Origin of the sequence: Sphingomonas panni (genome assembly GCF_022664435.1) — a bacterium.
Taxonomy (GTDB): Bacteria; Pseudomonadota; Alphaproteobacteria; order Sphingomonadales; family Sphingomonadaceae; genus Sphingomonas; species Sphingomonas panni.
On record NZ_JAKREU010000007.1, the window covers coordinates 226,197 to 267,420 of the forward strand.

The window sequence follows — 41,224 nt, forward strand, 5'->3', positions numbered from 1 at the left end:
GCGGCGAACAACTGCTCCAACTATTACGGCATCCGCGTCAACCCGTCGAACACCGGCAACGTCCGCGCCAATTCGCGTTTCTCGCTGACCGACCAGCTGACGCTGACGCTGGACGGTTCGTACCAGTACACGCTGGCCCATGGCGGCGGCACTTCCACGCTGGCCGAGAACTCGGCCCGCGCCAAGGGCAGCCTGACGACCTCGCCGGGTGTCGATTTCAACGGTGACGGCGACTTCCGCGACACGGTTCGCTTCTTCTCGCCGAACATCACCAACACCAACCGCTACACCGGCATCGCGTCGCTGCGCTACGACATCACCGAAGACCAGCGCGTCCGCGTCGCCTACACCTACGACAATGCGAACCACCGTCAGACCGGCGAATGGGGCTATCTCTATTCGAACGGCATGCCCGAGAACATCTTCTCGGGTCGTAACGGCCGTCCGGTGCTGGCCGCCGACGGCTTCGTGATCTCGCAGCGTGACCGCAAGTCGGTGGCCTTGCTGAACCAGATCTCGGGCGAATATATCGGCCGCTTCTTCGACCGGGCGTTCACGCTGCAGGTCGGCCTGCGTGCGCCGTTCTTCAAGCGTAACCTCGAAACCTACTGCCCGATCGAGGCACGCGGCTCGGGCTTCGCCTATTGCACCAGCGAGCCCGTTGCCTCGCTGCGCATCATCGCCCCGAATGCGGTCGTTCCGACCACCGGCGCGACGCCCTATTACGCGCCGTTCGCCACGACCTATAAGTATGATGCGATCCTGCCGAACGCCGGTTTCACGTACAATTTCGTCGATACCAACATCAGCATGTTCGGTAGCTATGCGAAGGGTTTCTCGGCACCGCGTACCGACAACCTGTATCGTGCGCCGTTCATCGGCGTGCAGCCGGAAAAGACCGACTCGTTCGATCTCGGCCTGCGCTACAACAGCCGCATGGTGCAGTCGCAGCTGACCGGCTGGTACATCAAGTACAAGAACCGCATCGTGACCTCGTTCGACTTCGATCAGGGCATCTCGTTCGACCGCAACATCGGCGCGGTGGACAGCTATGGCTTCGACGGCACCGTCACGGTTCGTCCGGTCAACTGGCTGGGCCTGACCGCGATCGCGTCGTACACCCACACCGAACTGCTCTCGAACGTGCAGACCGCCGGCACGGCGATCGCGCAGACCAAGGGCAAGAAGGTGCCGGAAACGCCGGAATGGCAGTTCGGTGGTCGCGCCGAGTTCAACTACGGTCCGCTGAACGTCGGCGTGCAGGGCAAGTATGTCGACGAGCGCTTCGCGACCGACGTCAACGACGTCGTCGTCGGTGCCTATACGCTGGTCGATCTCGACGCGCGCTTCAGCCTCGAACAGTACGGCCTGAAGCGCACCAGCTTCTCGCTCAACGTCCGCAACCTGTTCGACGAGAAGTATTTCGGCAACATCAGCACGCAGGTCGATGCGCTGTCGGGCAACCCGAACTTCTCGGTCGGCTACCCGCGCACCGTCATCGGCTCGGTCAAGTTCGGCTTCTAAGCCACATCACGACCAACCAAACGGCAACCGCCGTCCCGGCAACGGGGCGGCGGTTTTCGTTTGGGGCGCGCTTGCGCTAAGGCGATTTTTGCCAACCCGCCCCCGCCCGGCTATGACGCCCACGGGGGCACAAGACGACTGACGGAGCGCATGACGCCGAAGCCCGCCATTTTCTCGCGCCCCTTCTTCGAACAGAAGAACCGCGCCTTCTGGCTGCTGCAGGCGGCCGGATGGACCGGCTATCTGCTGCTGCGCTCCGTCTCGACCGTGGCCAGCGCCGCGTCGCTGAAGAATGTGCTGGGCAATATCGTCGAGGTGATCGTCGGCTATTGCCTGACGCTGCTGATGAGCGTGCTGTACGGCTATTACCGCTCGCTGCCGCGCGTGCCGGCGATCTTCCTGACGATGTGCACCCTGTCGGCGGCGACCTTCGCCTATTCGCTGATCGACGCCTTCGTCTTCACCTTCATCCGCAACGTGTCGCCCGATGTCAGCCTGTCGCTGGTGCTGGGCACGCTGTTCCTCAACTTCACCGTGCTGACCGGCTGGTCGGCGCTTTATTTCGGCATCAACTTCTACCTGGTGGTCGAACAGCAGGTGGACGAGATGCGGATGCTGGAGATGCAGGCGTCCTCGGCACAGCTCGCCATGCTGCGCTATCAGCTGAACCCGCATTTCCTGTTCAATACGCTCAATTCCATCTCGACCCTCGTCCTGCTGAAACAGACCGAGAAGGCGAATGTGATGCTCAGCCGCCTGTCGTCGTTCCTGCGCTATACGCTGGCCAACGAACCGACCGCGCATGTCACGCTGGAGCAGGAGGTTGAAACCCTGAAGCTCTATCTCGATATCGAAAAGATGCGGTTCGAAGATCGCCTGCGTACCAGCTTCGACATCGACGGCCGTGTCGCGCACGCGCGGCTGCCGTCGCTGCTGCTGCAACCTTTGGTCGAAAACGCGATCAAATATGCCGTGACGCCGCAAGAGGATGGCGCCGATATCGCGATCACCGCTCGACTGGCCGGGGATCGGGTGCAGATCGCCGTGTCCGATACCGGCCCCGGCTTGATCGACGGACCGAAGCGGCCGACGCTTTCCACCGGTGTCGGCATTCAGAATATCCGGGACCGGCTGGCACAGGCGTACGGCCCCGACCATCGTTTCGAAACCCGCGGCGGCAACGACGGCGGGTTCGTGGTCGAGATCGAACTGCCCTACCAGACGCAAGACGTTACCAAAGAGGCTGCATGACCATCCGTACCATCCTTGTCGACGACGAATCGTTGGCGATTCAGGGCCTCGAACTGCGGTTGCAGGCACATGAGGATGTCGAGATCATCGACAAATGCCAGAACGGCCGCGAGGCGATCCGTTCGATCAAGACCCACAAGCCCGACCTCGTCTTCCTCGACATCCAGATGCCGGGCTTCGACGGCTTTTCGGTCGTGCAGGGGCTGATGGAGGTCGAACCGCCGCTGGTGGTGTTCGTGACCGCGTACAGCGACCACGCGATCCGCGCGTTCGAGGCGCAGGCGGTCGATTACCTGATGAAGCCGGTCGAGGAATCGCGCCTCGCCGACACGCTCGACCGCGTGCGCCAGCGCCTGACCGAAAAGCGCGGACAGGCCGAGGTCGAAAAACTGAAGGAAGTGCTGGCCGAGGTCGCGCCCGACACCGCAGCGGAAATGGAAGCGGCGGACGGCACCGCCGACGACGCGGTCGGCGCGAACCGCTTCGAAAAGCTCATCAACATCAAGGATCGCGGCCAGATCTTCCGCGTCGATGTCGACACGATCGAGATGATCGAGGCGGCGGGCGACTATATGGTCATCAACACCGGCGACAATTCGCTGGTGCTGCGCGAAACGATGAAGGATCTCGAAAAGCGGCTAGACCCGCGCCGGTTCCAGCGCGTCCATCGCTCGACCATCGTCAATCTCGACCTGGTCAAGCAAGTGAAGCCGCACACCAACGGCGAATGTTTCCTGATCCTCGAATCGGGTTCGCAGGTGAAGGTCAGCCGCTCGTATCGCGACGTGGTGGCGCGCTTCGTCCACTGATGACCGAATTTACCGTCGCGGCGCTGTACCGCTTCACGGACATCGCCGACCCGCAGGAAACCCGCGACGCCTTGGAAACGGTGCTCGCGGGTGCCGGCATTCGCGGCACGCTGCTGATCGCGACCGAGGGGGTCAACGGCACCATCGCGGGCAGCGCGGCGGGGATCGACACCGCGCTTGCCGCGATCCGCGCCCTGCCTGGCTGCGAAGACCTCGCGCCGAAGTTCAGCCACGCCGCGACGATGCCGTTCCACCGGCTGAAGGTGCGGGTGAAGCGCGAGATCGTGACGATGGGCGTGCCCGGCACCGATCCGAACCGCATCGTCGGCACCTATGTCGCGCCCGCCGACTGGAACGCGCTGATCGCCGACCCGGACACGGTCGTCATCGACACCCGCAATGCCTATGAGGTGAAGGTCGGCACCTTCGCCGGCGCGGTCGATCCGCAGACCGACAGCTTCCGCGACTTCCCCGACTGGTTCCGCGCCAACCGCGACACCTTGCTGGCCGGCAAACGCAAGGTCGCGATGTTCTGCACCGGCGGCATACGCTGCGAAAAATCGACCGCCTTCCTGAAAGGCGAAGGCGTCGAGGCGGTCTATCACCTCGACGGCGGCATCCTGAAATATCTGGAGGAAGTGCCCGAGCAGGCCAGTACGTGGGAGGGCGAATGCTTCGTCTTCGACGAACGCGTCGCCGTCGGCCACGGCCTCGCGCAAGGCACCCACGCCCTGTGCCGCGGCTGCCGAATGCCGGTCAGCCCGCAGGACCGCACCTCGCCGCTGTTCGAGGAAGGCGTCCAATGCCCCGCCTGCGCCGGCACCCGCGACGCGGCGACGCTGGCGGCCAAGGCGGAACGGCACCGGCAGGTAACGCTGGCCGCCAAGCGCGGCGAGCAACATGTCGGCAAGCGGATGGAACGGGACGGCGAATGATCGACCGGGCTTGGCTGCGGGAGCAGTTGACCCCGGACGGTTCGGTGCGGCACATCGTTGTCGATGCCGCAAGCTTAGAGGACTGGCAGCGGCTCTGGCGCGCGCTACGCCGACACGACCCTGCACCGACCTATCTGCGTGCTGGAAGCGAAGCGGCAATGCCGCCCAGCGTCGGTCCGATCTTCACAGACGCACCCGCATTGAGCCGGAGCGTGCTGTTCGATTGGCGCGGCACGGAAGTGGATTGGCGCTTATACGGCTCGAACGAAGCAGACTTCACAATCAATCCGCCCGACACCGATCACGATACCGCGATCATCGGCTTGCTGGGATGGCTGGGCGACCTGCTCCATCGGCCGGTGACGCTGATCCACGAGAATCGGCCGGACTACGCCATCCTGCGCTACGACCCGGCGGACGGGCGCTACACCCATCCGCCATGGCTCTGAGCGGCCCTTACTCCGCCTCGTCGCCCTTCACTTCGTCCGCCGGCGCATCCGCGCCCTTGGCCGGCGTCTGGAAATAGGCCTCGACCGGGCCGGACAGCTTGATCGTCAGCGGCTGGCCCTTGCGGTCGACCTTCTTGCCAAGGCCGACGCGGATCCAGCCTTCGGAGATCGAATATTCCTCGACATCGTTGCGCTCGGCGCCCTTGAAGCGAATGCCGATGCCGCGCTCCAGCACGGGCTGGTTGAAATGCGGGCTGCGCGGATTGATCGAGAGGCGATCGGGGGGCGTATCAGTCATGGGCGCGGCCCATGCCGCAAAATGCCCCCGCCGCCAAGCGGAAAGGGCGGAGGATCGCTCCCCCGCCCCGCCGCATCAGTTACAGACCCGGACGCGCACCGTCTGGTCGTAATAGGGATCGTAGCGCCGCTCGATCCAGCACCGCTGATAATCGTTATAGCGATAGGCGTAATAGCCGTCGTTCGGATAATAGCCGCGCTGACGATAGAAGCGATCGTCGTAATTATAGGCATAGCCCCGGTCGCGATAATAGCGATCGCGATAGCGCCGGTCGTTCGCGCTCGATGCGAGCGCCGCACCGATGGCGAGGCCGGCGATGCCGGCGACGACCGCCGTACCGCCATTGTCGCGCCCGCGGTGCCAGCCACGGTCATAGCCGCGGTCCCAGCCATAGCCGCGGCGCCACTGCGCATCGGCCGGCGCGGCGGCGGTCAGCGCCGTCGCAGCCAGCGACAGCCCCAGGCCCGCCTTGGTCAGCAAGGTCTTCATGCCAATCTCCTCAACATGCGTGGGGGCCATGTCGGCCCCGAACTACCGTCTTGTCACGTCGACGCATCTGCGCCGATGATCGACGCCCTACGCCCGCACGACTGAACGCACGCGGAACCGAGCATTCACCGGCGGTTTATGAAAGGGTTAACCATGGCGAACTGGCTGCTGAAGTCCGAACCCGACAGCTATGGCTGGGACGATCTGGTCCGCGACGGCGGCACCGAATGGGACGGCGTGCGCAACCATGCCGCCGCTGGGCATCTGCGCGCGATGGCGCTCGGCGACCGCGCGCTATTCTACCATTCGGGCAAGGACAAGGCGGCGGTCGGCGTCGCCCGTATCGCCCGCACGGCGCGGCCGGACGGCGACGAAGGCTGGGTGTCGGTCCGCGTCGAACCGGACCATGCCCTGCCCCGTGCGGTGCCGCTCAAGGCGATGAAGGCCGAGGATGCGCTGCAGGAGATGGCGATGCTGCGCCAGTCGCGGCTGTCGGTGTCGCCGGTGACGGACTGGGAATGGGCGGTGCTGATGCAGCTGGCGGGGGAATAGCGCCCCCCTCACACACCCCGTTTGGTTCGAGCAGCTTCGAGCCTGTCGAGAAGCGTCCGTCGAGAACTCCCCGCGTATGGCAACCCGTTCTCGACTATCGCTTCTCGACTACGCTCGAAGCTGCTCGAACCGAACGGAATGGAGAAAAGTCTACGCCCCCTCCACCCGCGCCAGCCGTGGCGACAGCACATGCACCAGCAGCAACGCGACGAAATAGGCCGACCCGGCAACGAAGAACAACGGCGCATAGCTGCCGATGCCGTCCAGCACGTAACCGGCATATTTCGCCATCAGCATCCCGCCGACCGCGCCGACCGTCCCGCCGATGCCGACCACCGACCCCACCGCCGCACGCGGGAACAGGTCGGAGGGCAGCGTATAGAGGTTCGCCGAAAACGCCTGGTGCGCTGCGGTCGCGATCCCGATTACCAGCACCGCGACCCACAAATTGTCGATCGACTGGGCGAACAACACCGGCAGCACCGCGACCGCGCAGACGAACATCGTCGCCTTGCGCGCGAAATTGACGCTCCGCCCGCTGGCGATCAGCCGCGACGACAGCCATCCGCCCGCCACGCTGCCCAGATCGGACAACAGGTAGATCGCGACCAAAGGCGGCCCGAAGCTCAACAGGTCGAGGTCGTACCGGTCGCCCAGATAGCCCGGCAGCCAGAACAGGAAGAACCACCAGATCGGGTCGATGCAGAACTTGCCGAGCGCATAGGCCCAGGTCTCGCGCTTCGTGACTAACTTCGCCCAAGCGATCGGCTGCACCGGATCGGCCGGGTCCTGCTCGATCCACGCGCGCTCGCCCGCCGACAATTTCTTGTGATCGGCAGGCGAGCGATAGAAGGCGAGCCACGCGACCAGCCACACCAGACTGACCACCCCGGTCACGACGAACGCCATGCGCCAGCCATAGGCGACGGTCAGCATCGGCACCGCCAGCGGCGTGATGATCGCGCCGACATTCGCGCCGGCGTTGAACACGCCGATGGCGAAGGCGCGTTCCTTGGCCGGAAACCATTCGGTCACCGCCTTGATCCCGGCGGGGAAGTTGCCCGCCTCGCCCAGCCCCAGGCCGAACCGCGCCATGGCGAACTGCGTCACGCTGTACGCGCCACCATGGGCGATATGCGCGACCTGCCAGATGACGAAGGCGACGGCATAGCCCATGCGCGCGCCGATCACATCGACGATCCGCCCGAACCCGATATAGCCGATCGCATAGGCCATCTGGAAAAAGAAGATGACGTTGGCGAAGTCGGTCTCGCTCCAGCCGAGATCCTTCGACAGGGTCGGTTTCAGCACCCCGATCATCTGCCGGTCGACATAGTTGATGACCGTCGCCATGAACAACAGCGCGACGATCCCCCAGCGATAGCGACCCGCGCGGGCCACCGCGCGTTCGATGCCGTCAACCTGCTCCGTCATTCCACGCCTCCGCTTGCATCCTCTGCGGATCGGCCCGTCTGATGGGGTCGATTCCGCGTTATTGGTTTGGGGCGGGAGATGGCGACCATCCGATCGCCATCATCCCTCACCGCCATTTCGTACCCCGGCGAAGGCCGGGGCCCAGTTGGGGGACGCCTGTGCCTTGCCGGAAGGCCTTCCCAACTGGACCCCGGCCTCCGCCGGGGTACGACCATGTATGCCAAGGCACGCCGCGCCCACCGTCTGTCACAGGATCGCGGGCGCGTGCCGATCAGGCAGCATCGACCTGCGCCCCCGATGCCGCCACGATCCCGCACGCGACGTGCAGCACCCCGAAATCCGCCTCGAACCGCTGGCCCGGCCCGATCTGATGCACGCCGGTCACCGCGCCGGACGAAACCCAGGTGCCGGGCGTCACCGCGACGCCACGTTCGGCGAGGCAGTCGACCAGAAACGCGACCGCGCCGATCGGCCCGTCCAGCATCGTGCGCGCCGTTGCACTGCCGACCACCGCTTCGTCGATCCGCGATTCGACCGGCCAGTCGAGAAACCCCAACTCGCGCCAGCCGGGCACTTCGTCGCCGATCAACAGCCCGAAATTATTGCCATAATCGCTGATCGTCACCAGCGGCCCGTCGGCGTTGATCCCAGCATAGGGCGAACTGGCGATCTCCACGCCGACATGCACCGCATCGACCAGCGCCAACGCCTCGTCCAGCGACAGGCCGGTGCGGCCGGGTTCGGGCGCGCGGCCGATCCGCACGCAATATTCCGCCTCCGCCGCAGCGAAGCCATCGGCGATCACGGCCATGTCCTGCACGTCGCTACCGACGATCTGATCGGAAAAGATCGGTCCGGCCAGCCGGTTGGCACCCAGCACGCCGTCGAGCGGCGCGTTGATCCGTCCGACCTTCCATCCGGCGACCGTGCGCCCGTCGATTGCGATCGCGCGGTCCTGGATCGCATAGGCGTCGGCCAGCGTCGTCGGCGCATCGCCCGGATAGGGCGACAGGCCCGCCGCCTGCCGCCGCGCCGTCACGAACGCCTGTGCGATCCGATCGCGATTACCCATGCCCCAACCTCTCCCATCTATCGGCCATGGCGTAATGGAAACCGGTGTCACAAGCAAGCCGGCCAAATCGTCCGTCCGGGACATTGGCGGATCGCGCGGGCCAAGCTATCCAATATCCATGAAGAAGACCGGCCAACCGACGATCAACGATGTCGCCCGCCTGGCCGGCGTGTCCAAGAAGACGGTCAGCCGGGTCATCAACCAGTCGCCGCTGCTGAACGCGGAGACGCGGGACAAGGTGCAGGCGGTCATCGCCGAACTCGGTTACATTCCCAACCCGCAGGCGCGCGCGCTGGCATTGCGGCGCAACTTCCTGATCGCGCTGATCCACGACAATCCCAATGCGCAGATGGTGTTGCGCGTGCAGCAGGGGTTGCTGGAGGTGTTGCGCGACACCGAATTCGAACTGCTGGTCCATCCGGTCGACCGCGGCGCGCCCGACATGCGCGACGAAATCCGCCGCTTCCTCGAACGGCAACGGCCCTATGGCGTCATGCTGTTGCCGCCGATTTCGGAAAACGACGCACTGGCCGCGCTCTGTGCCCAGATCGGCTGCCGCTATGTCCGAATGGGGTCTGCGGCCTTCGACGGTCCCGGCCACATGGTATCGTCGAACGACCGGGAAGCGGTGCGCGGCGCGATCGATCACCTGTTCGCCGCCGGCCATCGCCGCATCTGCATGATCGCCGGCCCGCACGGCTTCCGCTCGGCCTTCGAACGGCAACAGGGCTATGAAGAGGCGATGGAGGCCGCCGGTCTGGGCGTGCAGCGCACCTGGATCGCGCAGGGCGACTATACCTTCGAATCGGGGATGCGCGCCGCCGAACGGCTGCTCGACCTGTCGCCGCGCCCGACCGCGATCTTTTCGTCCAACGACGAAATGGCGGCGGGCGCGCTGCATATCGCCCGGCAGCGCGGGCTGGACGTGCCGGAACACCTGTCGATCGTCGGGTTCGACGATACCTCGATCGCGTCGCATCTCTGGCCGCCGCTCACCACCGTCCGCTGGCCGATCGCGACCATGGCCCGCGCCGCCGCGCTGAAGCTGATCGGCGAGGACGACGACGAACCCGACGCCGACGCCCCGGCCGAGGAAGAGACGCTGTTCGTCTCCACCCTGATCCGCCGCGCCTCGGTCGCCAAGCCGCAGGGATGACTTGCGGCCGCGGATGACACCGATTACCCTTGCCGGGATAACGACGAAGTTTCCGCCCACACCCGTTCACGCTGAGTAGGGGCTGAGCTTGCCGAAGACCCGTATCGAAGCACCTGCCGCGACGGGCCTTCGATACGCCCTTTCGACTAGCTATACGGCTACTCAGGACAAACGGGGCATTGGCACGGGGAGGATGTGATGACCCTACCGATCGGCCGCCGCAACGTGATCGCCGGTGCCGCCGCGCTGGCGCTGGTCCACCCGGCCCGCGCCACGCCCCGCACCGCCGACCCGGTCGTGACCGCCCCCGCCGGACGCTGGCGCGGAACGACCGAAGCTGGCGTGCAGGTCTTTCGGGGCATCCGCTACGGCATCGACCCCACCCGCCATCGATTCCAACCGGTTACGGCCCCTGCGCCGGTCCGCGACACGCTGGCCGCGACCGCATTCGCCGCCTCCTGTCCGCAACGTGCCAACATCGACAACCAGAACGAGGATTGCCTGTTCCTCAACGTCTGGACCCCCGACGCCCGGCGCGGCGGCAACCGCCCGGTCATGGTGTACTTCCACGGCGGCGCGTACATGAACGGCACGGTGGTCGATCCGCTGGTGTACGGCCACCATCTGGCGGCGGGCGGCGATGCCGTGGTGGTGACGGTCAACCACCGGCTGAACGCGCTCGGCTATCTCTATCTCGCCCGGCTCGACCCGCGCTTTCCCGACAGCGGCAATGTTGGACAACGCGATCAACTGCTCGCGCTACAGTGGATACGCACCAACATCGCGCACTTCGGCGGCGATCCCTCGCGCGTCATGCTGTTCGGCCAGTCGGGCGGCGGGGCGAAGATCGCGACGCTGATGGCCATGCCCGCCGCGCAAGGCCTGTTCCACGCCGCCGCGACGATGAGCGGCCAGCAGGTCACCGCCTCCGGCCCGCTGAACGCCACCCGCCGCGCACAGGCGTTCCTGACCCGGCTGAAGGCCAGCCCGGCCGAGGCCGCGACCCTGCCCGTCGCCCGCCTGATCGACGCGCTGTCGGCCGAGGACCCGATATTGGGCGGCGGGGTCTATATGGGGCCGGTGCTGGACATGCGCTCGCTGCAACGCCACCCCTTCTGGCCCGATGCTCATCCGCTGGGGCGGAACATCCCCTTGATATTGGGCAATACGCGCGAGGAAACCCGCGCTTTCATCGCGCCGCAACCCGACCTGAACTGGGCCAATCTCGCCGAGCGGATGGCACCGCAGCTGCGCGTCGACGCGCACCCCGAATGGGTCGTGGCGCAATATCGCGCGGAGTTCCCGGCGATGACGCCGGCCGACATCCTCTACCGCGCGACCACCGCCGGGCGCAGCTGGCCGGGGCAGGTGATCGAGGCGGAGGCCCGCGCCGCCGCCGGCGTGCCAGCCTGGGTCTATCAGCTCGATTACAGCTCGCCCGTCCGGCCCGGCGGCCGCGCGGCGCATACCGACGACATTCCCCTCGTGTTCGGCACGCTAGATGCCGCCGGATCGATGAGCGGCACCGGCCCCGCCGCCCGCGCGCTGTCGGCGCGGATGATGGCCGCCTTCGGCTCGCTCGCCCGCAACGGTCATCCGGGCCGCGACTGGCCGCGCCACAGCCTGCCCCGCCGCGAAACGATGGTGTTCGACACGACCAGCCGCTTGGTAGACGATCCCCGCCGCTGGGAACGCGAACTCTTCGCCCGCTTCCCCTATATCCAGCCGGGGACGTGAGAGGCAGGGACCGTCCACGCGCGCCTGACCCTAACGTCATCCCAGCGAAGGCTGGGATCTCCCGATGATGGCGCGCAGCAGGAGCCGCGGGAGACCCCAGCCTTCGCTGGGGTGACGTTCTGAGGCGACAGAATCAGCCCGATTAACCCTCACCGCCGTCGCTTGGTCGCCCAGTCCAGCGCCCCGCCGACATGGGCGAGCACCCGCGCGTCGGCCCAGCTCTCCTTGCGATGGCCAAGCCCGGTATAGAATACCCGCCCCTTCCCCACCCGATGCGCCCACGCCAGCGGCTTCGGGTTCACGTCCTTCGCCCCGATCGACTGCGGATCGAAGGTCAGCAGATGATCGAGATCGGTCGACAGATCGCCAAAGCCATACCATTCGTCGGCAATGCGAAAATGGTCGGGCAGGCCATCGGTTGCCGGGTGCCGGTGCGGGGTACGCGTCACATCCGCCTCCGGCGTGCCCGGCGGATGCTGTGCGAACCGCCCGCCGATCATCCGCCCATACCAGGGCCAGTCGTAATGCGAATCGGCGGCGGCATGGATGGCGACGATCCCGCCGCCCCCCTCGACATAGCGCTGCAGCGCGTCCCGGCGCGGGCCGACGAACCATTCGGTCTCGGGCCGTTTGGGATCGGTGGTGGTCGATACCAGCACGATCGCGGCATAGGCCAGCGGCTGGTCGAACACAGCCGGATCGTCGCTGGCGACCGGCTCCATGCCACGCTCGCGCACGATCCTAGTCAGCGCGACCACCGCGGTCGGGATCGAATCATGCACGAACCCGGTCGCACGGTGGAACAGCAGCACGCGCGGCGCGGCCATGCCCGGCACCGCCAACAGCAACGCCAGCAGCGTGGCGACCAGCCGCGCGATCATTGCCGCATCGCCCGGTCCCGCGCCGACAGCGATTCCTGGATCGGCCCCTTCTGCCCCGGGTAGCGTCCCGATTTCGGTTCCATCGTCACCAGATCCCACTCCCCCTCGACGAACGGTGCCGTGGTCGGCACCGGATGGGGATATTCGCTGACCTGGCGTTCGTCGTCGATGATCTTTCCGCGCCCCTCGGCGACGAAGAACAGCACGCGGATATCGTCGGCATCGCGGTCCCATGGCCGCGCACCGGCATTCGCCAGCACATGCGTCTCGACATCCTGCGCCGGCAGCACGGGCAGCCCGGTCGGCCAGACCGGCGGGGTCTTCGCCTCGATCAGCTTCGCCCGCGTGAACCCATAACGTCCGAACATCGGCAGCGGATTGCCATGCTTGTCGACCGCGACGTTATCGCGCCCGTGATAGCGCAGGTCGCCATCGCCGCCGAGCATCAGGAACGGCAGGTTCGCATCGGTCGACGGCCCGGCGCGCATGACGTTGCCGACCGCCGACAGCTTGCCCTCCTGATATTCGTGCCCGGCCCATTCCAGCGCCATCAGGTTGTAATGCACCGCGCGCGTGCCGGGATCGTAGATCAGGTTGTTGACCACCGCCGCCTGCACCCCGCCTTTCAGCAGCGGGCTGCGCTCGACATTATGGGCATAGATGTTGCGCCAGATCAGCACGTTGGTGGCGTTGTCGTGGATCAGCGACCCCTTGCTATGCTCGCCCTTGGGATGGCTCGCGTCCGCCAGCCCCTCCGACAGCAGATTGTAGCTGAAGGTGATGTCGTGGCTGGTTCCGCGCCGCCAGTCGTCGGGCGTCGTGCCGGCGAAGCGCGGGCCGGAGGCGGAGAGATTTTCGTCCAGCGCCCAGCTCATCGTGCAATGGTCGACGATGACGTTGTGCGCCGACACGGTGTTCATCGCATCGACCTCCCATCCCGACCGCTTGGGCTGTCCGTCGAGGCCGGGCCGCACGCGCAGGTGCCGGACGATCACGTCATGCGCGCGAATGTCGATCCCGCCGCGGATCAGCGTGATGCCCGGCGACGGCGCGGTCTGTCCGGCGATCGTCAGATAGGGTTCGGTGATGGTCAGCGTCGAGCGGCCCAGATCGATGACCCCGCCGACCTCGAACACGATGATGCGCGGGCCTTTCGTTTCCAGCGCTTCCTTGAACGATCCGGGGCCGTCGGCGGCCAGTGTCGTGACGCGCAGGATGCGCCCGCCGCGCCCGCCGGGCGTCACCGCCGCCCAGCCCTGCGCCCCCGGAAACGCGCTAACCCCCGAAGAGGCCGCGACATTTTGCGCGGACGCGACCGGCGCGGTCATTGCGAACGGCAGCAGGCCACACAGGGCCAGGGCGATCCGTCGGTTCATATCGATTTCCTCTCCGAGCGCTTCTTGACAGCTTCGTCGTGACGGCACAATGTCGCGTTGACACCGGTTTCTCAAGCCGAAAACGGCAAAACCGGATTCCTGCGGTGGCTCATCCCATTGCGGGGAGGATCGACGGAGGTACGGGCCGAACCGGGACCCGTGCCGCCGACAGGCTGGATGGCCGGCGGGGTGACGAAATGCCCCCGGTGTCATCGCGCAGGGAGAGGGATTGCCATGAAACTTCGCACCGACCGCCATATCGTCCGCGCGCTGCTCGCCGCGACGTCGCTGATCGCCGTTGCCGGCGCTGCCCACGCACAGGATGCACCCGCCCCCGCCGATCCGGTGCAGACCGCCGAGGATGCCGAGGGCGAGATCGTCGTCACCGGCTTTCGCGCGTCGCTGAACGCCGCGTTGAACGTGAAGCGTACCTCGGTCGGCGCGGTCGATGCGATCGTGGCGGAGGATATCGCGAAGTTCCCCGACCAGAATCTCGCCGAATCGTTGCAGCGCATTCCCGGCATCGCGATTCAGCGCGACGGCGGCGAGGGCCGCGCGATCACCGTCCGGGGCCTCGGCGCGCAATTCACCCGCGTCCGCGTCAACGGGCTGGAAACGGTCACCACGTCGAGCGACGGTGCCTCGGCCAATCGCGACCGCTCGTTCGATTTCAACGTGTTCGCCTCCGAACTGTTCAGCTCGATCGTGGTCCACAAGACCGCCTCGGCCGATCTGGACGAAGGGTCGCTGGGCGCGGTCGTCGACCTGAACACCGGCAATCCGCTGGCCGGCAAGACCGGCGTGACCGTCGCCGCCTCCGCGGTCGCCAATTACAACGACCTGTCGAAGACGGTCGGCCCGCGCTTTGCCGGGCTGATCGGGTGGAAGTCGCCCGATGGCACCTTGGGCGCGTCGGTGTCGGTCGCGTACCAAGACACGGTCACCAAGGAGATCGGCAACAACACCGTCCGCTGGGCACAGGCGCGCTTCGATTCGGTCGACGGCACGCGCTGCTGGACCGCGCCGAACCGCGGCGGCACCTATGTGTCGAGCGCGGCGTGCGACAAGGCGGCGCTGTCGTTCCACCCGCGCATCCCGCGCTATGGCGAAGTGACCCACAGCCGCGAGCGCCTGGGCATTACCGGCAGCGTGCAATGGTCGCCGACCGATGCGACCAAGGTGTCGATCGACGGCCTCTATTCGCGCTTCCGTGCCGACCGGCGGGAGAAATGGGGTGAAGTCCTGCTGCGCTCGAACGAGCGGCAGATCGACGTGCTGAACCCGACCTATGATTCGAACAACAACATGGTGTCGGCGACGCTGAACGACGCATGGGTCCGCACCGAGCATTTCTTCCGCCAGTCGCAGACCGAATTCTACCAGATCGGCGGCACCTGGGATCAGGACGTCACCGACACGTTCCGCTTCACCCTACTCGGCGGCTATTCCAAGTCCGACGCCAGCGTGCCGGTCGAAACGACCCTGGTGTTCGACGACCGCGATGCGCAGGGCTATCGCTACGATTACAGCGACAAGAATTCACCGCTGCTCGCCTTCGGCACCAGCGTCACCGATCCGGCCAATTTCCAGCTGGCCGAAATCCGCGACCGTCCATCGGACGTCGTCAACCAGTTCAAGACCGCGCAGCTGCGGACCGAATGGGACGTGGCCGAGGGATTCCAGGTCCATGTAGGCGGCATGTGGCGGCGCTATGATTACGACATCACCGCCTTCACCCGCGACACGGCGGTATGCGGCAATGGCGGGCGCGATCTCGTGCTGGGCACTATCACCTGTTCGGCCAGCACCGCGTTCGGCCCGAGTGCCGTCTACGGCTTCCAGGCGACGCCGCAGCTGTCGGAGCTGTTCACGCTGAAGGGCGCGAAGGCCCCGTCGGGCACCACCACCCAGTGGCTGGTCCCGAACCTCGACGCCGCGACGCAGTTCACCGGGCTGTACAACCGCCCGCTCGCGCTCGACGTCGGCAATAATCGCGGCGTGGTGGAGGAGACGAAGGGCGGCTATCTCCAATTCGATGCAAAGGGCACGGTCCTCGGCCTCGAATATGCCGCCAATGCCGGCATCCGCTATGTCCGCACCGACCAGTCGTCCTATGGCATCAACAGCGGCGTCAACGTAACGGTGAAGCGCGATTACGAGGACTGGCTCCCCTCGATGAACGTTGCGCTCTACCCGACCAGCAACATCATTCTGCGCGGCGCGATCGCCAAGGTCATTACCCGCCCGTCGCTGGGCAATTTGACGCCCGGCGGATCGGCCGACGGCTTCAACTTCCGCGTGACCAGCGGCAATCCGTTCCTCGAACCGTTCCGCGCGACCAATTACGACCTCGCAGCCGAATGGTATTTCGCGCCGCAATCGGCCTTCTCGGTCGCGCTGTTCCGCAAGGATATCGCCAGCTTCCCGGTGGCGGTCACGCGCAGCGGCACCTTCACCGAAACCGGCCTGTCGCCGTCGGTGCTCGTGCCGTCGTCACCGGCAGCGGTGAACCCGGCGTTGCAGGGACAGGACATCTGGACCATCGCCACCACGACCAACGGCAAGGGCGCGACGCTCGACGGGATCGAGATCGCGTTGCAGGCACCGTTCCGCTTCCTGCCCGGCGTACTGCGCAATTTCGGCGGCATCGTGAACGCGACCTTCGTCCGCTCGGAAGCAGATTATACGCAGCAAGCGCCCGCGACGGTGCCCGGCGGTGCGCTGCCGACCGTGACCCGCACCGAAACGCTGTACAATGTGTCGAAGCGGCAGTTCAACGCGACGCTCTATTACGAGGATGCGAAGTTCAGCGCGCGGACCTCGGTCGCCTATCGCGGGCCGTATGTCGATGGCGGGTCGGGCACCGGCAATATCTTCGAAGGCTATGATTCGATCGCCAACGTCGATGCGTCGATCCGTTACAAGCTGACCGACTTCCTCGAATTGTCGCTGGAGGGGACGAACCTGACCGACGCCTATCGCCGCCGGATCGTCGACGTCGATGCCCGCCGCAATTACGAGAACAACCATTTCGGTCGCACGCTGCTGGTCGGTGCGCGGGTCAAGATGTGAGCGACTTCTCGCGGCGCGGAGTCATGGCGGGCGCGGCGCTGGGCGGCGCGCTCTCCGCGCTGCCCGCCACGGGACTGGCGGCTCCGGTCGCCGCCCCCACGCCCCGGCGCGGCTATGATAACCAGCGGATCGCCGATCTGGGCGACGGGCGCTTTCTCAATCCGCTGATGGCCGGCGACCATCCCGATCCGACGATCCTGAAGGATGGTCGCGATTATTACATGACCTTCTCCACCTTCGATTCCTATCCGGGGCTGGTCATCTGGCATTCGCGCGATCTGGTGAACTGGACCCCGCGCACGGCGGCGCTCAGGACCAATATCGGGTCGGTCTGGGCGCCCGAGCTGACGAAGCATAAAGGGCGCTACTATCTCTACGTGCCCACCAAGAACCCGACGACCAGCTGGGTGATCTGGGCCGATCACATCGATGGCCCATGGTCCGAACCGATCGACCTGAAGCTGCATGATCATATCGATCCGGGCCATGTGGTGGGGGAGGACGGGTCGCGCTGGCTGTTCCTGTCGGGCGGCGACCACATTCGCCTGTCCGACGACGGCCTGTCGACGATGGGGCAGGTCGAGCATGTCTACGACCCGTGGCGCTATCCCGACAGCTGGGACGTCGAAGGGTTCAGCCCGGAAGGACCGAAGGTCACGCGGCGCGGCGACTGGTTCTACCTCGTCACGGCGGTGGGCGGCACGGCGGGGCCGCCCACCGGCCATATGGTGATCGCCGCCCGCTCGCGGTCGATCCATGGGCCGTGGGAGCATCATCCCGGCAACCCGATCGTCCGCACGACCTCGCGCGACGAAAAATGGTGGTCGCGCGGCCATGCGACGTTGGTCGAGGGGCCGGACGGCAGCTGGTGGTCGGTCTACCACGGCTATGAAAACGGCTATTGGACGCTGGGGCGACAGGCGTTGCTCGATCCGGTCGAATGGACTCCCGATGGCTGGTTCCGCATGGCCGGCGGCGACCTGTCCCGCCCGCTGCCCAAGCCGCGCGGCGGACAGGCGGTGCGCCACGGCCAGCCGCTGTCCGATGATTTTACGACGCTGGCGCTCGGCACCAAATGGAACTTCTTCCGCCCCACGCCGGAGGATCGCGCGCGGGCAAGGGTGCAGGATGGCGTGCTGCTGCTCGATGCGCGGGGCAAGGCACCGTCGGACGGCGCGCCGCTGCTGCTGATCGCGGGCGACACAAGCTATCGCTTCGAATGCGATATCGAGATCGCCTCCGGTGGCACCGCCGGGCTGATCCTGTTCTACGACGACAGGCTCTATTGCGGCCTCGGCTTCGACGAACAGCGTTTCGTCACCCACCAATATGGCATCGAACGCGGGCGGCCCGCGAACCCACTTGGCCGCCGGATGCGGATGCGCGTCACCAACGACCGTCATATCGTGTCCTTCCACACCAGCGGCGACGGCGGCACGACGTGGCAGCGGTTCGACCGGGGGATGGAGGTGTCGGGCTATCACCACAATGTCCGCGGCGGCTTCCTGATGCTGCGGCCGGGGCTGTATTCGGCGGGTGCCGGCACCGCCCGCTTCCGCGACTTCCGGTTCACGGCGCTGTAGGGAAGAGGAGGCGCAAAAAAAGCGTCACCCCAGCGAAGGCTGGGGTCTCAACCGGCTCTTGTCCCGTGCTATCACCGGGAGATCCCAGCCTTCGCTGGGATGACGGTCGTGGCGAAATTCCCTCACCGCCCCCGTACGCATTACCGAACCGGCTTGCCCCCCGTCCGATAACCGGCCACCACCGCCCTCGAAGGGAATGGCGATGCACGACGACGGCACGCGACACGGCATTTCGCGGCGGTCGATGGGGATCGCGGCCTTTTCGACGGTCGTCGAATGGTACGACTTCACCCTCTACCTCTATCTCGCCACGCTGTTGTCGCGGGTATTCTATGGCGGGGGCGCGGCGTCGCTGGCGGTGACGCTGGGCGGGTTCGCGGTGTCCTATCTGATGCGGCCGCTGGGTGCGCTGGCGTTCGGGCAGGTCGGCGACCGGTTCGGGCGGCGGCGGATGATGCTGCTGTCGATGGCATTGATGACCTTCGCCATGCTCGGCATCGCGCTGCTGCCGACGCGCGCCGCGATCGGGCCGGCGGCGGGGTGGCTGTTGCTGGCGCTTCGCTGCGTCATGGCCTTCTCGGTCGGGGGCGAATATACCGGGGTCGTCGCCTATCTCTACGAAGGGGCGCGCCCGAACCGGCGCGGGCTGGTCACCTCCTCGGCCTCGGCCGCCAGCGAAGTCGGCGGATTGCTGGCGGTCGGCATCTCGGCGGCGGTCGTCTCGGCGCTGCCCACCGCACAGCTGGAGGCGTGGGGCTGGCGCATCCCCTTCTTCCTCGGTGCCGCACTGGCGGCGACCATCGGCATCGCGCGATCGACGTTGCAGGAATCGCCCGAGTTCGAGCGACAGCAACGCGACGGGTCGGTGCCCGCGAACCCGATCGGCCATGCGCTGACCCACCACCGCGCCGCCATCGCGCGGGGCTTCGCGATTTCGGCGCTGGGGTCGATCACCTATTATGTCGGCATCGTCTATGTCCCCTCGTTCCTGACCAGTACCGGTGCGATGGGCGAAGGCGCGGCGCTGTGGCTGGCGACCGCCGCCGCCGTGATGGTGATCGCGGTGACGCCGCTGGTCGGGCTGCTGTCCGATCATGTCGGGCGCAAGCCGGTGCTGATCGCCATCTGCATCGCCGCCGCGATCCTGCCGATGACGATGTTCGCGTGGATGGCGGGCGCGGGATCGTCCGCGCTGATCGGCGCGCTGGTGCTGGCGGCATTGGGCGGGGCGATGAGCGCGGTCGGCGCGGTCGCGACTGCCGAGCAACTGCCGGGTGAGGGCCGGCTCAGCGGGCTGGCGCTGGGCGCGACGGCGGCCACCGCGATCTTCGGCGGGCTGACCCCGCTCGTCTCGCACTGGCTGCTCGAATGGACCGGATGGGTGATGGTGCCGGGCGCGATGATCGCGGTCGTCGCGCTGGCGGTCGCCCCGGCGCTGCTCACCCTGCGCGAAGCCCCGCGCTGAAGCCCGATCCGCGATTTGGATTTGACGCGGTTCGCGGAACATGGCTTGCCCGTCGCCATGACCGAACCGCACCCCCATACAAGGACGCTCGGCCGGCTGGTCGGCTATCGCCTGCGCCGCGCCTCCGCCGTCTTTGCCAGCGATTTCGCCGTGACGCTGGAGGGCACCGGCATCCGCCAGATCCCGATGGGCATCCTGGCGGTCGTCGCCGACAATCCGGGGATCAACCAGGGCACGGTCGGCCGCCTGCTGGGCATCAAGCGCGCCAATATGGTGCCGCTGATCAACGAGTTGATCGAGGCCGGGTTGATCGTCCGCGAAACCGACCCGACCGATCGCCGTGCCTTCACCCTCGCTTTGTCGGACGCCGGCACGCAGCTGCTCGCCGAATGCGTCGCCCGGATCGAGGCGCATGAGGAACGATTGCTGTCGGACTTCACCGCCGCCGAAAAGGCGACTTTGCTCGACCTGCTGGAACGGATCGAACAGCGGGCGGTGACGACGGACTGACCCTTCAGTCCTCCGGCGCGATCGCCACGCGCAGCCCGTCGAACACCGCGATCTGGCACGACAGGCGCGACCGTTCGGTGCGCGTGGGCGATCCGTCGAGCAGGTCGTCCTCGTCCATCGACATCGGCGGCAACCGGGTCAGGTCGCCGGCATCGACATAGACGTGACAGGTCGCGCACGAACAGCATCCGCCGCAGATCGCCGGCAGTTCGTCGATCCCGCCATCGCGGATCGCCTCCATCACCGACAGGCCGACCTGCGCGTCGATGGCGCGCACCGATCCGTCGCGCGTGGTTACCGTCAGCATCGGCATCACAACAACTCCTTGAGCGGCACGGTGGCATCCGCCAGCCGGTCGCGCGGCGGCGATGCGCCCTGCTCGACCAGCTTGCGCCCCTGCACATAGTCGCGCGTTACATTGACGCAGTCGAGCGCGATCACCTGCCCCCGCTTCAGATAGACGATCGAAAAGGCGCGCGCGGCCATGTCGCCACGGATCACCGCATCGTCATGGCCGATCGACAGCCCGACCGTCTGCAACCGCAGATCATATTGGTTCGACCAGAACCAGGGTAGCGCGCCATGCGGGGCCGCGTCGCCGGTCGCGATCAGCGTCGCAACGGTCGTCGCCTGATCGTTGGCGTTCTGCACGCTTTCGACGCGAAGAACCGCATCCTCGGCAAAGCGGTTCGCCTGCGCCGCGCAGTCGCCGATGGCGTAGATATCGGGCAGCGTGGTGCGACACCAAGCATCGACCTCCACCCCATTGCCGCCCGCCGCGCCCGCCGCCAGCAGCGGTTCGACCGCCGGCACGATGCCGATGCCGACGATCACCATCCCGCACGCGACCGCGCCGCCATCGGCGGTCCGCACCGACAGCCCACCGGCATCGCCCCGCTCGACGCACTCGACCGTCACCCCGGTACGCAGGTCGACGCCCGCCGCGCGATGCTCCGCTTCGTAGAAGGCCGACAGCGGCGCCCCGGCGACCCGCGCCAATACCCGGTCCTGCGCCTCCAGCAGCGTCACCTGCTTGCCGAACTTGGTCAGCACCGCCGCCGCTTCCAGCCCGATATAGCCGCCGCCGATGATGCAGACCCGCGTCACGGCGTCCAGTTCGGCCATGATCGCATCGACATCGGCGCGGGTGCGGACGCCATGGATACCGGGCAGGTCGTGCCCGCCGCACGTCAGCCGGCGGGGGCTGCCCCCGGTCGCCCAGATCATCTGGCCATAGCCGAATGCCGCGCCGCCATCGGTTTCGACCCGGTGCGCCGCGGCATCGATCCGCACGACCCGCTGCCCCAGCAGCAGCTCGACCGACCGTTCCATCCAGAAGCTTTCGGGACGGATCAGGATGCGATCGAACGCCTTGTCCCCGGCCAGATACTCCTTCGACAAAGGCGGCCGTTCATAGGGCGGATCGGCTTCGTCGCCCAGGATCGCGATGCTGCCGGCAAACCCCTTTTGCCGCAGCGCGATCGCCGCCTGCGCCCCGCCATGGCCACCGCCGACGATCAGCACGTCGAACCGACGCTCGCTCATTCGGCTTCGACCTGTTCGCGCGCGATCGCCCGCTCGATCATCAGCCGCGACCGTACGCCGCCGGCATCGATGTTCAGCTTCAGCAGCTTGCGGTCGGGAAATTGCGTCAGGTTGCGCTGCTGCTGTTCGAGCATGTCGAGATCCTCCGAGAAGATCTTCCCCTGCCCTTCGCGGATCGTTTCGGTCAACGCCGCGTCATCGACCGCGAACTGCCGCGCCATGCCCCAGAAATACCAGTGCGACGTCTCCGTCTCCGGCGTGATGAAGTCGACGACGATGCTCGCCGCCTTCCTGTCCGCCGGCGCGTCGTACCCGCCCTCGCCCTGCAACGCGACGCCGACCTCGATCATCACATGGCTCGGCAGGCTGAAGCGGCACTTCTGCCACCGGTCGACGACGGCATCTTCGGGCAATCCCGCCCCCCGCAGTGCCATCTGCCAGAAGGGCGGCGCGGTCACCCCGTCCATCGTCCGGCTGGTGACGACTTCGTCCGGTGTGACCTCGGTCTTGACCGGCGCCTCGTCGATCTCCTTCTGCCCGATGCTGCTCGCATGGACATAGGTTTCGTGGGTCAGGTCCATCAGGTTGTCGATCATCAGCCGGTAATCGCACGCGATATGGAACAGCCCCCCGCCATAGGCCCACTCGGTGCTTTCCGCCCAGGGGAGCGGATGCAGCTTGTCCGCCGACGCCTGTTCGGGATCGCCCGGCCACACCCAGACGAAGCCATAGCGTTCGATCACCGGGAAATTCCGCGCCGCGGGAAACTTGCCGACCTGCTGCCCCGGCATATTGTCCGGTCGCCCTTTGCAGTTCAGCGCCAGCCCGTGATAGCCGCACACGATCGTGTCGCCGCGCACGAAGCCCAGCGACAGCGGCGCGCCGCGATGCGGGCAGAAATCCTCCAGCGCGACCACGCCGCCGCTCTCGGGTCGGAAGAACACCATGCGCCGCCCGGTGATCTGGCGCGCCAGCGGCTTGTCCGTGACTTCGGCGGCGGTCGCCGCGACATACCATGCGTTGACCGGCCAGGTGGCGCGCGGGGTCTCGGCGGCTTTGCTACGCGGTTTCGGCGGGGCGATGAGCGTGTCGGTGGTCATGTCCTGCTCCTGTCCGGCCGTTCGCGACGGCTCTCGATCCATGACGCGATCGTATCAGTCGGACATGCCATAAGCATCGCACATCATGCTTATACCCGGTATAAGCCTTGGATATGCAGCTGCTCGACCTCAACCTGCTTCGTGTTCTCGACGCACTGTTTTCGCACGGCAGCGTATCGGCGGCGGCCCGGTCGCTCGGCCTGACCCAGCCGGGGGTCAGCATCGCGCTGCGCCGTCTGCGCGAACATTTCGGCGACGAGCTGTTCGTGCGACAGGGCGGCGCGATGGTACCGACCGCCTTGGCCGGATCATTGCGCGAACCGGTGCTGCGAACGCTGGCGACGATCCAGTCCGAAATCCTGCCCGCCGGGCGGTTCGACCCCGCCCGTTCCGACCGCAGCTTCACCATCAGCCTGTCGGATCTGGGCGACCTGGTGTTCCTGCCCGATCTGATGGCGCGACTGCGGGAGCGGGCACCGGGGGTGACGGTACGGTCGGTCGCGGCCGATCCCGCCCGGCTGATCGACGGCATGGCGCAGGGCACGATCGACCTCGCCATCGGCCACCTGACCGAAGCCAGTTCCGCCAGCCTGTTCGAACAGACCCTGTTCGTGCAGCATTTCGTCTGTCTGGTGCGCGGCAGTCATCCGACGATCGGCGACACGCTGTCGCTCGACCAGTTCCTCGCCGCCGACCATATCGTCGTGGCGCAGGAGGGGCGCAGCCAGGAACGGTTCGAACGGCACGTCCGCGAACTGGGCCTGGAGCGCCGCATCGCGCTGCATTCGCCGCATTTCATGAGCGTGCCGCTGCTGGTCGCCGGGTCCGACATGATGACGGTGGTGCCGCAGGCGGTGGGCCGCATCTATGCGCGGCTGCTGGGGCTGAAGTTCCTGCCGCTGCCCTTCGCCGTGCCCGGCGTCGAGCTGCGCCAATTCTGGCACCGGCGCTCGCACACCGACCCGGCGGTGTCGTGGCTGCGCAAGCTGGTCGCCGAATGCTTCATCGGCCGCGATCCAACGCAGGCACCGGACTCGGTCTTTTGGGCCGATTACAACTAGGACCGATCGATAGTCGGGGACGATCGGGGATTCTCGTCATTCCCGCGCAGGCGGGAATCCATAACCGCTAACGTTTCGGCTGGATGGGCGACGCTGGCGCATATGGACTCCCGCCTATGCGGGAGTGACGATAGGGAATCTGGCAATCGTCTTGCGAACCGACCCTGTGATCGGCCCTGCCAAGCAGGCCCATGCGCGGGCACGGTGAAGGTGCGATGTAGGATCGGACAGCCGACCGGAGCGGCACCCTGCCGCCCCGGCCCTCCGCATCACCGCAAATTCATGCCCAGCCGCACGCCATAGGTGCGCGGCGGATCATAGTTCGCGGTGGTCGAACTCCACACCGTCACCAGCGTGTTGGGCACGCGGCTGTCCTCGACATTGTTGACGAACGCCGTGATCGAATAGCGGTCGTCGGCATCCTCGAACCGCAGGTTCAGGTCGGTCTTGGTATAGGCGTCGCGCCGGCTCTGCGCGTAATTCTGCACGTCGCTATAGGTATGCGACTGGGCATAGAAATCGACGCTGGGGATCACCCGCCCGCCGCTGCCCAGGTCAAAGGTATGGGCATAGCTGAACCGCCCGCTCCACTCCGGCGCATTGGCCAGCCGGTTGCCCGACGCATCGAGGCTGAGGTTCGACGGCAACGGCCGGAAGCCGAACGCCGGGGCGAACGCGTTATAGTTGCCGCTCGCCGAATTGAGATTGTCCGACGCGGTCGGGAAGGATTTGATCCGCGCGTCGAGGTACGACACATAGCCGCTGATCCGGTCGTTGGGCGTCGGGCGCAGGCTCGCCTCCAGTTCGATCCCGCGCAACCGGGCCGTGGCGGCGTTGGTAGTGACCGCCGATACCTGGTTGGTCAGCGGGTTCAGCACGATGCTGGACACCTGCAGGTCCTTATACTCCATGTTGAAGCCGGTGGCGCTGAGATACAGCTTGCCGTCCAGCAACGTGGTGCGCACGCCCGCTTCATAGTTCGTCACGGTCTCCGGGCGATATTGCCGGAACTGCGGCGCGTTGCCGCTCGCCTCCAGCCCGCCGCCACGGAAACCGGTGCTGACCGTCGCATAGACCAAAGTGGTCGGGCTGACCTCGTAATTCGCGCCGACCTTCCAGCTGATATTGTCGAACTTCGCCTCGGGCCGGTTGGTATCGTTCGACAGCGCGAAGACGAACGGGATGCCGGGGCAGGTCGTGGGCGTAATGTTCTGCCGGTTGATCGTGTCGCCGGGGCAAACCAGTTCGATGTTGCGGGCGTTCACCTGTTCCCAGGTCGAACGGATGCCGCCGATCAGCTTGAGGCCGGGCAGGATTTCCAGCGTCCCCTGCCCGAACACCGCCTGCGACTTGGTCCCCTGCCCGCGATAGCTGGTGACGACATCGACGCCGCTGATCGTCGAGATGCCGGTGCCGGTCCCGGCGATCTTCGCGCCGATCAGGTTGTAGACGGTGTTGAACGGCGCGGGCGCGGTGTCGCCGGCATGGAGCAGCCGCGTGCCCGAAGGCTGGCGATCCTGATACAGGAACCCGCCCAGCACGAGGTTCAGGATTCCGCGATCATAGTTGACGTCGACTTCATGCGACCAGCTTTCGGTGCGGCGGTCGATCGATTCCTGCGTGAATACGCCGGTCGCGGCGTCGATGCCGTCATTCTTCAGCAGCGTGTAGCCCGACAGATAGGTGAGCGACAGCCCGTCGGCGACCTGCCACGCCAGCCGCGACCGGGCCGAATAATATTCGAGGTCCATGCGGTTGTCGCGGACCTGCGCCTGCCCGACGTTCAGCGCGTCGGTCTCGATCACCTGCCGCGGGCCGAAAGTCCCGGCGGCAAGGTTGCCCTGCGGATAGGTGTTGATGCTGGTCAGATAGCTGGCCGGGACCGTGCCCTCGTTGCGGCCATAGTTCAGCGACAGCCGCCACGTCACCGGCCCGACATCGAGCAGCGAGGTAACGCGCAGGCCCGACTGGTCCGTCTTCCCATAGCCGTGCCGAGCGCCGAAATTATCGTCCACCCCGTCATCGACCTGGCGATAGGCGGCGAAGCGCAACCGCCACGCATCGCTGACCGGCAGGTCGACCGCGGCCCGCGCGCGCACTTCGTTGAAGCGGCCGATCTGCAGGTCGGCGGTCACGCCGCGCGTCTTGCGCGGGTCGGCGGTGTTGATGTTGACGACGCCTGCCGTCGCGTTGCGGCCATAGACGGTGCCCTGCGGCCCGCGCAGCACTTCCACCGCGCCCAGGTCATACAGCCCGAACGACAGCGCCTGTGCCGAGGGTTCGTAGATGCCATCGATCTGCGTCGCGACCGTCGAATAGCCGCTGAAGCTGTTGTTGCTGCCGATGCCGCGCACCGCAAAGCCGTTGGCGCTCAGCTGCAGGTTCGGCACGGTCGTCGCCAGCGCCGAGGCCGAATCGACGCCCTGCCGGGTCAGCGAATCCTGCGACACGACGCTGATCGCGATCGGCGCGCGCGACAGGCGTTCGGACGTCTTCTGCCCGGTGACGATGATCTCCCCCACCGCGGCGTCGTCGCTGGCGGCGGTGGCGGTGACGGGATCGGCCGGCGGCGCGGCATCCTGTGCCCAGGCAGTCGCAGGCAGCAACGCGGTTCCGGCCAGCAGCAACGTCCATTTACGCATAGGATCCTCCCGATTTTCGTCGTTCTTTTCGTCGACGCGAACGGAAGGATCGCGACCGCGTCGCATGAGCGCGACCGGTCGACCATGGGGCAACACCCCCGGTTCCTCTCCCTACGTTGGCATCGTCCAACTGCAATGTTTCATAACTATAACTTCAATCGTTTGCAAACGGAAGTTGCGGGACCGGAAAATTTCGTTATCGGTCATAGCCAAGAGGCGGGCCGGGCGTTGCGCCCCAACCCCCGCACGATCGACGGGAGAGTCGAATGGCACTGGAACGGCGCGACATTCTGCGCGGGGCGGCATGGGCGGGGATCGGCGCGGCGCTGCCGCTCGGGGCCTGGGCGCAAACGACACCGGCACCGCTCGACCCGATCGCGGCGGTCGCCCCCGAACTGCGCGCCGCCGCGCGACAGATTCAGGCGATGGTCGCCGCGATGCCGCCGATCACCGAAGCCTATCGGACGATGCGCGCCGGCCCCCAGCCGCCGCCCGCGACCGACATCCCCCATGTCGAGCGGCGCATCCCCGGCGCGCCCGGCCAGCCGCCGGTGACGATCTACGTCATCAACGCCAAGCCCGGCACGCGCCGCCCCGCGATCCTGCACACCCATGGCGGCGGCTATATCGTCGGATCGGCCAGCGGCTCGATCCTGCAATGCCAGGACTTGGCGCGGCAGCTCGATTGCGCGGTCGTCACCGTCGAATACCGGCTGGCCCCGGAAACCACCTATGTCGGATCGGTCGCCGACAATCATGCCGCCCTGCTGTGGCTGCACGCCAATGCCGCCACGCTCGGCGTCGATCCGGCCCGGATCGCGGTAATGGGCGAAAGCGCGGGCGGCGGCCATGCCGCGCTGCTCGCGCTTATGGCGCGCGACCGGCGCAGCGTGCCGCTATGCGCGCAGGTGCTGATCTACCCGATGCTCGACGACCGCACCGGCAGCACGCGGACCGTCCCGCCGTTCATCGGCCGGATCGGCTGGGATACGCCGGCCAATGTGTTCGGATGGCGATCGTTCCTGGGACAGGCGCCGGGCGGCGCGTCGGTGCCCGCCGCCGGCGTGCCGGCGCGGGTGCGCGACCTGTCGGGCCTGCCGCCGACCTTTATCGGGGTTGGATCGGTCGACCTGTTCGTCGACGAGGATGTCGATTACGCCCGCCGCCTGATCGCGGCGGGGGTGCCGACCGAACTGGTCGTGACGCCGGGCGCCTTTCACGGCTTCGACGCGGTCGCCCCCGATACCGGGCTTGCCAAGCGCTTCACCGCGGCCAAGATCGCCGCGCTGCGCCGGGCCTTCGGGATCGATGGCGCAACGACATGATTCTTCGACAGGATATTGCCCATGGCCCTTGGTTCCTTCCCGCTTCGCGCCGCGTTGCTGTTGTCGCTCGCCCTGCTGCCGGGCACCGTCGCCGCGCAGGGCAAGGTGGCTGAGCGCCCTGCCCCGCCGGTCGCGTGGACCGGTGCGCCGTTCGTGCCACTGTGGACCGGCACCCCGCCCGGCGGCGGTTTCCGGCGGGTCGCGGTGCCGGCGGACAGCCCGGCCACCTTCCTGCGCAATATCGAACAACCCGGCCTGCGGCTGTTCCGCCCGGCGCACGCCAATGGCGCATCGGTGCTGGTCATCCCCGGTGGGGCCTATGACTTCCTGTCGATCGGCAATGAAGGCGTCGATATTTCCCAGCGGCTGAATGCGCTCGGCTATACCGTCTATGTCCTCGTCTATCGTCTGCCGGGCGAAGGCTGGGCCAACCGGTCCGACGTGCCGTTGCAGGATGCGCAGCGCGGCCTGCGCATGGTGCGCGCCGCCGCCATGAAGGACGGGCTGGACCCGCACCGGGTCGCGGTGCTGGGCTTTTCGGCGGGCGGGCATCTGGCGGCGACGCTGGAAACCGACTTCGCCCAATCCGTCTATCCCGCCCGCGACGCGACCGACCGGATCGACGCCCGGCCCGATGCCGCCGCGCTGATCTATCCGGTGATCGCCGCGAAGCCGCCCTTCACCCATGCCCTGTCCGCCGAACGCCTGCTGGGCAAGAATCCCAGTGCGGCGGCCGTCGTGCGACGCTCGCCGGCCGACCATGTCACCGCAACGACCCCGCCGACCTTCCTGCTCCACGCGATGGACGATGGCGCGGTGGTGCCCGACAACAGCATGGCGATGATGGCCGCGCTGCGTCGCGCCGGCCGCCCGGTCGAGGCGCATTTCCTTGCCGAAGGGGGCCATGGCTTCGGCGTCGGATCGCCCAGCCTGCCCGCCGGCCATTGGGTCGAGACCTTCGATCACTGGCTGCAGCGGGAATTTGCGAAGACCGCGCCGCCCGCCGGTTGACGGCTGGCTGATTTTAGCTATGCATAATAACAAATAACGAGAGGATCGAGAATGCCGGATGTGACGGCCGATGGTTTGACCCGGCGCTCGATCCTCGGGGTGTCGGCGGCACTGGCGGGATCGGCCGCGCTGCCTGCGATCGGCGCGGCGGCGACGCCCGAACGGCTCACCAGCATCGGCCTGACCTTCGTCTATGAAGCGATCGTGACGCTGGGAAAGGCGGAGGAGGTCGGCGCGACTCCCATGGGCAAGCGCATCCGCATCCCGATCACCGGCGGCCGCTTCGCCGGTCCGCGCATTTCCGGCGCGATCCTGCCCGAGGGGATGGACTGGCAACTGGTCCGCGCCGACGGATCGACCCTGCTGGAGGCCGCCTATCTGATGCGCGAGCGCGATGGCACGCTGATCCACATCACCAACAAGGGCGTGGTATTCGACGGAAAGGTCCGCACGACCCCGGTGTTCGAAGTACCCTTGGGCAAGCATGGCTGGCTCAACCAGGGCAATTTCCTCGGCACGGTCGGCCCCGCCGATCCGGCGGACGGGGCGGCGGTGCGGATCACCGTCTATCAACTGGCATGATGATGGAGAGCAAGATGACGCGACGGCATGTCACCCTGGCCGCGATCCTCGCCGGTTCGACGCTGGCCGGTTGCGCGACGCCGGTCCCGCCGATGGCCGCGACGCAAGGCACCGCACCGCAGGGCTGCGCCGCATTGATGGCCGGCGGGTGGAGCGATCCGATGATGCGCATCCTGACCGCCGACGACCGCGCCGCCGGGCTGGTGCTGGATCTCGGCATGGGTGCGAAGACCGCGCCCCTCCCCGCCCATTGCGAAGTCACCGGTATTCTGCGCGAACGCACCGGGCAGGACGGGCAGAAATACGCCATCCGCTTCCGGATGCGCCTGCCCGAACAATGGAACCGGCGCTTCCTGTTCCAGGGCGGCGGCGGCACCAACGGCGATATCGGGTCGGCGGTCGGGCCGCTCAACGCCGGAGCGACCGCGCTGGCGCAGGGCTTTGCCGTTATCAGCCAGGATTCGGGCCATTCCAACGACACCAACGCCGATCCCGCGCGCGGCGGCGCGGTGGCCTTCGGCTTCGATGCGCAGGCCCGCGCCGATTACGGCCATGCCTCGCTGAAGGCCAGCTACGACGCCGCTCGCGCGATCCTGAAGCGGCGCTATGGCGGCGACCCGGCGCACAGCTATTTCGCCGGCTGTTCGAAGGGCGGGCAGGAGGGCATGGCCTTTGCCCAGCGCTACCCCGACGCGTTCGACGGCATCCTTGCCGCCGCCCCCGGCTTCGCCCTGCCCAAGGCGGCAATCGCCGAAGTCTGGGACACGCAACGCTATGCCGCGCTGGTCCGCGCGCCCGGTGAGACGAGCGTGCCCGTCGCCCGGCTGGCACAGGCATTCTCCAACGCCGACCTGCTGCTCGCGCGGCAGGCGGTGCTGGCGGCGTGCGATGCCAGGGATGGCCTCGCCGATGGCTTGGTCGGCGCCTTCGCACAATGTGGCACGGCGGAGGTCGTCCGCGAACTGCGCGCGCGTCAGTGCAGCGGGCAAAAGAATCAGAGCTGCCTCGCTCCGGCACAGATCGACGCGATGGTCCGCGCCTTTGGCGGTCCGCACGACAGCCGGGGGCAGGCGCTCTATGCCAGCTTCCCTTGGGATGCCGGCATGTCCGACAATGGCTGGCGCATCTGGAAACTGGGGCTGGAGACGCCGGCAGTGCCCGCGATCAACGCCGCCATGGGCGCACCGGCGCTGGCGACGATCTTTTCCACGCCGCCGCGCGCGCTGGGTCCGGGACCGCAGGCCGGCATGGACTATGCCATGGCCTATGACTTCGACCGCGATCCCGCCGCGATCCACGCGACCGCGCCGGGCTTTCCGCGATCCGCATGGGAGGACATCGCCGCCCGGTCGAGCGACCTGTCGGCGTTCCGCAAGCATGGCGGGCGGATGATCGTGCCGCATGGCGCGTCCGACCCGGTCTTTTCGATCAACGACACCATCGCATGGTGGAACGACGTGAACGGCAGGAACGCGGGGCAGGCCGCGTCGTTCGTCCGCGTCTTCCCGGTGCCGGGCATGGCGCATTGCCAGGGCGGCCCCGCGACCGATCAGTTCGACGGCCTTGGCGCGCTGGTCCGCTGGGTCGAACAGGGACAGGCCCCCGACCGGATCGAGGCCTCGGCCGGCCCGATGACACCATGGCCCGGCCGCACCCGCCCGCTCTGCCCCTATCCGCTCGTCGCGCGTCCGGTCGCGGGGGCCGGCGATACGGAAAAGGCAGCGGCCTTCACCTGCCAGAAGGCGTAATAAGGCCGCTCGCTTCGTCACTCCCGCGAAGGCGGGCGTCCATACCCGCCGACGTCGCGCATCCAGCCGGAACGTCAGCGGCAATGGATTCCCGCCTCGGCAGGAATGACGAACGCGTCGAAGGTTACCCTTCCTCCGGCCAGTACAACCGCATCGGATTGTCGACCAACAGCTTGCGCTGCAATTCCGCCGTCGGCGCGATCGCCGGGATCACATCGACCAGCGCGCCGTCGTCGGGCAGCACGCTCTCCATATTGGGATGCGGCCAGTCGGTGCCCCACAATACCCGATCCGGATAGGCCTCCACCAGCGGCCGCACCGCCGCCACGAAATCGGCATAGGGCGGTCCGGCCGGGTCCAGGCGGTCCGGGCAGGTCACCTTGGTCCAGATATCGTCACGGCTGTCGAGCAGGCTGCGGAACGCGGTCATGTCCGCGCCGTCCGGCCCCTGCCCCACATCCGGCCGCCCCATATGGTCGATCACCACCGGCACCGGGATCGCTGCCAGGAACGGCCGCATTTCCTCCAGCAGGTCCGCCTCGAAATAGACGACGACATGCCAGCCCAGCCGCGCGATGCGCTGCGCGACGTTCAGGAACTTGTCCTTGGGCGCGTCATCGACCAGCCGCTTCAGGAAATTGAACCGCACCCCGCGAATGCCGCCGGCGTGCAGCGCGTCCAGTTCCGCATCGCTGATCGCGGGATCGACCACCGCCACCCCGCGACACGTCCCCTCCGATACCGCGATGGCGTGCAAGGTTGCACGATTGTCGGTGCCGTGGCAGCTCGCCTGTACGATCACGTTGCGGCTGAACCCCAGCTTGGCCCTGAGCGCAAACAGCGCGTCCGGCCCGGCATCCTGCGGCAGGTACTTCGCCTTGGAACTGAACGGAAATTCCGCCTGCGGCCCGAACACATGGCAATGCGCGTCGACCGCGCCGGGCGGCGGCACGAAGCGCGGCGTGGAGGGTTCCAGCGTCCAGCTGCGGATGCGTCCCTGTTCGTCCTTCACGCGAAAATCTCCCCATCCATCAACTTCCGCGCGGTCCGCAACATCCCCGCCTCGATCGGCTGCCCCGCCGCGTCCAGCGTGACGACGCATTCGGTCACCCCGGTCGGATGCTCGACCCCCAGGGTCAGTTGCCGCTTCTGCGGCACCTTCGCCACCTTCGCGGCCGGTGACTCCGGGATCAGGCAGGCGGTGGCGACGCTGACCGCGCCCAGCACCCCGATCGACGCATGGACCCGGTGCGGGATCAATGACCGCACCGCGATCGCGCCCCCGTCCTTCGGTGCCGCGACCAGCATCATCTTGGGCACCGACTTGGCCGTCACGTCGCCCAGGTTCATCAGCGGCCCTGCCTGCAACCGTATCGCCTCGACCCGCGCCTTCATCGCGTCGTTCGCGTCCAGCGTCTCGCGATCCTCATAGCCCGTGATTCCAACGTCTTCGGCCGCGATCACGACGCAGGGCATGCCGTTGTCGATCATCGTGACAGCCACGCCGTCGACGGTGTCGACCCCGTTCCCGGTCGGCAGCAACGCCCCGCACGACGACCCCGCCGTATCGCGAAACGCCAGCGGGACCGGTGCGGCCGTGCCGGGCACACCGCTGATCTCCGCATCACCGGCATAGGTTACGCGCCCGCCGGAGGTCTGCACCGTCGCGACCGCGACCTGGCCCGTATTCTCCATGAAGATGGCGACCCGCGTTTCGCCATCCTGTGCCGCGACCAACCCACGCTCGATCGCGAACGGGCCGACCCCGGCAAGAATATTACCGCAATTCTGCGCATCGGTCACGATCGCCTGATCCACGAACACCTGCAGGAACAGATAATCGACGTCGACTCCGTCGCGGTTCGAAGCGCTGACCACCGCAACCTTGCTGGTCAACGGGTCCGCGCCGCCCATGCCGTCGATCTGCCGGGGATCGGGCGATCCCATCGCGCGCAGCAGGAACGCGTCGCGTGCGGCCGGGTCGGCGGGCAGGTCGTCCTTCAGGAAATAGCCCCCTTTAGAGGAGCCGCCCCGCATCCACATGCAGCGCACGCCGTCAGACATATTTAAGCCCCATCGCTTCCAGCCGCGGGCGCATGTCGTAAATGTCGAGGCCCAGTTCCCCGGCAGCGAGCCGTACGCGCTTGCCCTCTTCGGCGGCTTCGCGCGCGCGCGCCTTGTCCAGCACCGCCGCCGCATCGGCGCGCTTCACCACGCAGACGCCATCGTCATCCGCCACGATCACGTCGCCTGGCTCGATCGCAGCCCCGGCGCAGACGACCGGCACGTTGACCGACCCCAGCGTGTTCTTGACCGTCCCTTGCGCGAACACCGCCTTCGACCAGACCGGAAAACCCATCTGCGTCAGGTCGCGCACGTCGCGTACGCCCGCGTCGATCACCAGCCCGCGACAGCCGCGCGCCATCGCGCTGGTCGCCAGCAGGTCGCCGAAATAGCCGTCGATGCAGGGGGATGTCGGCGCCAGCACTAGAATATCGCCCGCCTGCAACTGTTCGATCGCGACATGCACCATCCAGTTGTCGCCGGGGGCGGCGGAGATCGTCACCGCGCTGCCCGCGATCCGCGCGCCCGAATAGATCGGGCGCAGCTGATGGCCGAGCAGCCCGATCCGCCTCTGCGCCTCATGGACCGTGGCGACCCCGGCGGCGGCGAGGCCGTCGATCACCGCCGCATCGGCCCGTTCGATATTCTGCACGACGACGTTCATGGCGGCTCCTTCAGCTGGGCAAGTTGCCCCGTTCGTCCCGCGCCGGCCCGCACTTTGCCAATCGATCTTGCGCGCCGCCGATAAGTTTTTGCTATATCCGCCATCGTGAAGCCGTTCGACCTCAACCTGCGCCACCTGCGCGCCATCGGCCATATCGTGGCGGAGCGCAGCCTGAACCGCGCTGCCGACGCCGCTGGCCTGTCGCAGCCCGCGCTGACCCAGGGCCTCGGCAAGCTGGAGCGCCAGCTGGGTACCCGCCTGTTCGAACGCAGCCCCGACGGCATGACCGCAACTGCCGCCGGCCTGGCACTGGCCGAACGGACCGAACGCGCCTTCACCCTGCTCGCCGGGATCGGACGGCGTGGCGGCAAGCGCGGCTTCGCCCGGCCCGACGCGCTGATGACCGCGACCCAGGCGGAGGCGTTCCTGCACTTCGCCGATGCCGGCGGCTTTGCCGGCGCGGCAGCCAGCAGCGGCCTGTCTCAGCCGGCGATCCACCGCGCCGTCCGCGAACTGGAAGCGATCTGGGCGACGCCGCTGGCCGAACGGCGCGGGCGCGGCATGGTACTGACCACTGCCGGGCGCGCTCTGGCGCGCGGCGTGCGCCTCGCGGCGGGGGAGATCGCGGCGGGCATCGTCGAGGCGCGCGGCGACGCCGACGAAGGCGGCCGCATCGCGGTGGGCGCAATGCCGCTCAGCCGTGCGCTGCTGCTGCCCCATGCCCTCGCCCTGTTCCTTGCTGATGCGCGGGGCACGGTCATCGACGTGGTGGAGGGATCGTGGCGCGAACTGGTCGACCCGCTGCTCGACGGCGTGATCGACTTGATGATCGGCGCGCTGCGCAGCGATCCGCCCGCCGGTATCGATCAGGTGCCGCTGTTCACCGACCGGCTCGCCATTTTCGGGCGCGTCGGCCATCCGCTGGCCGGCAAGGCGGTCGATCTGGAACAACTTGCTGCCCAACGCTGGGTCGTCGGCCCGGTCGGCACGCCGCTACGGCACCATTGGGAGATGCTGTTCGCCGGTCGCCCGCTGCCCCCGGTCCCGGTCGAATGCGGATCGGTGATGGTGATCCGCGGGCTGCTGGCGGAAAGCGACCTGCTGACCCTGCTGTCCCCCGATCAGGTCGCGCTGGAGGTCGATGCCGGATTGCTGGTGCGGATCGGTCCCGACCTGACCGATACGGTGCGCACCATCGGCATCACCACCCGAAGCGGATGGCGTCCGACCGCCGGGCAGGCACGCCTGATCGCCCTGTTGCAACGCGCATCGAACGAAACCAGACTTCAGGAAAACCGATAAGCCCCGGTGCTTTCCGATTGGCGGGACCACGGCCACGCCCGGTACCCCCCGGATATGGAAAGGATCATCGCCTCGATCGGGTTCGGCGAAGCGGGACAGGCATTCGCCCGCCCCGGCACCCGCACCTATGATCGCAAGGTCGCCGATCCGGCGACGCGCGGCGCACTGCTCGACGCCTGCCGCGCCGCTGAAGTCGCGGGCTGCGACACGCCGCAAGAAGCCCTGACCGGCGCGCACACAGTCTTCTCGCTGGTTACTGCGGATCAGGCGCTGCCCGCGGCACAAGCCTATGCCGCGCTGCTTGCCCCCGACGCACTCTGGCTCGACATGAACAGCGTCGCGCCCGACACGAAGCGCGCCGCTGCGAAGGCGATCACCGCCGCCGGTGGCCGCTATGTCGACGTCGCAGTGCTGGCGCCGGTCCTGCCCGCGCGCCTAGCCGTGCCGCTGCTGCTCGCCGGGCCTTATGCAGCGGAGGCGGAGGCGGTGCTACGTGGCCATGGCTTTACCAATGTCGCCATCGCCGGCCCGACGATCGGCGCGGCATCGTCGATCAAGATGATCCGGTCGGTGATGGTGAAGGGGCTGGAGGCGCTGACCGCAGAATGCGTGCTCGCCGCCGAGCGTGCCGGGGTACGCGACGCGGTGATCGCCTCGCTCGATGCCAGCTGGAAGCCGCAGGGTTGGGAAACGCGGATCGCCTATAATCTCGACCGGATGATGGCGCACGGCCTGCGCCGCGCCGCCGAGATGGAAGAGGTCGCCGTCACGCTGGAAGCGCTGGGAGTCGAGCCCGCCATGACGCGCGGCACGATCCGCCGCCAGCGCGCGCTCGGGTCGCTCGGCCTGACGCCCCCCGATGGCCTGACCGCCAAGCTCGCCGCTTTGGGAGACAGTGAATGATTATCGACTGCCACGGCCATTATACCGTGCTGCCCAAGGCGCATGACGCGTGGCGTGAGGCGCAGGTGGCCGCGTACAAGGCGGGCGAACCCGCCCCGCCCTATCCTGCGATCAGCGATGCGGAAATCCGTAAGACGATCGAGGCGAACCAGCTGCGCCTGATCAAGGAACGCGGCGCGGACCTGACGATCTTCTCGCCCCGCGCCTCCGCCATGGCGCCGCATGTCGGTGACGAAGCAGTGGCGATCGAATGGGCGCGCCGCTGCAACGACCTGATCGCGCGGGTCGTCGGCCTGTTCCCCGACACCTTCGTCGGCGTGTGCATGTTGCCGCAAAGCCCAAAGGCGGACATGACCGCCTCGATCGCCGAGCTGGAACGCTGCGTGCGCGATCTGGGCTTCATCGGCTGCAACCTCAACCCCGATCCGGGCGGCGGCCATTTCACCCATCCGCCGCTGACCGATCGCTACTGGTACCCCTTTTACGAAGCGATGGTCGCGCTGGGCGTGCCGGCGATGATCCATGTGTCGGGGAGCTGCAACCCGGCGATGCACGCGACCGGCGGCTATTATATCGCCGCCGACACCGTCGCCTTCATGCAGCTGCTGCAGGGCGACCTGTTCGCCGACTTCCCGACGCTGAAGTTCATCATCCCCCATGGCGGCGGTGCGGTCCCCTATCACTGGGGGCGCTATCGCGGGCTTGCCGATATGCTGAAGAAGCCGGCGCTCGACACGCACCTGATGAACAACATCTATTTCGACACCTGCGTCTATCACCAGCCCGGCATCGACCTGCTGGCGGACGTGATCGACAACAAGAACATCCTGTTCGGCAGCGAGATGGTCGGTGCGGTGCGTAGAATCGACCCGACGACCGGGCACTATTTCGACGACACCAAACGCTATGTCGACGCGCTGGATGTCTCGGATGCGGAGCGGAGCGCGATCTTCGAGGGCAACGCCCGCCGCGTCTTCCCTCGTCTCGACACCTTGCTGAAGGAGCGCGGCCGATGAGCGAGCCCAAGGACATTCACGCCTATCTCGCCGAGTTCGAGGATATTCCCGGCACCCGCGTCTTCACCGCCGCGCGGGCACGGCAGGGCTATCACATGAACCAGTTCGCGATGAGCCTGATGAAGCCTGAAAACCGCGAACGATGGAAGGCGGACGAAGCAGCCTATATCGACGAATGGCCGCTGGGTGCCGAGCAGCGCGCGGCGATCCTGTCGCGCGACTATAATCGCTGCCTTGATCTCGGCGGCAATATCTATTTCCTCGCCAAGGTGTTCTCGACCGACGGCCTCAGCTTCGTGCAGGCGGTCAGCACGATGACCGGCGTGTCGGTCGAGGACTATCAGGCGATGATGAACGCCGGCGGCCGTTCGCCGGATGGCGTCCGTTCGAAGAAGGATTCGCGATAGTGGCCCGCATCACTGCCGGCGTGGCGAGCAGCCACGTGCCCCTGCTCGGCGTCGCGCACGATCTGAAAAAGGATCGCGACGATTATTTCGGTCCGATCTTCGCCGGATATGACTGGACCCGCGAATGGGAGAAGGCGGAAAAGCCCGATGTCGTCATCCTGGTCTATAACGACCACGCCTCCGCCTTCGACATGAAGATCATCCCGACCTTCGCGATCGGTTGCGGCGAAACGTACAAGCCCGCCGACGAAGGCTGGGGACCGCGCCAGGTGCCCGATGTCCACGGCCATCCCGACCTCGCCTGGCACATCGCGCAAAGCCTGATCCTCGACGAATTCGACATGACCATCATCAACGAGATGGACGTCGATCACGGGTTGACCGTGCCGCTGTCGATGATGTTCGGCGACGTCGCCGAGTGGCCGTGCAAGGTCATTCCGCTGGCGGTCAACGTCGTCACCTATCCCCCGCCCTCGGGCAATCGCTGCTGGGCACTGGGCGAGGCGATCGCGCGGGCGGTCGCCAGCTTCCCGGAGGATCTGAACGTACAGGTCTGGGGCACCGGCGGCATGAGCCACCAGTTGCAGGGGCCGCGCGCCGGACTCATCAACGCCGAATGGGATAACGACTTCCTCGACGGGATGATCGGCGAAACCGACCGGCTCCGCCACATCCCGCATATCGACTATCTGCGCGAGACCGGGTCCGAAGGGATCGAGATGGTCATGTGGCTCATCATGCGCGGCGCGATGGGCAAGCGCACCAAGGCGCTGCACCGCCACTACCACGTCCCGTGCAGCAACACCGCCATCGGCCATCTCGTCCTGCAACCAGACAATTAACGCCCTCTCCCCTGCGGGGGAGAGGGTTGGGAGAGGGGCAGTCTCCAACCACCAACGACAGCGCCGGCGATGAGAGACAGCCCCTCTCCCCGGCCCCCTTCCGACAAGGAAGAAGGAGAAACACATGAAAATCGCACTCGCGGGCGCCGGCGCATTCGGTGAAAAGCATCTCGACGGGCTGAAGAACATCGACGGGGTCGAGGTCGTCTCGGTCGTCGGCCGCAACCTCGAACCGACACAGGCCGTGGCCGCCCGGTACGGCATCGCCCATGCCACCACCGACCTTGCCGAGACGCTGGCGCTGCCCGGCCTCGACGCGGTCATCCTCTGCACCCCGACCCAGATGCACGCCGCGCAGGCGCTGCAATGTCTGGAGGCGGGCAAGCACGTCCAGGTCGAAATTCCGCTGTGCGACACGCTGGCCGATGGCGAAGCAGTGCTGGCCAAGGCGCAGGAAACCGGCCTGACCGCGATGTGCGGCCACACCCGGCGCTTCAACCCCAGTCACCAGTTCGTGCATAACAAGATCGCAGCCGGCGAACTGCACCTCCAGCAGATGGACGTGCAGACCTATTTCTTCCGGCGGAAGAACATCAACGCGAAGGGGCAGCCGCGGTCGTGGACCGACCATCTGTTGTGGCACCATGCCGCGCACACGGTCGACCTGTTCGCCTATCAGGCCGGGCCGATCGTGCAGGCCAATGCGATTGAGGGGCCGCACCACCCCGAGTTGGGCATCGCGATGGACATGTCGATCCAGCTGAAGGCGGAAAGCGGCGCGATCTGCACGCTGTCGCTCAGCTTCAACAATGACGGGCCGCTCGGCACCTTCTTCCGCTATATCGGCGACACCGGCACCTATATCGCCCGCTACGACGACCTGGTGACGGGCAAGGAAGAACCGATCGACCTGTCCGGCGTCGCGGTGTCGTCCAATGGGATCGAACTGCAGGACCGCGAATTCATCGCCGCGATCCGCGAAGGCCGCGAACCCATTGCCAGCGTGGCGCAGGTCATGCCCTGCTACCGCGTCCTCGACGCGCTCGACCGGCAACTGGCGGCTGCGCGATGAAAACCTCGGTCGTCATCGTCGGGGCCGGGCCGTCGGGCCTGTTGCTCGGGCACCTGCTCCGCGCAGCCGGGGTCGACTGCATCGTCGTCGAACGTCAGTCGCCCGACTATATCCTCGGCCGCATCCGTGCCGGCGTGCTGGAGGCGGTGACGACCGATCTGATGGCCCGGCTGGGGCTGGACCAGCGGTTGCGTGCGGAGGGGCTGATCGAGGAAGGCTTCAATCTCGCCACCGCCGATCACCTGATCCGGATCGATATCACGGCGCTGACCGGACGCCACGTCACCGTCTACGGCCAGACCGAGGTGACGCGCGACCTGATGGACGCCGCGGCGGCACGCGGTCTGACGATCCTCTATGACGCGAAGGACGTCGCGCTGAACGATATCGACAGCGCCGCGCCGTTCGTGACCTTCACCCGGAACGGCGTCGCGACCCGAATCGACGCCCAGTTCCTCATCGGTTGCGACGGTTTCCACGGCCCCTCGCGCAAGGCAGTTCCGGCGGCAGCGGTGCGCGAGTTCGAACGCGAATATCCGTTCGGCTGGCTCGGCATTCTCGCCGACGTTCCCCCCTGCCACCCCGAGTTGATCTACGCCAACACGGACAGGGGGTTCGCGCTCGCCTCGATGCGCTCGGCCACGCGCAGCCGCTATTATGTGCAGGTGCCGCGGACCGAACGGGTGGAGGATTGGAGCGAAAACCGGTTGTGGGATGAACTCGCCGAACGGTTCGATCCGCTGAGCGACCACAAGGTCACCCGTGGTCCCGCCCTCGAAATGTCGATCGCGCCGCTGCGCAGCTATGTGTTCGAAACGATGCGCCACGGCCGGCTGTTCCTGGCGGGCGACAGCGCCCATATCGTACCACCGACCGGTGCGAAGGGACTGAACCTCGCCGCGTCCGACGTCGCCTACCTGTCCGACGCACTGATCGCGTTCTTCCAGCGCGGTGACGATGCCGGGCTGCTCGGGTATCAGACCCGGGCATTGGCGCGGATCTGGAAGGCGGAGCGGTTCAGCTGGTATCTGACGAAGTTGATGCATCGTTTTCCGGAGGACGGAGCGTTCGAACATCGGATGCAGACGGCAGAGCTGGACTATGTCGCCGGTTCGCTGTCGATGCAGACCACGATCGCCGAGAATTATGTCGGCCTACCACTATAGCTCCGGAACGCACAAAAGCCCCGTCTCTTGGGAGACGGGGCTTTTGATGACGTATGGTTGCGGGGACAGGATTTGAACCTGTGACCTTCAGGTTATGAGCCTGACGAGCTACCGGGCTGCTCCACCCCGCGACACCTTTGTCGCCCATTTGGGCGGGAGGGGTATGTGGCATTGTGAATGG

Annotated in this window: 37 protein-coding genes and 1 tRNA gene (1 of these 38 running past the window's edge); 24 read left to right on the forward strand and 14 right to left on the reverse strand. The window is 66.9% G+C overall.

Going from position 1 to position 41,224, the window contains the following annotated elements:
- The 5 genes from MF609_RS14735 to MF609_RS14755 all read left to right on the forward strand — a co-directional run.
- A protein-coding gene (locus MF609_RS14735; protein WP_242417042.1) for a TonB-dependent receptor crosses the window boundary here: on the forward strand, positions 1-1,524 show its 3' portion. 954 nt of this gene lie to the left of the window's left edge; 1,524 of the gene's 2,478 nt are visible here — the last part of the coding sequence; the start codon falls outside the window, past its left edge; it ends in the stop codon at positions 1,522-1,524.
- A gap of 150 nt (positions 1,525-1,674) precedes the next feature.
- Positions 1,675-2,775, forward strand: coding sequence for a sensor histidine kinase (locus MF609_RS14740; protein WP_242417043.1), 1,101 nt, complete (start codon positions 1,675-1,677; stop codon positions 2,773-2,775).
- Positions 2,772-3,584, forward strand: coding sequence for a LytR/AlgR family response regulator transcription factor (locus MF609_RS14745; protein ID WP_242417044.1), 813 nt, complete (start codon positions 2,772-2,774; stop codon positions 3,582-3,584). Before MF609_RS14740 ends, MF609_RS14745 begins: the two co-directional genes overlap by 4 nt.
- A complete protein-coding gene (gene trhO, locus MF609_RS14750) occupies positions 3,584-4,519 on the forward strand; it encodes an oxygen-dependent tRNA uridine(34) hydroxylase TrhO (protein WP_242417045.1) in 936 nt (311 codons plus the stop codon). The genes MF609_RS14745 and trhO overlap by 1 nt, the downstream gene beginning before the upstream one ends.
- Positions 4,516-4,968 (forward strand): hypothetical protein, encoded by a 453-nt coding sequence (locus tag MF609_RS14755; protein WP_242417046.1) that lies wholly within the window; start codon positions 4,516-4,518, stop codon positions 4,966-4,968. Before trhO ends, MF609_RS14755 begins: the two co-directional genes overlap by 4 nt.
- Before the next feature lie 7 nt (positions 4,969-4,975).
- Here MF609_RS14755 and MF609_RS14760 read toward each other — a convergent pair whose 3' ends face one another.
- Positions 4,976-5,266: a DUF3297 family protein gene (locus MF609_RS14760; RefSeq protein ID WP_242417047.1), complete on the reverse strand. Its 291-nt coding sequence runs from the start codon at positions 5,264-5,266 to the stop codon at positions 4,976-4,978.
- Between the two features lie 75 nt (positions 5,267-5,341).
- Positions 5,342-5,755 carry a hypothetical protein gene (locus MF609_RS14765; protein WP_242417048.1) on the reverse strand — a complete coding sequence of 138 codons (414 nt, stop codon included), beginning with the start codon at positions 5,753-5,755 and terminating at the stop codon, positions 5,342-5,344.
- A 153-nt stretch (positions 5,756-5,908) separates the two neighbouring features.
- Here MF609_RS14765 and MF609_RS14770 point away from each other — a divergent pair, with 153 nt between their 5' ends.
- Positions 5,909-6,307, forward strand: a complete 399-nt coding sequence (locus tag MF609_RS14770) for an EVE domain-containing protein (protein WP_242417049.1) — start codon at positions 5,909-5,911, stop codon at positions 6,305-6,307.
- A gap of 150 nt (positions 6,308-6,457) precedes the next feature.
- On the opposite strand, the gene MF609_RS14775 is transcribed toward MF609_RS14770, so the two are convergent.
- Both MF609_RS14775 and MF609_RS14780 read right to left on the reverse strand, forming a co-directional pair.
- Positions 6,458-7,741 (reverse strand): MFS transporter, encoded by a 1,284-nt coding sequence (locus MF609_RS14775; protein WP_242417050.1) that lies wholly within the window; start codon positions 7,739-7,741, stop codon positions 6,458-6,460.
- A 271-nt stretch (positions 7,742-8,012) separates the two neighbouring features.
- Positions 8,013-8,813: a 2-keto-4-pentenoate hydratase gene (locus MF609_RS14780; RefSeq protein ID WP_242417051.1), complete on the reverse strand. Its 801-nt coding sequence runs from the start codon at positions 8,811-8,813 to the stop codon at positions 8,013-8,015.
- A gap of 118 nt (positions 8,814-8,931) precedes the next feature.
- On the opposite strand from MF609_RS14780, the gene MF609_RS14785 reads away from it, so the two are divergent.
- Together MF609_RS14785 and MF609_RS14790 are read left to right on the forward strand one after the other, a co-directional pair.
- Entirely contained in the window at positions 8,932-9,969 is a 1,038-nt protein-coding gene (locus MF609_RS14785) for a LacI family DNA-binding transcriptional regulator (protein ID WP_242417052.1), read from the forward strand.
- Positions 9,970-10,167: 198 nt separating this feature from the next.
- Positions 10,168-11,706, forward strand: coding sequence for a carboxylesterase/lipase family protein (locus MF609_RS14790; RefSeq protein WP_242417053.1), 1,539 nt, complete (start codon positions 10,168-10,170; stop codon positions 11,704-11,706).
- 149 nt (positions 11,707-11,855) lie between these two features.
- Here MF609_RS14790 and MF609_RS14795 read toward each other — a convergent pair whose 3' ends face one another.
- Positions 11,856-12,587 (reverse strand): ThuA domain-containing protein, encoded by a 732-nt coding sequence (locus MF609_RS14795; protein ID WP_242417054.1) that lies wholly within the window; start codon positions 12,585-12,587, stop codon positions 11,856-11,858.
- Positions 12,584-13,963 carry a pectate lyase family protein gene (locus MF609_RS14800; RefSeq protein WP_242417055.1) on the reverse strand — a complete coding sequence of 460 codons (1,380 nt, stop codon included), beginning with the start codon at positions 13,961-13,963 and terminating at the stop codon, positions 12,584-12,586. The genes MF609_RS14795 and MF609_RS14800 overlap by 4 nt, the downstream gene beginning before the upstream one ends.
- Positions 13,964-14,197: 234 nt before the next feature.
- On the opposite strand from MF609_RS14800, the gene MF609_RS14805 reads away from it, so the two are divergent.
- The 4 genes from MF609_RS14805 to MF609_RS14820 all read left to right on the forward strand — a co-directional run bounded on the left by MF609_RS14805 (position 14,198) and on the right by MF609_RS14820 (position 20,593).
- The gene (locus MF609_RS14805; RefSeq protein WP_242417056.1) at positions 14,198-17,035 is read left to right on the forward strand and encodes a TonB-dependent receptor; all 2,838 of its coding nucleotides are present in this window, start codon (positions 14,198-14,200) and stop codon (positions 17,033-17,035) included.
- Between the two features lie 23 nt (positions 17,036-17,058).
- Entirely contained in the window at positions 17,059-18,618 is a 1,560-nt protein-coding gene (locus tag MF609_RS14810) for a family 43 glycosylhydrolase (RefSeq protein ID WP_242417092.1), read from the forward strand.
- A gap of 202 nt (positions 18,619-18,820) precedes the next feature.
- Positions 18,821-20,083, forward strand: coding sequence for an MFS transporter (locus MF609_RS14815; protein WP_419723102.1), 1,263 nt, complete (start codon positions 18,821-18,823; stop codon positions 20,081-20,083).
- A gap of 57 nt (positions 20,084-20,140) precedes the next feature.
- Positions 20,141-20,593: a MarR family winged helix-turn-helix transcriptional regulator gene (locus MF609_RS14820; protein ID WP_242417058.1), complete on the forward strand. Its 453-nt coding sequence runs from the start codon at positions 20,141-20,143 to the stop codon at positions 20,591-20,593.
- 4 nt (positions 20,594-20,597) lie between these two features.
- Here MF609_RS14820 and MF609_RS14825 read toward each other — a convergent pair whose 3' ends face one another.
- From MF609_RS14825 to MF609_RS14835, 3 genes are read right to left on the reverse strand one after another with little or no spacing between them, the layout of a single operon-like run.
- Positions 20,598-20,906, reverse strand: a complete 309-nt coding sequence (locus MF609_RS14825; RefSeq protein ID WP_242417059.1) for a 2Fe-2S iron-sulfur cluster-binding protein — start codon at positions 20,904-20,906, stop codon at positions 20,598-20,600.
- Positions 20,906-22,138 carry an NAD(P)/FAD-dependent oxidoreductase gene (locus MF609_RS14830; protein ID WP_242417060.1) on the reverse strand — a complete coding sequence of 411 codons (1,233 nt, stop codon included), beginning with the start codon at positions 22,136-22,138 and terminating at the stop codon, positions 20,906-20,908. Before MF609_RS14830 ends, MF609_RS14825 begins: the two co-directional genes overlap by 1 nt.
- A complete protein-coding gene (locus MF609_RS14835) occupies positions 22,135-23,238 on the reverse strand; it encodes an aromatic ring-hydroxylating oxygenase subunit alpha (protein ID WP_242417061.1) in 1,104 nt (367 codons plus the stop codon). Before MF609_RS14835 ends, MF609_RS14830 begins: the two co-directional genes overlap by 4 nt.
- 113 nt (positions 23,239-23,351) lie before the next feature.
- On the opposite strand from MF609_RS14835, the gene MF609_RS14840 reads away from it, so the two are divergent.
- Positions 23,352-24,299, forward strand: coding sequence for a LysR family transcriptional regulator (locus MF609_RS14840; RefSeq protein ID WP_242417062.1), 948 nt, complete (start codon positions 23,352-23,354; stop codon positions 24,297-24,299).
- Between the two features lie 269 nt (positions 24,300-24,568).
- Here MF609_RS14840 and MF609_RS14845 read toward each other — a convergent pair whose 3' ends face one another.
- Positions 24,569-26,941 carry a TonB-dependent receptor gene (locus MF609_RS14845; protein ID WP_242417063.1) on the reverse strand — a complete coding sequence of 791 codons (2,373 nt, stop codon included), beginning with the start codon at positions 26,939-26,941 and terminating at the stop codon, positions 24,569-24,571.
- Positions 26,942-27,207: 266 nt separating this feature from the next.
- Here MF609_RS14845 and MF609_RS14850 point away from each other — a divergent pair, with 266 nt between their 5' ends.
- Genes MF609_RS14850 through MF609_RS14865 form a run of 4 tightly spaced genes read left to right on the forward strand, consistent with a single transcriptional unit; the run spans position 27,208 to position 31,607 of the window.
- Complete coding sequence (locus MF609_RS14850; RefSeq protein WP_242417064.1) at positions 27,208-28,266, forward strand: alpha/beta hydrolase; 1,059 nt, start codon at positions 27,208-27,210, stop codon at positions 28,264-28,266.
- A 21-nt stretch (positions 28,267-28,287) separates the two neighbouring features.
- Positions 28,288-29,277 carry an alpha/beta hydrolase gene (locus tag MF609_RS14855; protein WP_242417065.1) on the forward strand — a complete coding sequence of 330 codons (990 nt, stop codon included), beginning with the start codon at positions 28,288-28,290 and terminating at the stop codon, positions 29,275-29,277.
- 51 nt (positions 29,278-29,328) lie between these two features.
- Entirely contained in the window at positions 29,329-29,859 is a 531-nt protein-coding gene (locus tag MF609_RS14860) for a DUF3237 domain-containing protein (protein ID WP_242417066.1), read from the forward strand.
- 14 nt (positions 29,860-29,873) lie between these two features.
- On the forward strand, positions 29,874-31,607 hold the full coding sequence (locus tag MF609_RS14865) for a tannase/feruloyl esterase family alpha/beta hydrolase (RefSeq protein ID WP_242417067.1): 1,734 nt from the start codon (positions 29,874-29,876) through the stop codon (positions 31,605-31,607).
- 124 nt (positions 31,608-31,731) lie between these two features.
- On the opposite strand, the gene MF609_RS14870 is transcribed toward MF609_RS14865, so the two are convergent.
- Genes MF609_RS14870 through MF609_RS14880 form a run of 3 tightly spaced genes read right to left on the reverse strand, consistent with a single transcriptional unit; the run spans position 31,732 to position 34,335 of the window.
- Positions 31,732-32,619, reverse strand: a complete 888-nt coding sequence (locus MF609_RS14870; RefSeq protein ID WP_242417068.1) for an amidohydrolase family protein — start codon at positions 32,617-32,619, stop codon at positions 31,732-31,734.
- Positions 32,616-33,671, reverse strand: a complete 1,056-nt coding sequence (locus MF609_RS14875; RefSeq protein WP_242417069.1) for a 4-oxalomesaconate tautomerase — start codon at positions 33,669-33,671, stop codon at positions 32,616-32,618. The genes MF609_RS14870 and MF609_RS14875 overlap by 4 nt, the downstream gene beginning before the upstream one ends.
- A complete protein-coding gene (locus MF609_RS14880; RefSeq protein WP_242417070.1) occupies positions 33,664-34,335 on the reverse strand; it encodes a 4-carboxy-4-hydroxy-2-oxoadipate aldolase/oxaloacetate decarboxylase in 672 nt (223 codons plus the stop codon). The genes MF609_RS14875 and MF609_RS14880 overlap by 8 nt, the downstream gene beginning before the upstream one ends.
- 105 nt (positions 34,336-34,440) lie before the next feature.
- Between MF609_RS14880 and MF609_RS14885 the strand changes: the two genes are divergently transcribed.
- The 7 genes from MF609_RS14885 to pobA all read left to right on the forward strand — a co-directional run bounded on the left by MF609_RS14885 (position 34,441) and on the right by pobA (position 41,043).
- Positions 34,441-35,637, forward strand: coding sequence for a LysR family transcriptional regulator (locus MF609_RS14885; RefSeq protein WP_419723101.1), 1,197 nt, complete (start codon positions 34,441-34,443; stop codon positions 35,635-35,637).
- Positions 35,638-35,691: 54 nt separating this feature from the next.
- A complete protein-coding gene (locus MF609_RS14890) occupies positions 35,692-36,540 on the forward strand; it encodes an NAD(P)-dependent oxidoreductase (RefSeq protein WP_242417071.1) in 849 nt (282 codons plus the stop codon).
- Positions 36,537-37,556, forward strand: coding sequence for an amidohydrolase family protein (locus MF609_RS14895; RefSeq protein ID WP_242417072.1), 1,020 nt, complete (start codon positions 36,537-36,539; stop codon positions 37,554-37,556). Before MF609_RS14890 ends, MF609_RS14895 begins: the two co-directional genes overlap by 4 nt.
- Positions 37,553-37,963, forward strand: coding sequence for a protocatechuate 4,5-dioxygenase subunit alpha (ligA, locus tag MF609_RS14900; RefSeq protein WP_242417073.1), 411 nt, complete (start codon positions 37,553-37,555; stop codon positions 37,961-37,963). Before MF609_RS14895 ends, ligA begins: the two co-directional genes overlap by 4 nt.
- Complete coding sequence (locus MF609_RS14905) at positions 37,963-38,805, forward strand: class III extradiol dioxygenase subunit beta (RefSeq protein ID WP_242417074.1); 843 nt, start codon at positions 37,963-37,965, stop codon at positions 38,803-38,805. Before ligA ends, MF609_RS14905 begins: the two co-directional genes overlap by 1 nt.
- 124 nt (positions 38,806-38,929) lie before the next feature.
- On the forward strand, positions 38,930-39,877 hold the full coding sequence (locus MF609_RS14910; RefSeq protein ID WP_242417075.1) for a Gfo/Idh/MocA family oxidoreductase: 948 nt from the start codon (positions 38,930-38,932) through the stop codon (positions 39,875-39,877).
- Entirely contained in the window at positions 39,874-41,043 is a 1,170-nt protein-coding gene (gene pobA / locus MF609_RS14915; RefSeq protein WP_242417076.1) for a 4-hydroxybenzoate 3-monooxygenase, read from the forward strand. Before MF609_RS14910 ends, pobA begins: the two co-directional genes overlap by 4 nt.
- Positions 41,044-41,097: 54 nt before the next feature.
- Here pobA and MF609_RS14920 read toward each other — a convergent pair.
- Positions 41,098-41,174: transfer RNA gene (locus MF609_RS14920), tRNA-Met, on the reverse strand.
- Between the last annotated feature and the right edge of the window lie 50 nt (positions 41,175-41,224).

Coding starts and splice junctions, on each gene's coding strand:
- MF609_RS14740 (WP_242417043.1), top strand. CDS start 1,675: ATGACGCCGAAGCCCGCCATTTTCTCGCGCCCCTTCTTCGAACAGAAG.
- MF609_RS14745 (WP_242417044.1), top strand. CDS start 2,772: ATGACCATCCGTACCATCCTTGTCGACGACGAATCGTTGGCGATTCAG.
- trhO (WP_242417045.1), top strand. CDS start 3,584: ATGACCGAATTTACCGTCGCGGCGCTGTACCGCTTCACGGACATCGCC.
- MF609_RS14755 (WP_242417046.1), top strand. CDS start 4,516: ATGATCGACCGGGCTTGGCTGCGGGAGCAGTTGACCCCGGACGGTTCG.
- MF609_RS14760 (WP_242417047.1), bottom strand. CDS start 5,266: ATGACTGATACGCCCCCCGATCGCCTCTCGATCAATCCGCGCAGCCCG.
- MF609_RS14765 (WP_242417048.1), bottom strand. CDS start 5,755: ATGAAGACCTTGCTGACCAAGGCGGGCCTGGGGCTGTCGCTGGCTGCG.
- MF609_RS14770 (WP_242417049.1), top strand. CDS start 5,909: ATGGCGAACTGGCTGCTGAAGTCCGAACCCGACAGCTATGGCTGGGAC.
- MF609_RS14775 (WP_242417050.1), bottom strand. CDS start 7,741: ATGACGGAGCAGGTTGACGGCATCGAACGCGCGGTGGCCCGCGCGGGT.
- MF609_RS14780 (WP_242417051.1), bottom strand. CDS start 8,813: ATGGGTAATCGCGATCGGATCGCACAGGCGTTCGTGACGGCGCGGCGG.
- MF609_RS14785 (WP_242417052.1), top strand. CDS start 8,932: ATGAAGAAGACCGGCCAACCGACGATCAACGATGTCGCCCGCCTGGCC.
- MF609_RS14790 (WP_242417053.1), top strand. CDS start 10,168: ATGACCCTACCGATCGGCCGCCGCAACGTGATCGCCGGTGCCGCCGCG.
- MF609_RS14795 (WP_242417054.1), bottom strand. CDS start 12,587: ATGATCGCGCGGCTGGTCGCCACGCTGCTGGCGTTGCTGTTGGCGGTG.
- MF609_RS14800 (WP_242417055.1), bottom strand. CDS start 13,963: ATGAACCGACGGATCGCCCTGGCCCTGTGTGGCCTGCTGCCGTTCGCA.
- MF609_RS14805 (WP_242417056.1), top strand. CDS start 14,198: ATGAAACTTCGCACCGACCGCCATATCGTCCGCGCGCTGCTCGCCGCG.
- MF609_RS14810 (WP_242417092.1), top strand. CDS start 17,059: ATGGCGGGCGCGGCGCTGGGCGGCGCGCTCTCCGCGCTGCCCGCCACG.
- MF609_RS14815 (WP_419723102.1), top strand. CDS start 18,821: ATGCACGACGACGGCACGCGACACGGCATTTCGCGGCGGTCGATGGGG.
- MF609_RS14820 (WP_242417058.1), top strand. CDS start 20,141: ATGACCGAACCGCACCCCCATACAAGGACGCTCGGCCGGCTGGTCGGC.
- MF609_RS14825 (WP_242417059.1), bottom strand. CDS start 20,906: ATGCCGATGCTGACGGTAACCACGCGCGACGGATCGGTGCGCGCCATC.
- MF609_RS14830 (WP_242417060.1), bottom strand. CDS start 22,138: ATGAGCGAGCGTCGGTTCGACGTGCTGATCGTCGGCGGTGGCCATGGC.
- MF609_RS14835 (WP_242417061.1), bottom strand. CDS start 23,238: ATGACCACCGACACGCTCATCGCCCCGCCGAAACCGCGTAGCAAAGCC.
- MF609_RS14840 (WP_242417062.1), top strand. CDS start 23,352: ATGCAGCTGCTCGACCTCAACCTGCTTCGTGTTCTCGACGCACTGTTT.
- MF609_RS14845 (WP_242417063.1), bottom strand. CDS start 26,941: ATGCGTAAATGGACGTTGCTGCTGGCCGGAACCGCGTTGCTGCCTGCG.
- MF609_RS14850 (WP_242417064.1), top strand. CDS start 27,208: ATGGCACTGGAACGGCGCGACATTCTGCGCGGGGCGGCATGGGCGGGG.
- MF609_RS14855 (WP_242417065.1), top strand. CDS start 28,288: ATGGCCCTTGGTTCCTTCCCGCTTCGCGCCGCGTTGCTGTTGTCGCTC.
- MF609_RS14860 (WP_242417066.1), top strand. CDS start 29,329: ATGCCGGATGTGACGGCCGATGGTTTGACCCGGCGCTCGATCCTCGGG.
- MF609_RS14865 (WP_242417067.1), top strand. CDS start 29,874: ATGACGCGACGGCATGTCACCCTGGCCGCGATCCTCGCCGGTTCGACG.
- MF609_RS14875 (WP_242417069.1), bottom strand. CDS start 33,671: ATGTCTGACGGCGTGCGCTGCATGTGGATGCGGGGCGGCTCCTCTAAA.
- MF609_RS14880 (WP_242417070.1), bottom strand. CDS start 34,335: ATGAACGTCGTCGTGCAGAATATCGAACGGGCCGATGCGGCGGTGATC.
- MF609_RS14890 (WP_242417071.1), top strand. CDS start 35,692: ATGGAAAGGATCATCGCCTCGATCGGGTTCGGCGAAGCGGGACAGGCA.
- MF609_RS14895 (WP_242417072.1), top strand. CDS start 36,537: ATGATTATCGACTGCCACGGCCATTATACCGTGCTGCCCAAGGCGCAT.
- ligA (WP_242417073.1), top strand. CDS start 37,553: ATGAGCGAGCCCAAGGACATTCACGCCTATCTCGCCGAGTTCGAGGAT.
- MF609_RS14910 (WP_242417075.1), top strand. CDS start 38,930: ATGAAAATCGCACTCGCGGGCGCCGGCGCATTCGGTGAAAAGCATCTC.
- pobA (WP_242417076.1), top strand. CDS start 39,874: ATGAAAACCTCGGTCGTCATCGTCGGGGCCGGGCCGTCGGGCCTGTTG.